This window comes from Porphyromonas sp. oral taxon 275 (assembly GCF_018127745.1).
Classification (GTDB): Bacteria; Bacteroidota; Bacteroidia; order Bacteroidales; family Porphyromonadaceae; genus Porphyromonas.
Map to the genome: position 1 here is coordinate 346,029 of NZ_CP072333.1, position 57,208 is coordinate 403,236.

The 57,208-nt window shown below is 62.7% G+C and carries 44 protein-coding genes and 1 pseudogene (2 of these 45 only partly in view); 11 read left to right on the top strand and 34 right to left on the bottom strand.

The window, feature by feature from the left end; genetic code table 11:
- A protein-coding gene (gene yidC / locus J4862_RS01260; protein ID WP_211788940.1) for a membrane protein insertase YidC crosses the window boundary here: on the bottom strand, positions 1-223 show its 5' portion. The gene continues 1,631 nt to the left of window position 1, outside the view; only the first 223 of its 1,854 coding nucleotides appear in the window; the start codon lies at positions 221-223; its stop codon lies off the left edge, out of view.
- Positions 224-327: 104 nt separating this feature from the next.
- Complete coding sequence (locus J4862_RS01265) at positions 328-1,947, bottom strand: CTP synthase (RefSeq protein WP_211788941.1); 1,620 nt, start codon at positions 1,945-1,947, stop codon at positions 328-330.
- Between the two features lie 726 nt (positions 1,948-2,673).
- Here J4862_RS01265 and J4862_RS01270 point away from each other — a divergent pair.
- The 3 genes from J4862_RS01270 to tpx (J4862_RS01280) all read left to right on the top strand — a co-directional run bounded on the left by J4862_RS01270 (position 2,674) and on the right by tpx (J4862_RS01280) (position 4,867).
- Positions 2,674-3,966, top strand: coding sequence for a hypothetical protein (locus J4862_RS01270; protein ID WP_211788942.1), 1,293 nt, complete (start codon positions 2,674-2,676; stop codon positions 3,964-3,966).
- 23 nt (positions 3,967-3,989) lie between these two features.
- The gene (locus J4862_RS01275; RefSeq protein WP_211788943.1) at positions 3,990-4,148 is read left to right on the top strand and encodes a hypothetical protein; all 159 of its coding nucleotides are present in this window, start codon (positions 3,990-3,992) and stop codon (positions 4,146-4,148) included.
- A 212-nt stretch (positions 4,149-4,360) separates the two neighbouring features.
- Complete coding sequence (gene tpx / locus J4862_RS01280) at positions 4,361-4,867, top strand: thiol peroxidase (RefSeq protein ID WP_211788944.1); 507 nt, start codon at positions 4,361-4,363, stop codon at positions 4,865-4,867.
- Between the two features lie 426 nt (positions 4,868-5,293).
- On the opposite strand, the pseudogene J4862_RS01285 reads toward tpx (J4862_RS01280), so the two are convergent.
- Positions 5,294-5,416 (bottom strand): annotated as a pseudogene (locus J4862_RS01285) (hypothetical protein); the annotation flags it as partial.
- Between the two features lie 707 nt (positions 5,417-6,123).
- On the opposite strand from J4862_RS01285, the gene J4862_RS01290 reads away from it, so the two are divergent.
- The 3 genes from J4862_RS01290 (at position 6,124) to tpx (J4862_RS01300) (ending at position 8,163) form a co-directional block, all read left to right on the top strand.
- A complete protein-coding gene (locus J4862_RS01290) occupies positions 6,124-7,422 on the top strand; it encodes a hypothetical protein (protein WP_211788945.1) in 1,299 nt (432 codons plus the stop codon).
- 2 nt (positions 7,423-7,424) lie between these two features.
- On the top strand, positions 7,425-7,604 hold the full coding sequence (locus J4862_RS01295; RefSeq protein ID WP_211788946.1) for a hypothetical protein: 180 nt from the start codon (positions 7,425-7,427) through the stop codon (positions 7,602-7,604).
- A gap of 70 nt (positions 7,605-7,674) precedes the next feature.
- Positions 7,675-8,163 (top strand): thiol peroxidase, encoded by a 489-nt coding sequence (gene tpx / locus J4862_RS01300; RefSeq protein WP_249107432.1) that lies wholly within the window; start codon positions 7,675-7,677, stop codon positions 8,161-8,163.
- Between the two features lie 136 nt (positions 8,164-8,299).
- Here tpx (J4862_RS01300) and J4862_RS01305 read toward each other — a convergent pair whose 3' ends face one another.
- From J4862_RS01305 to J4862_RS01335, 7 genes are read right to left on the bottom strand one after another with little or no spacing between them, the layout of a single operon-like run.
- Positions 8,300-10,096, bottom strand: coding sequence for a hypothetical protein (locus J4862_RS01305; protein ID WP_211788948.1), 1,797 nt, complete (start codon positions 10,094-10,096; stop codon positions 8,300-8,302).
- Positions 10,097-10,107: 11 nt separating this feature from the next.
- Entirely contained in the window at positions 10,108-13,125 is a 3,018-nt protein-coding gene (locus J4862_RS01310; RefSeq protein ID WP_211788949.1) for a tetratricopeptide repeat protein, read from the bottom strand.
- Between the two features lie 50 nt (positions 13,126-13,175).
- On the bottom strand, positions 13,176-14,090 hold the full coding sequence (locus J4862_RS01315; protein ID WP_211788950.1) for a ribonuclease Z: 915 nt from the start codon (positions 14,088-14,090) through the stop codon (positions 13,176-13,178).
- 17 nt (positions 14,091-14,107) lie between these two features.
- On the bottom strand, positions 14,108-15,430 hold the full coding sequence (gene rseP / locus J4862_RS01320; RefSeq protein WP_211788951.1) for an RIP metalloprotease RseP: 1,323 nt from the start codon (positions 15,428-15,430) through the stop codon (positions 14,108-14,110).
- A 6-nt stretch (positions 15,431-15,436) separates the two neighbouring features.
- A complete protein-coding gene (gene dxr / locus J4862_RS01325; protein ID WP_211788952.1) occupies positions 15,437-16,624 on the bottom strand; it encodes a 1-deoxy-D-xylulose-5-phosphate reductoisomerase in 1,188 nt (395 codons plus the stop codon).
- Positions 16,624-17,871 carry a peptidase T gene (pepT, locus tag J4862_RS01330; RefSeq protein WP_211788953.1) on the bottom strand — a complete coding sequence of 416 codons (1,248 nt, stop codon included), beginning with the start codon at positions 17,869-17,871 and terminating at the stop codon, positions 16,624-16,626. The genes dxr and pepT overlap by 1 nt, the downstream gene beginning before the upstream one ends.
- The gene (locus J4862_RS01335) at positions 17,868-19,064 is read right to left on the bottom strand and encodes a lipopolysaccharide assembly protein LapB (protein ID WP_211788954.1); all 1,197 of its coding nucleotides are present in this window, start codon (positions 19,062-19,064) and stop codon (positions 17,868-17,870) included. Before J4862_RS01335 ends, pepT begins: the two co-directional genes overlap by 4 nt.
- A gap of 676 nt (positions 19,065-19,740) precedes the next feature.
- Here J4862_RS01335 and J4862_RS01340 point away from each other — a divergent pair.
- Positions 19,741-20,685, top strand: a complete 945-nt coding sequence (locus tag J4862_RS01340; RefSeq protein WP_211788955.1) for an NAD-dependent epimerase/dehydratase family protein — start codon at positions 19,741-19,743, stop codon at positions 20,683-20,685.
- Between the two features lie 87 nt (positions 20,686-20,772).
- Here the strand turns inward: J4862_RS01340 and J4862_RS01345 are convergent, their stop codons facing one another.
- The 14 genes from J4862_RS01345 to J4862_RS01410 all read right to left on the bottom strand — a co-directional run bounded on the left by J4862_RS01345 (position 20,773) and on the right by J4862_RS01410 (position 37,362).
- A complete protein-coding gene (locus J4862_RS01345) occupies positions 20,773-21,534 on the bottom strand; it encodes a DNA repair protein RecO (protein ID WP_211788956.1) in 762 nt (253 codons plus the stop codon).
- A 222-nt stretch (positions 21,535-21,756) separates the two neighbouring features.
- On the bottom strand, positions 21,757-22,611 hold the full coding sequence (locus J4862_RS01350; protein ID WP_211788957.1) for a hypothetical protein: 855 nt from the start codon (positions 22,609-22,611) through the stop codon (positions 21,757-21,759).
- A 14-nt stretch (positions 22,612-22,625) separates the two neighbouring features.
- Positions 22,626-23,393 carry a 16S rRNA (cytidine(1402)-2'-O)-methyltransferase gene (gene rsmI, locus J4862_RS01355; RefSeq protein ID WP_211788958.1) on the bottom strand — a complete coding sequence of 256 codons (768 nt, stop codon included), beginning with the start codon at positions 23,391-23,393 and terminating at the stop codon, positions 22,626-22,628.
- A 10-nt stretch (positions 23,394-23,403) separates the two neighbouring features.
- Positions 23,404-25,476 (bottom strand): tetratricopeptide repeat protein, encoded by a 2,073-nt coding sequence (locus J4862_RS01360; protein ID WP_211788959.1) that lies wholly within the window; start codon positions 25,474-25,476, stop codon positions 23,404-23,406.
- A 33-nt stretch (positions 25,477-25,509) separates the two neighbouring features.
- Positions 25,510-26,076, bottom strand: a complete 567-nt coding sequence (def, locus tag J4862_RS01365) for a peptide deformylase (protein WP_211788960.1) — start codon at positions 26,074-26,076, stop codon at positions 25,510-25,512.
- Positions 26,077-26,124: 48 nt separating this feature from the next.
- The gene (gene ruvX / locus J4862_RS01370) at positions 26,125-26,565 is read right to left on the bottom strand and encodes a Holliday junction resolvase RuvX (protein WP_211788961.1); all 441 of its coding nucleotides are present in this window, start codon (positions 26,563-26,565) and stop codon (positions 26,125-26,127) included.
- Positions 26,566-28,343: 1,778 nt separating this feature from the next.
- Positions 28,344-29,852, bottom strand: coding sequence for a bifunctional ADP-dependent NAD(P)H-hydrate dehydratase/NAD(P)H-hydrate epimerase (locus J4862_RS01375; RefSeq protein ID WP_211788962.1), 1,509 nt, complete (start codon positions 29,850-29,852; stop codon positions 28,344-28,346).
- 15 nt (positions 29,853-29,867) lie between these two features.
- Positions 29,868-30,659 carry an acyl-ACP--UDP-N-acetylglucosamine O-acyltransferase gene (lpxA, locus tag J4862_RS01380; protein ID WP_211788963.1) on the bottom strand — a complete coding sequence of 264 codons (792 nt, stop codon included), beginning with the start codon at positions 30,657-30,659 and terminating at the stop codon, positions 29,868-29,870.
- A 68-nt stretch (positions 30,660-30,727) separates the two neighbouring features.
- Positions 30,728-32,113: a bifunctional UDP-3-O-[3-hydroxymyristoyl] N-acetylglucosamine deacetylase/3-hydroxyacyl-ACP dehydratase gene (locus tag J4862_RS01385; RefSeq protein ID WP_211788964.1), complete on the bottom strand. Its 1,386-nt coding sequence runs from the start codon at positions 32,111-32,113 to the stop codon at positions 30,728-30,730.
- A 10-nt stretch (positions 32,114-32,123) separates the two neighbouring features.
- On the bottom strand, positions 32,124-33,170 hold the full coding sequence (gene lpxD, locus J4862_RS01390; RefSeq protein ID WP_211788965.1) for a UDP-3-O-(3-hydroxymyristoyl)glucosamine N-acyltransferase: 1,047 nt from the start codon (positions 33,168-33,170) through the stop codon (positions 32,124-32,126).
- 47 nt (positions 33,171-33,217) lie between these two features.
- A complete protein-coding gene (gene pyrF, locus J4862_RS01395) occupies positions 33,218-34,054 on the bottom strand; it encodes an orotidine-5'-phosphate decarboxylase (protein WP_211788966.1) in 837 nt (278 codons plus the stop codon).
- A 28-nt stretch (positions 34,055-34,082) separates the two neighbouring features.
- On the bottom strand, positions 34,083-35,171 hold the full coding sequence (prfA, locus tag J4862_RS01400) for a peptide chain release factor 1 (protein ID WP_211788967.1): 1,089 nt from the start codon (positions 35,169-35,171) through the stop codon (positions 34,083-34,085).
- Positions 35,172-35,202: 31 nt separating this feature from the next.
- Entirely contained in the window at positions 35,203-36,369 is a 1,167-nt protein-coding gene (locus J4862_RS01405) for an AIR synthase related protein (protein WP_371742401.1), read from the bottom strand.
- A 27-nt stretch (positions 36,370-36,396) separates the two neighbouring features.
- On the bottom strand, positions 36,397-37,362 hold the full coding sequence (locus tag J4862_RS01410; protein WP_371742402.1) for a glucosaminidase domain-containing protein: 966 nt from the start codon (positions 37,360-37,362) through the stop codon (positions 36,397-36,399).
- 462 nt (positions 37,363-37,824) lie between these two features.
- On the opposite strand from J4862_RS01410, the gene J4862_RS01415 reads away from it, so the two are divergent.
- From J4862_RS01415 to murF, 3 genes are read left to right on the top strand one after another with little or no spacing between them, the layout of a single operon-like run.
- On the top strand, positions 37,825-38,703 hold the full coding sequence (locus tag J4862_RS01415) for a nucleoside phosphorylase (protein WP_211788968.1): 879 nt from the start codon (positions 37,825-37,827) through the stop codon (positions 38,701-38,703).
- A gap of 14 nt (positions 38,704-38,717) precedes the next feature.
- Positions 38,718-39,113, top strand: a complete 396-nt coding sequence (gene crcB, locus J4862_RS01420; protein ID WP_211788969.1) for a fluoride efflux transporter CrcB — start codon at positions 38,718-38,720, stop codon at positions 39,111-39,113.
- A 15-nt stretch (positions 39,114-39,128) separates the two neighbouring features.
- Positions 39,129-40,448, top strand: a complete 1,320-nt coding sequence (gene murF, locus J4862_RS01425; RefSeq protein WP_211789521.1) for a UDP-N-acetylmuramoyl-tripeptide--D-alanyl-D-alanine ligase — start codon at positions 39,129-39,131, stop codon at positions 40,446-40,448.
- A 119-nt stretch (positions 40,449-40,567) separates the two neighbouring features.
- Here the strand turns inward: murF and J4862_RS01430 are convergent, their stop codons facing one another.
- The 4 genes from J4862_RS01430 to J4862_RS01445 are packed head-to-tail and all read right to left on the bottom strand — an operon-like array spanning position 40,568 to position 47,495.
- On the bottom strand, positions 40,568-41,869 hold the full coding sequence (locus J4862_RS01430) for a DUF4302 domain-containing protein (protein ID WP_211788970.1): 1,302 nt from the start codon (positions 41,867-41,869) through the stop codon (positions 40,568-40,570).
- 3 nt (positions 41,870-41,872) lie between these two features.
- Positions 41,873-42,787 carry a putative zinc-binding metallopeptidase gene (locus J4862_RS01435; protein WP_211788971.1) on the bottom strand — a complete coding sequence of 305 codons (915 nt, stop codon included), beginning with the start codon at positions 42,785-42,787 and terminating at the stop codon, positions 41,873-41,875.
- Between the two features lie 15 nt (positions 42,788-42,802).
- Entirely contained in the window at positions 42,803-44,395 is a 1,593-nt protein-coding gene (locus J4862_RS01440) for a RagB/SusD family nutrient uptake outer membrane protein (RefSeq protein WP_211788972.1), read from the bottom strand.
- Positions 44,396-44,426: 31 nt separating this feature from the next.
- Positions 44,427-47,495 (bottom strand): energy transducer TonB, encoded by a 3,069-nt coding sequence (locus J4862_RS01445; protein WP_249107433.1) that lies wholly within the window; start codon positions 47,493-47,495, stop codon positions 44,427-44,429.
- A gap of 1,022 nt (positions 47,496-48,517) precedes the next feature.
- On the opposite strand from J4862_RS01445, the gene J4862_RS01450 reads away from it, so the two are divergent.
- Positions 48,518-50,509 (top strand): hypothetical protein, encoded by a 1,992-nt coding sequence (locus J4862_RS01450; RefSeq protein ID WP_211788973.1) that lies wholly within the window; start codon positions 48,518-48,520, stop codon positions 50,507-50,509.
- 62 nt (positions 50,510-50,571) lie between these two features.
- Here J4862_RS01450 and J4862_RS01455 read toward each other — a convergent pair whose 3' ends face one another.
- From J4862_RS01455 to J4862_RS01480, 6 genes are all read right to left on the bottom strand, one after another.
- A complete protein-coding gene (locus J4862_RS01455; RefSeq protein WP_211788974.1) occupies positions 50,572-51,018 on the bottom strand; it encodes a single-stranded DNA-binding protein in 447 nt (148 codons plus the stop codon).
- Positions 51,019-51,027: 9 nt separating this feature from the next.
- The gene (gene tsaB / locus J4862_RS01460) at positions 51,028-51,717 is read right to left on the bottom strand and encodes a tRNA (adenosine(37)-N6)-threonylcarbamoyltransferase complex dimerization subunit type 1 TsaB (RefSeq protein WP_211788975.1); all 690 of its coding nucleotides are present in this window, start codon (positions 51,715-51,717) and stop codon (positions 51,028-51,030) included.
- 7 nt (positions 51,718-51,724) lie between these two features.
- Positions 51,725-52,477, bottom strand: a complete 753-nt coding sequence (locus J4862_RS01465; protein ID WP_211788976.1) for an exodeoxyribonuclease III — start codon at positions 52,475-52,477, stop codon at positions 51,725-51,727.
- Between the two features lie 27 nt (positions 52,478-52,504).
- Positions 52,505-53,164 (bottom strand): 7-cyano-7-deazaguanine synthase QueC, encoded by a 660-nt coding sequence (queC, locus tag J4862_RS01470; RefSeq protein WP_211788977.1) that lies wholly within the window; start codon positions 53,162-53,164, stop codon positions 52,505-52,507.
- A gap of 75 nt (positions 53,165-53,239) precedes the next feature.
- A complete protein-coding gene (locus J4862_RS01475; protein ID WP_211788978.1) occupies positions 53,240-54,922 on the bottom strand; it encodes a putative transporter in 1,683 nt (560 codons plus the stop codon).
- Between the two features lie 242 nt (positions 54,923-55,164).
- A protein-coding gene (locus tag J4862_RS01480) for an ATP-dependent helicase (protein ID WP_211788979.1) crosses the window boundary here: on the bottom strand, positions 55,165-57,208 show its 3' portion. The gene runs 275 nt beyond the window's last position; the window shows 2,044 of its 2,319 coding nt (coding positions 276-2,319); the start codon falls outside the window, past its right edge; the stop codon is at positions 55,165-55,167.

Consider the following 57,208-nt stretch of genomic DNA (forward strand, 5'->3'; position numbering starts at 1 on the left):
CAGGCTGGGACGTGAGGTAGGGGGGGCGCACGCTCGTGCTGTCAGCACTCGTCGTGGCGAGGGCCTGCTGCTGGTGGGCCGCGGGCTGTGCGGGCTTCTTAGCCGCGGCCTGCTCGCTGCGCTGGCGCTCGGCGATCTGCTCCGGCGTGGGCTGCTGGAGCCAGGTGAAGCCGATGAGGACAAGCCCGATGAGGAGGGCTCCGATCAGTGTATTTCTATCCATTAATCTAACTAAGGCCTGCAGCCACCGCCCCGACGATCGAGGGGGCGGCGTGCTGTAGCACTAATACTATCTAAAGCCGTTTGTCGGCTCCTTTGTTCGCGTCCCTAGCCTAAGACCTCCGTGTGGTAGTCGATGGCTGCGCGGACGAAGCTCATGAAGAGGGGGCTGGGGTGCAGCACCGTGCTGCTGTACTCGGGGTGGTACTGCACGCCGACGTACCAGCGATGCTCGGGGAGCTCGACCGTCTCGACGAGCCCCGTGTCGGGGTTCTCCCCAGCGCAGAGCATGCCCGCACGCTCGAAGTCCTCGCGGTACTGGCTGTTGAACTCGAAGCGGTGGCGGTGGCGCTCACGGACGAACTCCTTGCCGTAGGCTGCGGCGATCTTGGAGCCAGGACGCAGGACGCAGTCGTAGCCGCCGAGGCGCATAGAGCCGCCGAGCTCGGAGACGGTCTTCTGCTCCTCCATCAGGTCCACGACCTTGTGCGTGGAGGAGGGGTCGATCTCCGTGGTGTGGGCATCGGCCCAGCCGAGGACGTTGCGGGCGTACTCGATGACCATGCACTGCATGCCGAGGCAGATCCCGAGGGTGGGGATATTATGCTCGCGCGTGTAGCGCAGAGCGACGAACTTGCCCTCCACGCCGCGCGCACCGAAGCCTGGGGCGATGACGACCCCGTCGAGGCCCTCCAGCAGCTCGGCGACATTCTCGGGCGTCACCTTCTCGCTGTGGATGGAGATCAGGCGGAGCTTGCGCCCGTTGTAGGTCGCAGCCTGCAGCAGGGATTCGTCGATGGACTTGTAGGCGTCCTGTAGCTCCACGTACTTACCTACGAGTCCGATGCGTACCTCCTCGGTGGCCTGCTCGCGCAGGGAGAGGAAGTGCTTCCAGGGCTTGAGCTCGGGCGTGGACTCCTCGGGCGTGATGCCGCACTTCTTCAATACGATCTCGTCGAGGTGCTGTGCCTGCAGGGCCAGCGGTACCTGATAGATGGTGGGGACGTCGACGCTCTGCACGACGCTCTCGGGGGAGACGTTGCAGAAGAGGGCCACCTTGCGCAGGATGTCGCTACCGAGGCTGTGCTCGGTGCGCAGCACGAGGATGTCGGGCTGGATACCCACCTCCTGCAGCTGCTTGACGGAGTGCTGGGTGGGCTTGGTCTTGACCTCACCTGCGGCGGCGATGTAGGGCACGTAGGTCAGGTGCAGGCAGAGGCAGCTCTGCCCCAGCTCCCACTTCAGCTGGCGTACGCTCTCTAGGAAGGGGAGGGACTCGATGTCGCCGACGGTGCCACCGATCTCGGTGATGACGAAGTCGTACTGCTTCTTGATGCCGAGCAGCTTGACGTTGCGCTTGATCTCGTCGGTGATGTGGGGGATGACCTGTACGGTCTTGCCGAGGTAGTCGCCCTGACGCTCCTTGCGGATGACGTTCTGGTAGATGCGTCCCGTGGTGATGTTGTTGGCGCGCGAGGTGGCTACATCGAGGAAGCGCTCGTAGTGCCCGAGGTCGAGGTCAGCCTCATGTCCATCGTCCGTGACGTAGCATTCGCCGTGCTCGTAGGGGTTGAGCGTCCCTGGGTCGATATTGATGTAGGGGTCAAACTTCTGTATCGTGACGCTGTAGCCACGTGCCTGGAGTAGCTTGCCCAGAGAGGCGGCTACGATCCCTTTACCCAGGGAGGAGACGACGCCTCCCGTGACGAAGATGTACTTTGTTTCCACTGCCGTTATGCGCTATATATAACAATGAGTAGTCGCTTGGGCGGGCTGCGGGGAGCCTTCGCTCACCTATCATCTACCCAAGATACGCCACAAAGATACATCATTGTCGTGAGTCCTAGCCCTCCGAGCAGCTATGCACGCCGCGCCTTCGGAGGCTATTCTCGTGCTCTGCCCTCGCCCGCACCGAGCTGAGGGATTAGCTGCTCTGCTGCTCCGCCTGGGCTCGCAGCCGCATGCGAGCTAAGGGGCAACAAGATTTCTTATATAATATCCCGAAGAATCTTATATAATATTCCGACAAATGTTATATAACTTCTGCTCCGATATTATATAATATTCCTCGAGATATTCTATTACTTTTCTCCCTTCCACCTAGCTGTCAGTTCCGCCTTACGCGTGTCGGGCCTCCTTCCCGCATAGCAGGGGCTAGGCTGAGCCGAGAGGCTAAGGACTACTGCTTGTTCTTTGGGAGGGTTGTCCACAGTAGCCTCGGGCTGCAGCCCCGAATGAGCCTAGGGTGGAGGCTGCTTTGTGTGGTGCAAAAGTTTGATGCGCGAAAGATGCTGCTTGTTAAAAATATTTATTGTAACTTCGCGCCCCAGAGAGCGTGCTTACTAACTGACTTCATTTCTCACCGTGCTTTGCCAAGTAGCTGGCGCAAGTCGTATGGAGTCCATGGGAGCACCCTAAAAAAGAAGCTTACATTAGTCACTAAACAATCATTCAATGAAAGCAACAAGACCCCTACTATTGCTTGCCCTGCTGGTGGTATTTGGATCCTGCTCCAAGGCCACTGATGAGCCTGTAGCCCCAAGCCCTAGCTCCAGCGATCAGCCGCTCAAGATCGCCCTGAGCGGTGAAATCGAGATGCCCGAGGTCGACGCTCAGACGGCGCGCGATCTGATCCTGACTGAAGGAACCAATAGCTCTGGTAAGCGCATCATTACTCCTTACTTCACCGATAGCCGCCTTCCGGCCATCCTCTGTATCTACGATGACTTCGGGGGGATGAGCCTCTCGCGTGTCTTCATCGATGTTACCCCTGCTACGAGCAGCAATGGTAAGCTGGTGAGCCGCTTCCGCTACTATGGAGGTCTAGACCAGGGAAAGTTTAAGGTCCGCGGTGCGAACCAACAGTTCAAGTCTGGAAATAAGGTCTCCTACAAGCAAGACCCAAGTAACTCTGGGGTCTACGTAGGGCTCTTCGTAGGTCTTGACCCCAATGGTGGTGAAGATACTTCCCTTGATATCGGTGAGAGTAGCATAAGCTATACCCACGGTGGCTGGGAAACCAAGCTCGGTCAGCAGGTAGACTATACATCTAATGGACCTAACCGCAGTGCTACCCGCATCATCTTCGGTACGACGAGCGAGCGTAAGGGTACCGAAACTGTCGAGATTGCTGGAGAAAAGGTCACCCGTGTCCTCTACGAGCATCATCCTCTGAAGTTCGTTAACGACAAGACCATCTTCGACAGGGCTCCAGATGCTCGCCATCCTAACCCTGACACCCGCGATAATGTCCTCACGGTAAATGACCTCAAGCTCACTATGCGCGGAGCCCTCCTCGAGGTCGCGGTAGAGAACTGGGGTACGGCTGACGTCAATGTCGGCGGTGTACGTGTCGGCACATTCGGTGGTGGTAAGGTTGAGTTCTCTGCCCCTACCGCGAAGAAGATCACACGTAAGAATCAGTACGGCCAGACGAATACCTTCTGGGAAGTAGATACGCCTCCTATGGTGACCCCCGCTAGCACTACGGAGAAGTACGATATCAAGTTCTACGATGCTGTCCGCCTAGAGGGTAAGGATCCCAGAAGTGAGAAGGTCGCTTCTATGAAGAAGATCGTCTACCTGCCCTTCGTCAACACCGTAACGGGTCGGGTGCAGAATCCAGGTACCCTCGAGATCTTCTATAACCAGACTACGGGTGCTACCGAGCAGAAGACTGTAGGTACAGCTGTCCGTGGGCTGAAGAAGCAGGGGATTCTCGTCTCGAAGAAGTTCATGATTAACTAGTAACGAAGATACACGCAAGAGATATGAAGAAGCAAGCCTATACGCAGCCCGAGATCGAGCTCCTCAAGCTCCAGGGTGAGCCTAGTCTTCTCGTGGACTTCTCTGTCGGAGGCAGCCTTGATGACATCGAGGATGCAGGGGAATGGGATGATAACGCCTACGCTCCAGGTAAGAGCTGGTAGTCCTCTTCACACGAAGAAAGCAAAGAGCGCGGGGCGCTACCTCCCATCTGGGGGTAGCGCCCCGCCTGCATTAGGGGGCTCGCGCGAGCGCTCCTTAGATCTGTTCCCCGCTCGGGGCGCCTTCGCCCCCGCGGGCGTTGCGGGGTGCGAACTATCTAGGGGGGCAGGCTGTTCTACTCACAGCTAATTCCCTCACCTAAGACAAATAGAATATGGCAACAGTAACGTTCAAGAATCAGCTCACCGTCACTCTCAACGGTCAGCTCCCCGCCGTGGGCAGCATCGCCCCTAACTTCGCCGCTACCAAGGCAGACCTCAGCGACGTCCACCTCGAGGACTGGCGTGGTCAGCGCGTGGTGCTCAACATCTTCCCCAGCGTCGACACGGGCGTCTGCGCTGCCACCGTACGCCGCTTCAACGCCGAGGCCGCCGCGCTGGAGAACACCGCCGTCCTCTGCCTCTCCAAGGACCTACCCTTCGCGCTCAACCGCTTCTGCGGTGCTGAAGGCCTAGACAAGGTCGTGCCCCTCTCTACCTTCCGCTGCAACTGCTTCACCGACGGCTACGGCCTGCTGCAGACGGACGGCCCGCTGCGCGGCCTGCTGGCCCGTGCTGTCGTCGTTATCGACACCGATGGCAAGGTCCTCTACACGGAGCTCGTCCCCGAGATCACTGAGGAGCCCAACTATGAGGCTGCGCTGGCTGTGCTGAAGAAGTAAGCTCGCCCTCCGCGCGTTCTAATTAAGGCCAAGGGGCGGCACCACGATCGTGGTGCCGCCCCTTGGCCTTTTGCTTACTTAATTAGGCGGGCGCCTTAGCTGGTCGTGCTAGGCGAGCGCCTTGGCTCTCGGCTGCTAGAAGAGGTAGTCCAGTCGGAGCGCCCGAGGACGCCGAGCTCATCGCGCTTCTGGGCGGGGATGCATAGGTCGAGGGAGCGGGTGGGCTCGGTGAGCTTGGTGTAGAGGGCTGTGGCCTCGGAGCTGCGCTACGTCTCCTCGTCGTGGCGCGGGCCAGCAGCAGCTCAGCCTTGCCTGCGTCACGGCTCTTGGGATAGGCACGGACGTAGTTCTCTAGCGCGGCGATGGTGCCCTCCTTATCCTTCTTGTGCTCTCGAGGGAGAGGTCCTACAGGTGGGCGCCTTCCTCCTCGGAGGGGCTGAGCGTCCCTGGGTTGATATTGATGTAGGGGTCAAACTTCTGTATCGTGATGCTGTAGCCACGTGCCTGGAGTAGCTTGCCTAGAGAGGCGGCTATGATCCTTTTCCCCAGGGGCGAGACGCCGCCGCGGCATGAACTCCTCTTGAACTACCTCCCCAGCAGCTCGCAGCCTGACTTGCAGGAGGACGAAGGCCCCGAGCAGCCTTGTACGCCGCGCCTTCGGAGGCTCTTCTCGTGCTCTGCCCTCGCCCGCACCGAGCTGAGGGATTAGCTGCTCTGCTGCTCCGCCTGGGCTCGCAGCCGCATGCGAGCTAAGGGGCAACAAGATTTCTTATATAACATCCCGAAGAATCTTATATAATATTCCGACAAATGTTATATAACTTCTGCTCCGATATTATATAATACTCCTCGAGATATTCTATTACTTTTCTCCCTTCCACCTAGCTGTCAGCTCTGCCTCACGCGTGTCGCGCTGCGCTGGCATCAGCCTCGGAGCGCGGCATCAGCCTGGGGAACGCGAGCCAAGACCAGGGGCAAACGTGTAGAAAAACATAAATCGGAGCGAGCTGTGTAAAGCATTGGCAGTGTGCTCCCAGCGTGATTCTGGGGGCTTCGGACTTGCTTCGTGAAAAGTTAGGTGCAAGAAATAAAATTGTTGTTAAAAAAGATTTATCGTAACTTCGCCATACAGAGAACGTGCTCACTAACTGATTTCGACGACTGCCTAGCCCCTTTCTCCCACTCTAGGCAGCTAGTATGGAGGAGGTGCGGGGTACGGGATCGTAAACGTACTATATACACTAAATTACTATTCAATGAAAGCAACAAGACCTCTTCTATTGCTTGCCCTGCTCGCATTACTCGGGTCCTGCTCCAAGGCTACTGATGAGCCCGTAGCCCCAGGCGCAGGTACTGCCTCCAGTGATCAACCGCTCAAGATCGCCCTGAGCGGTCAGATCGAGCTGCCCGAGGTCGACGCTCAGACGGCCCGAGAATTGTTCCTAGAACAAGGTGAAACTAGCACGGGTAAGCGCATCATTACTCCCTTTTTTTACGAGGCTAATCTCCCTGCGATCCTCTGTATCTATGATGATTTTGGGGCGATGAGCCTCTCGCGTGTCTTACTTACTGTCGTTCCTGCTACGAGCAGTAATGGTAAGATGGTGAACTACTTCCGCTACTATGGTGGGCTGGACCAGGGTAAGTTCCAGGTGCGCAGAGATAACCAAACGAGTAAGGCGGGTGCTAAGGTCTCCTACAAACAGGATCCAAATAACTCTGGGGTCTACGTAGGCCTCTTCATCGGTCTTGATCCCAATGGCGGTGAAGATACCTCCCTCGATATCGGAGAGAGTAGCATAAGCTATACCCACGGTGGCTGGGAAACCAGGCTGAATCATATGATAGACTACGTCTCTAAAGGCCCTAATCGCGAAGCCACCCGTATTATCTTCGGTACGACGAGTGAGCGTACGGGTACGGAGACTGTCGAGATTGCTGGAGACAAGGTAACCCGTGTCCTCTACGAGCATCATCCTCTAAAGTTTGCTAACGACAAGACCGTCTTCGACAGGGCTCCTGATGCTCGTCACCCCAACCCTAAGACCTATGACAATGTCCTCACGGGGAATGACCTCAAGCTCGCTATGCGTGGAGCCCTCGTCGAGGTTACGATAGAGAACCAGAGTACGGCTGATGTCAATGTTGGCGGGGTCCGTGTCGGGGATTTCGGTGGTCGACAGGTTGAATTCTCTGCTCCTACATCGAAGAAGATCACACGTAAGAATCAGTACGGCCAGACGAATACCTTCTGGGAAGTAGATACGCCTCCTATGGTGACTCCTGCCAATACCACGGAGAAGTACGATATCAAGTTCTACGATGCTGTCCGCTTGCCTCAGAAGGATACCAAGGATGGTCCGATCGCCTCTGTGAAGAAGATCGTCTATCTGCCCTTCGTCAATACTGTCACGGGACTGAAACAGACCCCAGGTACCCTTGAGGTCTTCTACAACCAGACTACAGGAGCTACCGAACAGAAGACCGTAGGCGGTGCTGTCCGTCCACTGAAGAAGCAGGGGATACTTGTCTCGAAGAAGTTCACCATCAACTAGTAATGAACATACATGCAGTAGATATGAAGAAGCAAGCCTATACGCAGCCCGAGATCGAGCTCCTCAAGCTCCAGGGCGAGCCTAGTCTTCTTGTGGACTTCTCTGTCGGAGGTAGCCTTGACGATATCGAGGATGCAGGGGAGTGGGATGATAACTCCTACGCTCCAGGTCAAAGCTGGTAGTCCTCTCCACACGAAGAAAGCAAAGAGCGCGGGGCGCTACCTCCTAGATGGGGGTAGCGCCCCGCCTGCATTGGGGGGATCGCGCGAGCGCTCCTTAGATCTGTTCCCCGCTCTTGGCGCCTTCGCCCCTAACTTCGCCGCTACCAAGGCAGACCTCAGCGACGTCCATCTCGAGGACTGGCGTGGTCAGCGCGTGGTGCTCAACATCTTCCCCAGCGTCGACACGGGCGTCTGCGCTGCCACCGTACGCCGCTTCAACGCCGAGGCTGCCGCACTGGAGAACACCGCCGTCCTCTGCCTCTCCAAGGACCTACCCTTCGCCCTCAACCGCTTCTGCGGTGCTGAAGGCCTAGACAAGGTCGTAACTCTCTCGGCTTTCCGCTGCAACTGCTTCACCGACGGCTACGGCCTGCTGCAGACCGACGGCCCGCTGCGCGGCCTGCTGGCGCGTGCCGTCGTCGTCATCGACACCGATGGCAAGATCCTCTACACAGAGCTCGTCCCCGAGGTCACCGAGGAGCCCAACTATGAGGCTGCGCTGGCTGTGCTGAAGAAGTAAGCTCGCCCTCCGCGCGTTCTAATTAAGGCCAAGGGGCGGCACCACGATCGTGGTGCCGCCCCTTGGCCTTTTGCTTACTTGGCTAGGCGGGTAGGCTTAGCTGGTCGTGCTAGGTGAGCGCCTTAGCCCTCGGCTGCTAGAAGAGATACTGCAGGCCGAGGAGCGCCGTGAGGGGCTGCTGGCGGTAGCCATACCACTGGGTGGCGCCCGTCAGGAGCTGCGCGCGCAGCTCGGCCGTCAGAGAGAAGCGCGAGGAGACGCGATAGATAGCCTCGCCATGCAGGACGTGCTGGGGCTTGAGCCGCACTACCTGCCCCGCGAGGTCGTAGCTGCTCGTGGCGGTAGCGAACTCATAGCCTACGCGTAGCTGGGTATGGGGGATACTCTGCAGCTCGAGGAGCGCCGAGAGCGTCCACTCGGGGCGTCCCGTCAGGAGGTCGCTCGCCTGCTGGTAGTCCTTATGCTCCGCAGCCAGCGAGGCGGTGAAGAGCCCTTCGTGGCGGTAGCTCAGCGCAGCCCCGATCGAGAGGTCCTGATAGCCCGCATAGTAGGGGACGAAGCCTAGCGCGAGCGGAGCCGTAGCGCCCTGAGGTAGGGAGACGTTGACCATGGAGACCGGACGCCACTGCGCGGCGTGGCGGTATGAGCTGTAGCCTACCCAGGCCTCAGCGCTGAAGCGATCCTGGAGCAGGGTCTTGGCCGAGAGCTTGACCCAGCTGCGACGCTCCAGCAGCTCAGGGTAGCTGGTGGGGCTGAGGTAGGGCATCTCGCGGCTGAGGAGCTGACCTCGGAGCTGGGCGTAGTGCTCGGCGTCGGACTCGAGGCGGAGGCTGAAGGCTGAGCCGTAGCTGAGGCGGGCATCGACCTTGGGGAAGAGGTAGAGCTGCGCTCCCGAGGGATCACTGCCGTTGGTGAGGCGAAGGCCCCCACGCAGGTCCCAGCGCCAGTCGTCCGAGAGGTCGCCGTAGGAGATGTAGGGGGCGACGCTGAGGCTAGAGCGGGAGGCATCGGGCAGCACCTGCTGCTGGCTCAGCTGCTGGTAGCTGGGGCGGTAGTAGCTGAGCGCCCCATAGATGCCGAGGCGCGCCGTGCTGGAGAGCCTGTGGGAGAGCTGCAGGGAGAGGCGCGGTGCGAGTTCGCTGGCCTCGTAGCTATAGCTCTGCAGGAGGGCCTCGGTGTACTTCGTCGAGGCGTAGTCGAGGCTGAAGCCCAGGTCATAGAGCCAGTCCTCAGAGGCGATCTCGGGGGTAGCCAGGCGCGCGCTCAGGCGGAAGTGCTGCGTGGCCTGCTCGGGGTCCTCGATGGTGGTCTGCGAGCCGAGTGGGGGCTGGGTCGGGGCTGTCGTCTGCTCGTAGGTAGCACGTCCGTAGTAGTTGGTCTTGTAGCGGCCGAGCTCGGCTCCGAGCTCGAGGCTAGGCAGGTCGAAGCGGTGGAGGTAGCGGGCGCCGAGCAGCCACTGCTGCTGGCGGGCTGTCCCCTGACCGGCGAGGACGTCGTAGCCGAGGCGTGCCTGCGTCCAGTCGAAGCGCCCGAGCACGTCCAGCTCATCGCGCTCCTGGGCGAGGATGCGGTAGCCTGCGCCGAGGCGTAGGGTGGTGCTGACCCCGCCGCGGGCGGTGAGGTAGCCGCGCTGCTCGGAGCGGGCAAAGCCGCCCTGCATCGGGGCCAGCGCGCGCAGCGGGCTCAGCAGAAGGCTGGCGCCGAGGCCCCGGTCCTCATAGCTGTAGCGGGGCTCGCTGACGCGGGGAGCAGGGAGGCTCAGCGAGAGATCCTGGGGCTGGCGCGTCGAGAGGGTCAGCTCCTCCTGCGTCATGACGGTGAGCTCGCGGCGCAGGGTGTCGGCGCGCTTGGGGCTCTCGGTCTGTGCGCTCAGAGGGAGGGCAGCGCTGCCGCCGAGGATTAAGGCTAAGGGGAGGATATGCTGCTTCTTCATACTCATCATACTTATTTGTAGCTAGCGAGGCGCTCGGAGATCATCCGCTGGATGTCCTCCTCGCTGCCCTTATAGTTGTCACGCAGGCTCTCGACGTACTGCTTGGCTAGGTAGGTCTCACCCGTGCGCTGGTAGCAGTCTGCCAGGAGCAGGAAGGCGCGGGCGAGCCAGTACTGCTGGGTGGTGCCTGCGGCGATGAAGCTGTCGAGGCTCTTGCGTGCCTCGGCAGGCTTGCCCGAGCGTAGGAGGAGATCGGCATGGCGCACGATGCCCTCTGCGCCCTCGGGGCTGTCGCCCTGCTTCAGAAGCGCCTCGTAGGTCTTCAGTGCCTGGCCGGTGGCGCCGCTGGCCTCTTCGCTCTTCCCCTTGATGAGGATGAGGGCGCTGCGTGCGCTCGTGCCGAGGTCGCTGCGCTTCAGCAGTTCGCTCGTCACCGCAAGGCTGCGCTTGTAGTCCTTCGCCTCGTGGGCCGAGACAGCGAGCTGGACGCCGTAGCGGATCTTCTGCGGAGCCTCGAGCCCTTCCAGAGCGTAGAGCTTGGACCAGGAGGCGGTGCTGGCGGCGAGCTTGCCCTCGCTCTTCTGGAGTCGTGCCAGTGCCTCGAGGGCGGGGATGCGGAGGTCGAGGGAGCGAGCGGGCTCGGCGAGCTTGGTGTAGAGGGCCGTGGCCTCGGAGCTGCGCTGCGTCTCCTCGTAGTGGCGGGCCAGCAGTAGCTCGGCCTTGCCTGCGTCGCGGCTCTTGGGGTAGGCACGGACGTAGTTCTCTAGCGCAGCGATGGTGCCCTCCTTGTCCTTCTTGTACTTGCTCTCGAGGGAGAGGTACTGCAGGTGGGCGCCTTCCTCCTCGGAGGGGCTCAGCTGCTTGCCGAGGGTGGAGGCGTAGGCGCTGTACTCGTCTACGCGGTCTAGGTCGATGTAGATGTTCTTGAGGTCGGAGAGTGCGGAGCGTGCCTCCTCGCTTTCGGGGTAGCGTGCGATGAGGTCCTTGTAGGCCTTGATGGCCTCCTCGTGGCGGCCTGCGTTGTAGGAGACCATCCCGAGCTCGAGGGCGCCGAGGCGGGCATAGCTCGTCTCGGGGTAGCGCTGGATGAGCTGGGAGAAGGTACGCTGCGCCTCGGTGACGGGTGCCTTGCTCAGGATCTGCGCGCGGCCCTTGTCATAGAGCACCTCGGGCAGGTGGGCGGACTCGGGGTATAGGCGAGCCAGTAGGTCGAGCGACTCGATCTGCTTGGCATAGTTGCCCCAGCGTCCCTGGATGGCGGCCATGCGGTAGAGGGCCTCGTCGTTGCCGCCTGGTGCGAGCTCGTTGGCGGCGCGGTAGTCCTCGAGAGCCTCCTTGCTGCGGTGCTGTACGAGGTAGCTGTCGGCACGGCGGCAGAGGGCGTCTACACGGCGGGCTGTGGGCTCACTCGCGGCCTGGCTGAGGTAGCTGGTGAAGGCACGCTGTGCCTCGCTGTAGCGCTTCGCATTGTAGTAGGCGTAGCCCTCGACATAGGCGCTGAGGGGTACGCTGAACTGGGCGCTGCGGCTGTGCTGCACGTCGCGGGCGGACTCGGCGTAGCGCCCCTCCTGCAGGTAGGTGAGGGCACGCAGTAGGTAGCACTGAGCGGTATAGTCGGGCTGTGTGGCGAGCTTGATACCCTCGGAGAGGCGCTGCTCGGCCTCGGCATAGCGCCCCTTGTTGAAGGCATCCTCCCCGAGGCGCAGCAGGACGTACTGCTTGGCCTCGTCGAGGTCACGGCTCTGGAGCTGCAGGCGCTGCAGGGTTGCCAGCGACTGGCTGTAGTCCTTGTTGGTGAGGAAGAGGCGCTTCATCAGCCCCAGCACCTCGGCGTGGTGCTTGGACTGGGGGTACTCCTTGACGAAGGCCTCGGCGGCGCGTACGGTCTGGCCGAAGTTAGCCCGCTGCGTCTGGTACTGCAGCAGTACGCCGTTGTAGAGGGCGGCCTCACGCAGCTGGCGGTCGGCGGCGGGGTGTGCGGCAGCGCGGCTGAAGGCTAGGGCGGCAGCGCTGGACTGGCCGAGCTTCAGGAGGCTGTTGGCCTGGACGAAGAGCGTCTTGGCCCCGTAGTCCCCAGCCTTGTCGGTCTCTACGCCTTCAAGGGCCTTGAGGGTCTCGTCGTAGCGGCCTAGGGCGTAGAGCGAGGCGCCGAGGGCGTAGCGCTCCCCAGCGTTCGGCTCGTAGCCGCTCTCCGAGAGGAGGGGCTGCAGGTAGCGCACCGCCTCGGCATAGGAGCCGAGGGCGAAGTGTGCCTGTCCCTGGGCGCCGCGGATGTCGGGGCGGGAGGCGAGGCTGGGGTAGCTACGCAGTAGGGGCTGGGTAGCGCTCAGCGCAGCCTCGGGCTGGAGGGTGGCGAACTGTAAGAGGACGAGCTGGCAGGCAGCCTCGGGGCGCAGCGCCTCGGGGTAGCTCTCGGGACGGAAGAGCTCACGGGCGAGCTCCGTCTTCCCCTCCAGCTGGGCAATGGTGCCGAGGTAGAGGGTGGCCTGAGCTCCGACGAGGCCGCCATCAAGGTCGGCCGCCTGCTCTAGGGCTGCCTTGGCCTCTGCGAGCTGCTCCATGCCGCGCCTATCCTTCAGGAGGCTGTAGCCGAGGGCCAGCTGTAGCTGGGCGGCCTCACGTGGGGCGAGGGCCGAGAGGGGGACGCGGCGAAGTTCCTCCTGCGCTACCGAGTAGTGCCCTTGCTCGAGGTAGATGAGCCCCAGGAGCAGCTGGGCCTCGGCACGGTCGAGGCTCTGCGGATGCTCGGTGAGGAAGCGATTGACCAGCTCCTCGGGGCGGTCGGTACGCTGGAGCATCAGTGTGGAGAGCATCTGGCGGTAGGCAGCGTGCTCCCGCTCTAGCGGTAGGCGACCTAGCTGGGGGAGGTCGTGGAGATAGCCTAGATAGTTGGCCGAGGCATAGTCCTGGTGCAGCTGAGCAGTCTCGAGGAGGCTACGGCTGGGATCCGTCGTCTGCGCCTGGAGGCTTGCCAGCGAGCCGAGGCAGGCCAGGCAAAGGACGAGGCGTCTATAGTTCGTTGACTTCATTCGTGTATAGGGCTAGGGTGGGAGGGCGAGGTCGGTAGCGCGGGCGAGGCTTAGACCTCGAGGGTCATCAGTTCGTCGGCTGCGGTCGTCTCGGGGAAGAGGGCGCGTGCCTCCTCCAGCAGAGGAGTGGCATCGCTATAGCGTGCGGAGTAGTGTCCTATGAGGAGGCGCCCTACGCCCGAGGCGCGAGCGATCTCGGCGGCCTGCTCGGCCGTGCTGTGCCCCGTCTCGGCGGCGCGTGCGGCTCGCTCGTGGGGGAAGGTCGCCTCGTGGTAGAGGAGGTCGACCCCCTGCAGGAGGGGGATGAGGGCAGGGCGATAGGCCGTGTCGGAGCAGTAGGCGTAGCTGCGACCTGCCTTGGCGGGGCGCGTCAGCCGTGCGTTGGGGATGAGCTGCCCCTCAGGCGTCGTGTAGTCGGCGCCCTCACGCAGGGCCTTGAAGGCGCTGACGGGTACGCCGTAGAAGTCACAGGAGGCGCGGTCGATATGCCGCTCGAGGCCCCGCTCACGGAAGAGGTAGCCCGTGCAGGGCATGCGGTGGTCTAGTGGGAGGCTGCTCACCGTGAGGGAGCGATCCTCATAGACGGGGCCTGCCTGCCTATCGTCGAGGGTATGCACCTCGATCTCATAGCCGAGCCAGCTCGTGCTGGAGCTGATGAAGGGGGCGAGGTAGTCGGCGATGCCGTGCGGCCCGTAGATGGGCAGAGCGCGGCGCCGTCCCAGCAGGCTGAGCGTCGAGAGTAGCCCGGGCAGCCCGTAGCAGTGATCGCCGTGCAGGTGGGAGATGAAGACCGCGACGAGCCGACCGAAGTCCAGCCGTAGGGCACGCCACTGGCGCTGCGCTCCCTCACCGCAGTCGATGAGGAAGAGCTTGTCGCGGTAGGCGAGGACCTGAGCACTGGGATAGTGCCGTGTCGTAGGCAGCGCCGAGCCGCAGCCGAGGATGTGTACGCGGAAGTCACTCATGGGGCTAGGGACGCGCCTTACTTAAAGAAGGCGCGGTAGACGTCATTGCCGTTGGCGTAGAGCATCAGCAGCATCAGGAGCACGAGCCCTACGGTCTGGATAGAGGTCATTGCCTTGTCGCTAAGGGGCTTGCGGCGGATCATCTCGATGATGATGAAGAGGATATGCCCGCCGTCCAGCGCAGGGATGGGGAGGATGTTCATCACCGCCAGGATGATGGAGAGGAAGGCCGTGATGCTCCAGAAGCTCTGCCAGTCGAAGCTCGAGGGGAAGAGCTTGCCCATCGTGCCTAGGCCGCCCATCTGCTTGGCGCCCTCCTTGGTGAAGATGTACTTCAGCCCCCCGACGTAGCTGGAGATGGCCTGTGTGGCGCGGTCGAAGCCTGCGGGGATAGCGCTGAGGACATTGTAGTGCACCGTCTCGATGGGGTAGATCGCCTCGATGGGGCGCAGCTGGATACCTAGACGACCCTCGGTGTCGACCTTGGCCGAGAGCTCGTGGAGGCCGTCGGGGCGCTCTACGGTGAGGCGCACCTCCTGCCCCTTGTGCTCGTGCAGCGCAGCGATCACCTGGCTGAGGTCACCCGTGGACTGGCCAGCGACAGCGACGACGCGGTCGCCCACCTGCAGCCCACTGCCCTCGGCGGGGCTACCTGCGGGGAGCTCGTCGATGATGAAGGGCATGCGGAGCGAGCCGAAGCCTTCCTCTGCCTTGAGGATACGGCGCATCATGTCCTCGGGTACAGCGATGACCTTGGTCTCCGTCCCGCGGCGTACCTCGACCTCACGTGCCTTGACCAGCGAGGAGAGGAAGCGGCTGTCCAGCACGTTGGGCGCCTCGGTATCGTCCACGCGGAGGATGACGTCGCCGTCGACGAAGCCCACGGCCTCAGCGGTGGCGGAGAACTCCATGCCGGCCGAGACCTTGTCGCTGTGCAGCACCTTCGTGCCCCAGGTCAGCGAGATAGCTGCGTAGATGATGAAGGCTAGGATGACGTTGAAGATGACGCCGCCGGCCATGATCATCAGGCGGGCGAAGGCGCTCTTGCTACGGAACTCGTCGGGCTTGGGCTCACTGGCCATGCTCTCGGTGTCCATACTCTCGTCGATCATCCCTGCGATCTTGCAGTAGCCTCCGAGGGGTAGCCAGCCGAGGCCGTAGGTCGTGCCGCTGCGTTTGCTCGTCCACTTGGCGAGCGAGAACCAGGGGTTGAAGAAGAGGTAGAACTTCTCTACGCGCGCCCCGAAGAAGCGTGCCATCGAGTAGTGTCCGAGCTCGTGGATGAAGACGAGGATCGAGAGGGAGAGGAGGAGCTGAAGTATCCGAATTGCTATATCCATGCTTGTCTATTGATTGTAGTGGGGGAGGGCCTCGAGGCTACGACGGCGTACGTCGCTGTCTACTGCGCTCAGGGTCTCGAGGTCGTACTGGGCGGCGGGGCTGGTGCTGTGCAGCATGTCGGCGATGAGGCGGCTCATGGCGCGGAAGCCAAGGCGTCCCTCGAGGAAGGCTGCGACGGCGATCTCGTTGGCAGCGTTGAGCACGCAGGGCGCCGTGCCCCCGAGCTCTATGGCCTCGTAGGCGAGGGCTAGGTTGGGGAAGGCCTCCAGATCGGGGCGCTCGAAGGTGAAGCTCCAGTCGGCGAAGCTGAGGCGCGGGTAGTCATTGCTCATACGCTCGCTAAGGCCGAGGGCGTAGCTGATCGGCAGGCGCATATCGGCCTGCCCGAGCTGTGCCTTGACCGAGCCGTCGCAGAACTGTACCATCGAGTGGATGATGCTCTGCGGGTGCACCACGACCTCGATGTCCTGGGGCGCGGTGTCGAAGAGCCAGCGCGCCTCGATCATCTCCAGCCCCTTGTTCATCAGCGAGGCCGAGTCGATGGTGACCTTAGCGCCCATGACCCAGTTGGGGTGCTTGAGGGCCTGCTGGGGCGTGACGCGCTCCAGTGCCTCGGGGCTCCAGCCTCTGAAGGGGCCGCCCGAGGCCGTCAGCAGGATGCGCTCTAGGGCGCGGCGCTCGGCACGGCTGTCGCAGCTCGACTCCCCGACGAGGCACTGGTAGATGGCCGAGTGCTCCGAGTCTACGGGGATGATGCGGGCGCCGTACTGGGCCGAGAGGCGCATGATCAGTTCGCCCGCCACGACGAGCGTCTCCTTGTTGGATAGGGCGATGGTCTTGCCTGCCTTGATGGCGGCGAGCGTGGGGCGTAGTCCCGAGTAGCCGACCATGGCCGTCAGGACGACCTCGACCTCGGGGCGCTGTACGACCTCCTCGATGGCCTCGGCGCCCGTGAGCACCTCGATCCCGAGGGGGTCGAGGGCCTCGCGTACCTCGGGGTAGTAGCGCTCGTCGGCGATGACGACTGCCTGCGGACGAAATTCCCTAGCCTGTGCGATGAGCAGCTCGGCCGAGCTGCGGGCGACCAGCACGCTGGCCTCGAGCTCGTCGGCGTGGCTGCGGATGACCTCCAGCGCCTGCGTCCCTATGGAGCCCGTCGAGCCGAGGATCGCTATCTGTCGTCTCTGCTCCATCAGGCGGTGGGGCTAGCTAGTGTGACCAGGTGGACGAGGGTCTCGGCGGCACGGCACATCGTGTCGAGGGAGGCGTATTCGTAGGGGCCGTGGAAGTTCGCCCCGCCCGTGAAGAGGTTGGGGCAGGGGAGGCCCATGTAGCTGAGGCGTGCGCCGTCCGTCCCGCCGCGTATGGGGCGTACCAGCGGAGCTACGCCTGCGCGCAGCATGGCCTCCTTGGCACGCTCCAGCCACTCGGCATGGGGCGCGACCTGCTCATACATATTGTAGTAGCTATCCTCTAGCTCTACGCGGATGGCGGTATGGCCGTAGGCCTTGTTGATCTCGGTGGCGATCTTGGTGAGCAGCTCCTTCTTCTCCTCGAAGGTCGCCCGATCGTGATCCCGTATGATGTACTCGGCGTAGGCCTCGCTGACGTCGCCGCGTAGCTCCGTCAGGTGGTAGAAGCCCTGGTAGCCCTCGGTGAACTCGGGGCGTGCCATGTGGGGCAGGGCTGCGTGCAGGAGGTAGACGACCTCGAGGGCGTTGATCAGCTTGCCCTTGGCGTAGCCTGGGTGGATGCTGCGGCCTGTGGCGTAGACCCTGGCCGTGGCGGCGTTGAAGTTCTCATACTCCAGCTCGCCCTCCTTACCGCCGTCGACGGTGAAGGCGAAGTCTGCCCCGAAGGCGGGGACATCGAAGTAGTCGACGCCCTTGCCGATCTCCTCGTCGGGGGTGAAAGCGATACACAGCGCGCCGTGCTCCAGCTCGGGGTGCTCCATGAGGTAGCGCACGGCCTCCATAATCTCCGCGACGCCTGCCTTGTCATCCGCCCCCAGCAGCGTCGTGCCGTCGGTGGTGATGAGGGTGTCGCCGATGAGCTCGCGCAGCTCGGGGAATTCGCGCGGGTCGAGCACCGCCCGCTCTCCGAGCGCGATGACCTCTCCGCCGTAGTCCTCGATGACCTGGGGCTGCACCTCGCGTCCCGAGCAGTCGGGGCTGGTGTCTACGTGTGCGATGAGCCCCAGGGCAGGGGCTGCCTCATGGCCAGGGCTCGCAGGGATGCGTGCCACGACATAGCCCCGCTCCTCGAGGCGTACCTCAGGCACGCCGAGCTCGACCAGCTCGTCTCGGAGGAGGCGCAGCAGGTCGAGCTGGCAGGCGGTAGAGGGATAGGTACTGCTCTTGGGGTCGCTCTGCGTATGGATACGCACGTAGCGGATGAAGCGCTCCAGCAGTCGGGGGCGTAGCTCGTCAGCTATAGTCATTGCTTCTCTTGATGTAGCTCCGCGTAGCGCTGCTCTAGTCCGAGACGATAGTAGACATTGCCCAGCAGCTCACGCACCTGATCAGGGGAGCGCTTGTAGGCTGCCTCCAGATGGGGCAGGGACTGGCGGAAGTAGTCCTTGGCCTTGTGCTCGTCGAGCTTCGTCGCTAGGGGATTAGCCAGCAGGCTTACGGCTTGGTTGTAGTATACTTGCCCGAGATTGAAGAGGGCATCATAGTTGTCAGGGCTTAGCTTCAGCACCTGCTTGTAGACTTCGGTAGCGTGCACCCAGTCCTGAGCCATGAAGTAGACGTTGCCGCGTAGCACCAGGAGGTTGGGATTGGTGGGGGCTGCCTTGATGGCCTCGTCGATGAGGGCGACGGCAGCCTTGTAGTTGCCCTGCGCCTGGTGGATGGAGATGAGCTTGCCGAAGAAGAAGGTCGTCTTCGGGAAGCGCCGAGCTCCCTCCTCCAGCAGCGGGAGTGCGCCGAGGGTGTCCTGCTGCGCCAGATGGCTGCGGGCGATGAACTGGTAGACCTCGTTCTGATTGGTCGAGAGGTCGCGGTACTCCTTCCCGAGGCGAATGACCTCGGGGTAGAGCTTGCCCGTGTAGGCCGAGACGAGGGCGTAGTAGGCGAGGTTGGCCGTCGTGCTGTCAGCCTTCAGCACGCGCTCGCCTGCGGGGAGTAGGAGGCGCTGTGCCTGCAGGGCGTAGTCGAAGGCACGGCTGGCGCGCGCGTAGTCCTTATGGTCGAGGTAGAAGAGCCCCGCGTCGTACATCTTCGGCGCGTCCTCCTTCAGGAAGTCCTGGATACGCTTGGTGAAGCGTGGCTGGACGCGTCCCTGCGCGTTGGGGCGCTGGTCGAGCGAGTCGGCCCGCAGCCAGGCGGGGAGCTCATCGACGACGTGGCGAAACATCGTCGCCGTATCCCCAGGGATGCCAGGGGTCGTCAGCTTGCGGTACTCAGCCTTGTAGAGCTGGTGGTCTACCAGCCCGCGGATATAGTAGGTATAGGGGTCTGCCTTGGTCTCTTCGTGAGCCTCGGCCAGCCCCAGCAGGCGGCGTATCTCGGAGTAATTAGGCTTCTCTGCCTGGAGGAGACGCTCGGCTGCACGCACGTGAGTGCGCTGTGCCCAGCCGCTCATCGGAGCCAGTAGACACAGGGCAGCTACGTAGCCAAATATTTTCTTCATCGTAGAGTCGTCTATCTATTAGGTAGCGATGAGCTCTGCCCACCTATGCGGGCTACCCGAGTTCATCTCTATAATAACTCGCTGAGGGGCATGTCTGGTATATCCCCTCGCTATAGAGACAAAGATACTACAATACTCCCTAAGCGTCACGGAATAGGCGCCTCGTGCGGCACGGCGAGGGTTGGGGCTAAGCCCCCTAGAGCCAGCGAGGATGGCCAGGTGTGGAGCGCCTCGGCGTGGGCTCGGGAGCGGTCTAGCTCCCGCACTGGGAGCTCGTAGCGTGGCGACAGCCTTGTCCTAGCTCCGTGAGGGATATCCCTGAGCCCTGCTCACTGGTATCCCTCAGCACTCTGACGGACGCCCCTCAGTGCCCTGATTGATATCCCTCACGAGGCCTCCTTGCACAGGTGCACCTCGCTGAGGCCTTAGGGACGCCCTTCCTCTCCGCTGAGGTGAAGGACGAGTGTGAGGAGTGCGCTGGTGCAGAGCGCTTTGGGCGGGGCGGGGCGCCGAGTCTTGGCCTGGCTTGGGTATTCCTAGGAGAATTGCTACATTTGCCTCGTAAAGAGCACTTGTACGCTCTATACCCAGGGCTCCATGAGAAGCGCACCTGGCCGTAATAGAAAACGCAACACAAGTAGACGAACTCTTACTCAATTAACATCAAGATCGAGGTATGAAAAACATCCTGATTATCGGCTCTACGGGGCAGATAGGTACGGAGCTAGCCCTCACCCTACGCAAACACTATCCCACCGTTGTCGTCGGCTACATCCCCTCAGCACCCCCTCATGGCGAGCTGCTCGAGACCGGGCCTAGCGAAGTCGTAGACATCACCAACGCCGCGCAGATCGCCGAGGTCGTGCGCCGCTACAAGATCGACACCATCTACAACCTGGCCGCACTGCTGAGCGCTGTGGCCGAGGCCAAGCCCCAGCTGGCATGGAAGATCGGCCTCGGAGGCCTCTTCAACGTGCTGGAGGTCGCCCGCGAGGAAGGCTGCGCTGTCTTCACCCCGAGCTCCATCGGCTCCTTTGGCCCCGAGACCCCGCGCGACATGACGCCCCAGGACACCATCCAGCGCCCCAAGACCATGTACGGGGTGACCAAGGTGTCAGGTGAGCTGCTCAGCGACTACTACCACAAGCGCTTCGGCGTCGATACGCGCTCGGTACGCTTCCCAGGGCTGATCTCCAATGTAGCGCCTCCAGGGGGCGGCACGACGGACTACGCCGTAGATATTTACTACGCTGCCGTGCGTGAGGGTAAGTTTGCCTGCCCGCTCAAGCCCGGTACCTACATGGATATGATGTACATGCCCGATGCCCTGCGTGCCTGCATGGAGCTGATGGAGGCGGACCCCAGCCGCCTGCTGCACCGCAATTCCTTCAACATCACGGCCATGAGCTTCGACCCCGAGGGTATCGCTGCCTCGATCCGCGAGCTCATCCCCAGCTTCGAGCTGCACTACGAGCTCGATCCACTGCGTCAGGGCATCGCTGACTCCTGGCCCAACTCCCTAGACGATAGCTGCGCGCGCAGCGAGTGGGACTGGAAGCCCCAGTACGACCTGCCGGCCATGACGCGCGATATGATCGAGACGATCCGCCGCAAGGGCTAGCCCCCTCACGGACCCGAGATATAAGGAGAGCGCCCGACTGCTATGCTAGCAGTCGGGCGCTCTATTTGTATGCCTTGCTCTGGGGGCTCAGTCCTCATCTACGGGGATCGGGGCCGGCGGAGGGCTCGTGGTGGCGAGCTGCCGCAGGATGGGTAGGCACTTCAGCGGGGGAAAGTGGTGCAGGTGCAGGCGGTAGTAGTCCAGCAGCAGGTCGAGGATGCGGGCGCGCTGCAGCCTATTGAGCGGGTAGCCATACAAGCGCTCGTAGCTCATCCGAAGCAGAGCAGGCACGGCCGCGTACTCCTCGGGGCTGAGGCGATAGGCGCCTGGGCTAGGGACGAAGCGCAGCTCCGAGAGGTCGAAGAAGCGCCCTAGGCAAGGCTCCTCCGGCAGCTCGGGCGTGAGGCCGAAGTACTCCAGCAGCTGGATGAGGAAGCTGAGGTGGAAGTTCGCCACGCCTTGCTCCAGCCCTTCCCAGAGCTGCAGCGAGTGGCTGATGAAGTGGTAGAGCTCGGGCTCGGGGCTCGGGGTGCGGAGGATGCGGTAGAGGAACTCGCTGAGGAAGATGGCCTGTGCGCCCTTGGCAGGGTGCGTCTGTAGGCTGTGGTGGAGGCAGAGGCCACGGGCTTCCTGGATCTTGTAGAGCTCGCCGCGGCTTTGCTTCTTGAGGATCAGCTCTACCTCTGCCAGCGGGCGCAGTAGCTCCCGTATGGGCTGCCGACGCTGGCGCCGCTCGGGTACGAGGACGCCTACAGCCCCTGCCTCGCGTGTGTAGAGCTGGTAGATGCTGTAGCTGTCGCTGTAGCGCGTGCGGTGGAGGACGATGGCGGGAGTGCTGAGGGCCTGCATGAGCGGAGCCTAGTGAGCGGCGTGAAGGAGTGTTGAGGAGCTGCCTTAATGAGTGCTGAGGCGCTGCCTTGATGAGTGCTGAGAAGCTACCTTAATAAGTACTTGGGGCGGCTGCGAAGGACTAGAAATGACGAAGCCCCTACCGCTGGCAGCCCGCGTGGGGCTAACCAGGAGTAGGGGCTCGTCGCTAGAGGGATCGTCTCGGATCGCTAAGCTAGGCGCTTAGTCTACCTGGACGACGAGGATCTTCGAGTTGCTCCAGAAGGCCTCGCTATTCTTGATGTGGAGGACGAGTTGCTTGTCACTGCCGGGCAGGAGCTCGTAGGAGCTAGCGGGGTGCACGGTCAGGAGGCGGGCCTTGCGGCTGTAGAGCGGCAGCTGCGAGAGGTCGCGGCGGTCGGTCTTCGTGAAGTAGCTCATATTAGCCTGCTCGGTGGCTACGCGGCCGCCCTGTAGGATCTTCATGTCCTTGAGGTCGCCCTTGGTACCGATGCAGTAGCGTACGGTGTTGAGCTCCTTGTCCTGGCTCGCCAGAGCCGCTGCCTGCTGTGCGGTAGCTGCGTTGAGGCGATCGACGTCACTCATGCGCTGCGTGAGCATGGAGTCCAGCAGACCGATGGCGAGGTTCTTACGCTCGAGCTCCTCGGTGAGGGTCTGCACGCGCTGCTTCTGCACCTCGAGCTCCTTGCGGAGCGCCGCGATGGTGGCCTGCAGGCGACGGTTCTGTCCGCCGCTCTTCTCGAGCTTCTCGGTCAGGGCATTGATGGCGTCGTTGCTGGCGCGGAGCTTGTCGTTGATCAGGAGCATATTGTCCTTGATGCGATCGCGCTCCGAGCGGCGGATGTCGCCCTTCATGGGGTTGACGTTGATCATCCCCTCGACCGAGGAGATCTCCTGGAAGTTGGTCAGGACGCTTGCCACGAGGGAGTCAGTCTCGTGGAGCTCGGACTCGTAGTTCTGGTTGACGATGGCGAGCGAGTCGTACTGAGCCTTCAGTGTCTTATACTCACTCGAGTTCGTCGAGCAGGATGCTAGGCCCAGTGAAAGTAGGCCAGCAAAGATCAGGATCTTCTTCATACACGTGAGATTATTTACTTATTCCACTTTTTAGAGCGCCGTAGTCGCTTGCGCTCCTCTTCGCTGAGTGGCTTGCTGTCGTCTATTGGGGGCTCCTTTTCACCCTCAAATGTACTATTTCTTCCGATAATAAGCACAAACTCCCCCCGCGGCTCGTGCTGGGTGAAGTGCTGGATGAGCTCCGCGAGGGTGCCGCGTACCGCCTCTTCGTAGAGCTTGGTGAGCTCCCGCACGGCCGCCACCTGCGTGTCGGCGGCGAAGTGCTCGGCCAGCTGCTCGAGGGTCTTGAGGAGGCGGTGAGGGGACTCGTAGAGGATCATCGTGTGGTCGCGCTGGGCGAGCTCACGGAGCTTGGTCTGCCGCCCCTTCTTGGCGGGGAGGAAGCCCTCGAAGCTGAAGCGATCGGAGGGCAAGCCCGAGATGACGAGCGCGGGGACGAAGGCCGTAGCCCCTGGGAGGCACTCGACCTCGATGCTACGCTCCAGGCAGGCACGCACTAGGAGGTAGCCGGGGTCGGAGATGGCGGGGGTGCCCGCGTCGGTGATGAGGGCTACCTCGCCCTCCTGCTCGATGCGGTCGCAGAGGCGCTCCAGGGCCTGATGCTCATTGTACTTGTGGTAGCTCTGCATCGGGCACTTGATCTCGTAGTGCTGTAGGAGTAGCCCCGAGGTGCGCGTATCCTCGGCGAGGATGAGCGGGACGCTGCGCAGCACCTTGAGGGCGCGTAGGGTGATGTCCTCGAGGTTGCCTATAGGGGTGGGCACTAGGATGAGCTTGGGCATAGGGCGGGGCTTATTGGTTCATGCGCTTGATGATGCTGTAGGCCTCGTAGAGCCCGAGCTCGCCTGCACGGCTGAGGTCACGCGTCCCCTCGGCGACCTTACCCTGAGCGTAGTAGAGGAGGCCGCGGTTGAAGTAGGCCTCAGCGAAGCTCGCGCTGAGCTCTATGGCCTTGTTGTAGTCCTCGAGGGCGCGGGTCTGCTCCCCTGAGCGCAGGTAGAGGTTGGCCCTATTATAGTAGCCGTAGGCGAAGCCTGGGGCGAGCTGTAGGAGCTGGTTGAGGTCGAGCAGCGGCGGGTGCTCCAGCAGGGCGCTGGGGCGGCGTGGGGCACTCGGCACGGTGATCGGCTGTCCACCGACGGTAGCTGCCGAGCGGATGAGCTGCTGCTCGGTGCTCGTGCTGGGCTCGGCCTGACGGCTCTGCAGCGCCTGCGAGCGGCGCACGGAGGCTGCGGCACGCGCTAGGTATGCTATAGAAAGTTTGGGGTCGATACTCAGGGCGCGGGTGAAGTCTAGGATCGCCTGGTCGAGGTCCTGAAGCAGGGCGTAGTCGATGCCTCGGCGTAGGTAGAGCTCGGCCTGATCCTCGCCGAGCTCCGAGAGCTGACGGATGTCGGCGTGCAGCGCCTGGATCTGCTTCTCGCCGAGCTGTAGGCTGCGCTCCTCGAGGAGGATGCGTGGGGCGCGGCGGTCGCGCTGCCTGAGGCGGCTATTGAGCTGGTCGAGGAGGCTGGAGTAGAAGACGCGGCTCTGGTTGCCATCCTTATCCACCTCGGTGAAGTAGCTGAGGTGCACGTCCTGCTTGGGCTGCAGCTGCTGCTCTACGTCCTGCACGCGGCCGCGCAGCTGACTGCTGTAGCTGGGGCGCTCGGCGCCCGTCTCGGGCTTGGTCTCGACGAGGAGGCCATACTTCTCGATCGCCTCGTCGGTCTCGCTACGGGTCTTGCTGGGCTTGCTGTTGGTCTTGGCCTGCTGCGTGGCCTGCTTGCGGTAGCGGGCGTTGTTGCTTAGGTCGAAGACGTGCAGCTGGTCCTGCGTGGCGCCCTTCGTATCCCCGAGACGCTGCCTGAGGGCAGCACGCGCTACGAAGCCCTCGGAGAAGATGGGGTAGACGCGGAGTACCTCATTGAGGTCGCTGAGGGCGGCACGCAGACGGCCCACGCGCTCGAGGAGCAGGGCGCGGTTGTAGCGTGCGATGTGGTTCTTCGGCTCGAGCTGGAGCAGCTTGTCCCAGTCGGTGATCGCCAGGCTGTATTCGCCGACCTGCATGCGCAGCAGGGCGCGGTTATTCAGCGCCGCACGCTCCGAGGGGCTGAGGCGTAGGGCCTCGCTGTAGTCCTCCATAGCGCCCCGCAGGTCATTCTGGTGGTAGCGCATGATGGCCCTATTGACATAGAGGCTAGCAGAGGCGCTTCCCCGACCGATGACGTAGTCTAGGTCACGGATGCTGGAGCTGTAGTCCTGGCGGGCTGCGGCGATCTGGGCGCGCAGCAGGTAGGCAGGGCTGTAGGCGCTGTCGAGCTCCAGGAGCTGCCCGAGGCGCTGCTGTGCCAATAGCGTGTCCTGCCGCTCTAGGGCGGACTGCGCTAGGAAGCGGTAGGCCTCGCGGCTCTTGGGGGCGAAGCGCAGCATCTGATAGGCGGCGCTGTCGGCCTCCTGGTACTTCTTCTCCTCCAGCAGCGCCAGCGTGAGGTTGTGGTGCATGCCCTGGTCGGCGGGGGAGAGGCTCAGCCCCTGACGGAAGTCCTTCGTCGCCGCTGGGTAGTCCTTGCTCGCCAGGTGTGCGATCCCTCGGATGAGGTAGGCTCGGCTCAGAAGGGGGTTACGCTCTAGCGCTAGGCTGGCATCGGCTGAGGCCCCAGCGTAGTCGTCGAGGCTGATCTTGGCGATGGAGCGGTAGAGGTAGGGCTCAGCCATCCAGGGGCGTAGGCCGATGACCTGGTTGAAGTAGCCCATCGAGACGATGTAGTCCTTGAAGTAGATCGCATTGCGCCCTATGTTCAAGACCTGATCCACATCGATCTGGGCGCGGAGCAGGCTGCTCGCACCGAGGAGGGCTAGGGCTAGAAGTAGGGGCTTACGCATGGAGGCAGCGGGGCTAAGGGGGTGAGGCGGGGCTTACTTACGCTTCTGAGGGGCAGTGACGGTGCGGTAGTGTGCACTCACCTTACCCTTCTGTAGGTTGGTCAGCTTGCCCTTGATGAGCTGGCGGCGGATGGCGGCGATCTTGTCCGTGAAGAGCACGCCCTCGATGTGGTCGTACTCGTGCTGGATGACGCGGGCAGCGAAGCCGGAGTAGGTCTCGCGGTGTGGCTCGAAGTTCGCATCCACGTACTCGATGGTGATCGTGGCCGGGCGGGTGACGCGCTCGTGGATGCCTGGGATGCTGAGGCAGCCCTCATCCTCGGCCAGCGTCTCCTCGCTGCTCTCTACGATACGAGCATTGATGAAGGTCTGCTTGAGCCCCTTGCACTCGGGGTAGCTCTCGGCCATGGGATCGGCGTCGATGACGAAGAGGCGAATGGCGCGCCCGATCTGAGGCGCCGCTAGCCCGATGCCATCGGAGAAGTACATAGTCTCCCACATGTCCTCGAGGAGCTGCTGTAGGCCCACATAGTCGGGGCTGATGTCGGCGCCGACCTCGCGTAGGACGGGGTGACCGTAGATATAAATAGGTAGTTTCATAGCGAGTCAATATCTGCTCTGTATAATCTAACGTATGGGATCCCTATCCTAGGGTAGCTGTATGGGCCCGAGGCCATCGCGCTGCTCGAGGTAGCTCTGCAGGATGATGACGGCGCTGACCTCGTCGACGAGCCCCTTGTCCTGCTGGCGGCGCATCTTGCCTATGCCTGCCTCGCGTATGGTACGCTGCGCTAGGACCGAGGTGAAGCGCTCGTCCTGATAGACGATCTTGAGCTGGGGCTGTGCCTGCTGCAGGCGGGTGACGAAGGGGCGGATGTATTTCATCGATTCGGACTCCTGACCCTGCATCTGGCGGGGGTAGCCCATCACGAGTAGATCCACGGGCTCGCGGCTGAGGTAGTCGGCGAGCCAGTCCAGTAGCTGGTGTGTGGGTATCGTCCCCAGCCCGCCTGGTACGAGCTGTAGGGTGTCGGTAGCCGCTACGCCGCAGCGCTTGCGTCCGAAATCAATAGCTAATATCCTTCCCATAGTTGTAGACACAAAGATACAAAAGCTAGGGGGATCGCCTGCCGCGCGCCTCGGGCTTCGTCCCCAGCGCCTCCCAAGGCTGCCCGCCCTCGTCCTCCGCCTCACACGCCTATAGTCTAAGGACGTCCCCTCGTGCGTGTCCTATGAAATGGCGAAGTGTGCCGCTGCGGTCTCACGACCGCTTTGAGGGTCGCCCCTGTAGGGCTCTGTCCTTTTGTCTGTAGTTTACCCAGGGTTTGGTCGCCCTTACAGGGCTGCGCACCCTGGGCTTTGAGGGGGTTGCCCCTTTAGGGGCTTTGCTCCTCCTCTTGGCGCATAGCCTCCTAAGTGTCTCCCTTCCGCTGCGTCATACCCTTAGTTCATGCTAGAGAAGTCCTCTCTTATCGCTAAGCTATGTTCTATCTAGCTCTCGAGCTTAGTCTGCATGCCAGCCCAAGGCTGCCCGCCCTCGTCCTCCGCCTCGCACGCCTATAGTCTAAGGACGTCCCCCTTGCGTGTGTCCTATGAAATGGCGAAGTATGCCGCTGCGGCCTCACGACCGCTTTGAGGGTCGCCCCTGTAGGGCTCTGTCCTTTTGTCTGTAGTTTACCCAGGGTTTGGTCGCCCTTACAGGGCTGCGCACCCTGGGCTTTGAGGGGGTCGCCCCTCTAGGGGCTTTGCTCCTCCGCTTGGCACATAGCCTCCTAAGTGTCTCCCTTCCGCTGCGTGATACCCTTAGTTTATGCTAGAGAAGTCCTCTCTTATCGCTAAGCTATGCCTCACCTTGTTCCATAGTTTGCGCCTATAGAGTGTCTTTGGCGTCTATTTTCTTGCTCTCTTCACGCCCTCCTCGTAACACCTACAGCTTTGCTGCCTTCGGCTTAGCTTTGTTCTTGGTAAGGGATAGGCGGAGGTGCAAGCCCCAGCGGGGCGACCCCTTCAAAGCCCAGGGTGCGCAGCCCTGTAAGGGCGACCAAACCCTGGGTAAGGTGGAGGCAATAAGGATAGAGCCCTACAGGGACGCCCCCCCAAACAACTAAGGATGGTCAGTGCTATTCCATAGTTCGTGCCTACAGGGTGTTTTTTGCCTCTATTTTCTTGCTCTCTTGACGTCCTCCCCGTAACACCTACAGCTTTGCTGCCTTCGGGTTAGCTTCGTTCTTGGTAAGGGATAGGCGGAGGGGCAAGCCCCAGCGGGGCGACCCCTTCAAAGCCCAGGGGTGCGTAGCCCTGCAAGGGCAACCAAACCCTGGGTAAGGTGGAGGCAATAAAGACAGAGCCCTACAGGGGCGCCCCCCCCAACGACTAAGGATGGTCAGTGCTGATGCTGGTTCGCCTTATCGGGGCGTGCTTCCGTGCTGGCTGCTACCCTTTGGTGCGCTGCACTGAGGGGCTTGCCTTCGTCCGAGGAGGCTCTGCGGGAGCTGAGGGAAGGCTGTGACGGAGCTGACCGACGGGTCGGACTGGGAAAAGTAATATAATATTTGGGGAGAAATAATATAATTTTTGCCAAAAAGTAATATAATAATTTGCCGAAAGTAATATAAGAACTGCGGAAAAGTTATATTATATTTTTCACCCACCCTTAGCCCTCAGCTCGGTCGCACTAGGGGCGAAGGGCTGCGATCAGCTGGGCGCAGCACGCTGAGCACCCGCTGTGAGAGGGCTTCGCCTTGCGCTGTGGCCTACTGAGGCTAGGGGAGAAGAGAGGGAGGAGCAAGAAGACAGAAAGCCCGCGGGGGCGACAGGCTGCTGTGCACTGTCGCCCCCGCGGGCTTGGGATAGGGCTGCTCGGAGCGCTAGAGGTCGAGCTGATGGTAGGCGCGGCTGATCTGGGGGAGGAGGTCGCCCGCTACGAGGCTGCGCTGGCTCTGCTTGCCCGAGTAGAGCTCAGCAGCGAGTCCGTGCAGGTGCACCCCGATCATGGCGGCCGTCATGCTCGAGCGGTACTGCGCGAGCAGGCCGATGATGAGGCCGTAGAGTACCTGCTGGCAGCCTGGGCGCGAGAGGGCGCTATTGCCCGTCACATCGAAGAGGACTGAGCCGCTAGGCAGACAGATCGCCGTGCTCTCGCCGCGTAGGATGAGGCAGACGTCGAGCTGTGCCGCCAGTTCCTTAGCCTCGCGCAGACGCTCTGCATCCGAGCTGTGGCGCGTGGTGAGCTGGTCGAAGCTGAATTCGTCCGCCACGAGGATAGAGTTCGGCGGGATGAGCGGCAGCAGTTCGCGGTGCTTGGTGAAGAGCCGCAGCGCGTCCTCCGCCAGCAGGAAGGGGCGTGTCGCAGCGAGCGTGAGGAGGGACTGGAGGCGTCCCGCAGCCTGCTCGCTCGTGCCGAAGCCGCTGGTCACAGCGATAGCCGTATAGCTCGAGAGGTACTGCTGGTAGCTCTCGAAGCTGCCGCTGGTGATGCGTAGCTCGGGCAGCATGAGCTGGAGCTGGAGGGCCTCCTCCTTGGGGATGGAGAGCTCGAGCGAAGCGAGCCCCGAGCGCTGAGCCGCACGTGCCAGCAGCAGCGCCGAGCCTGCATAGCCAGGCTGGAGGATGGGGACGAAGACCCGAGGGGGAAGGGTGCCGTAGCCCTCGAGGGGACGGCTCTGCAGCTCGGTAGTCACCGAGCTATCCTCGATGAGGTGGTACTGGACGGGGATACCCTCCTCGGCGGCAGCACTGATACCGAGGGGGATGTGACGCCACTCCCCGACATAGGGCTTATGCTCCTTGAAGAAGAAGGCGAGCTTCGGGCTATCGAAGGCGATGGTGCGCTCGGCACGGAAGATCTCCCGATGCTGGTTCCCCGAGTTCTCCTCGGCGAAGAGACCCGAGGGGATCTCGATGCTCACGCGGCGCGCCTTGCTGGCATTGAGGTACTGGATGAGCTGCTGGTAGCCGCCCGAGAGGGGCGTAGAGAGCTCTGCGCCGAAGATACCATCGATCACCACATCCTCGCTGCTGAGGTTGACCTTGAGCAGCGACTCGTAGATAGGCGTGAAGAGGAGTCCCTCCGCCTCCATCAGCGGGAGTAGCTCCTCCACCTCGGGGGAGATCTTGCCCGCGCTATAGATGAGGTAGACCGAGACGCGGTAGCCGCGGTCGAAGAGCAGGCGTGCCGTCCTCAGCGCATAGGCCCCGCAGCGCCCCGCTCCAGCCCAGACGTAGACCATGCGTACGCCGCGCTGGTAGTGGCGGACGAACTCCTGGACGAAGGCGCTAGCAGCACGATCGATGTGGTCACGACTCGTCAGCCCGTCGAGCTCGAGCGCCCGCTGGTAGAGCAGGGGGAGCTGCTTGCCGGTGAAGATCTTCTGCATGAGCCCGCCCTCCTGCTAGTCCATGGTGCCGCGTACGATACCTCGCTCGGAGGAGCGTACGAAGTCGAGGATGAGCTGGCGCTCGTAGGTGTCGGGGATCTCCTCCTCGATGACCTTGAAGGCCTCGCTATTGTTGAGCCCGCGCTGATAGAGGGTGCGGTAGATGTCGTTGATGCGGAAGATCTGCTCGTTGGTGAAGCCGCGACGACGCAGCCCCACGATGTTGATCCCGCAGTAGACGATAGGGTCGCGACCGATGAGCGTGTAGGGAGGGATGTCCTTATTGACACGGCTACCGCCCTGGAGCATGACGTGCTTGGAGATGCGGACGAACTGGTGCACCAGCGAGCCACCGCTGAGGATGGCGTAGTCGTCGACCTCTACCTCACCCGCTACCTGCGTAGCATTGCCGAGGATGACATGGTCGCCGAGGACGCAGTCGTGGGCGACGTGCGAGTAGGCCATCAGGAGGCAGTGGCTGCCGACGACGGTCTTACCCTTGGAGGCGGTACCACGATTGACGGTAGCACACTCGCGGACGCTGACGTGATCGCCGAGGATGGCGAGGCTCTCCTCACCAGCGTACTTGAGGTCCTGAGGGATACCGCCGATGACGGCCCCTGGGTGGATGTGGCAGTGCTTACCCAGGCGCGAGCCGCTCTTGATGACGGCGCCGCTCTCGATGATACAGCCTTCGCCGAGCTCCGTATTGGCCTCGATGACGGCGAAGGGATGCACGAGGACGCCTTCGCCGAGCTTAGCCTCGGGAGACACAGAGGCTAGGGGACTGATTTGCTGCTGTGACATAGTCTAGCATATAGGGCGCCGTGCAGACGCTCCCCCTCTGAGGAGGACAGCGCCTGCACGACGGTGGGTTACTTATTCTTGACGACCTGAGCCATGAACTCAGCCTCGCAGACGAGCTTCTCGCCGACGAAGGCTAGACCGCGCATATTCGCCACGCCGCGACGCACCTCGGTAATGAGGCGGAGCTTGAAGACGAGGGTGTCGCCTGGGACGACCTTCTGGCGGAACTTCACGTTGTCTATCTTCATGAAGTAGGTAGAGTAGCGCTCGGGGTCCTCCACCTGGCTGAGGATGAGTAGCCCCCCGACCTGAGCCATGGCCTCGACCTGCAGGACGCCGGGCATGACGGGCTCGCTGGGGAAGTGGCCCTGGAAGAAGGGCTCGTTGCCCGAGACGCTCTTGACACCTACGATATAGTCCGCGCCGATCTCGATGATCTTGTCCACCATGAGGAAGGGGTAGCGGTGGGGCAGACGCTCACGCACCTGGTTGACATCCAGCAGCGGCGTGGCGTTGGGGTCGTAGAGCGGGGCCTGCGCTTCGTTGAGCTTGATATCCTTGCGGATCTTCAGGCCCATCTCGTTGTTGATCTTATGCCCGGGGCAGAAGGCGATGATACGCCCGACGATGGGACGGCCGATGAGGGCGAGGTCTCCGAGGACATCGAGCAGCTTGTGACGGGCAGGCTCGTTGGGGAAGATGATGGGGCTGTTATTGATGTAGCCCAGCTCGGGGGCTACCTTGCGCGCTACGCCCATCAGGTCGCAGATCTTGTCGAGCTGCGTCTGCTCCATAGGCTGGTCGTAGATCACGAGGGCGTTGTCGAGGTCGCCGCCCTTGATGAGGTTGTGCTCCAGCAGCGTCTCCACCTCGCGCACGAAGACGAAGGTGCGGCTGGCGGAGATCTCCTGGTCGAAGTCTTCCAGCGACTCCAGGGAGGCGAACTGATTGCTCAGCACAGGCGAGTCGAAGGACACGTGCACGTCCACGCCGAACTTGCTGTCGGGTAGCAGGATGATGCGCGAGCGGCCATCGCTAGACGAGACCTCCTGGCGCTGCTTGACGATGTAGGGCTCGACGGGGAGCTCCTGCTCGACAAGGCCGACGCGGTCGATAGCCTCGATGTAGTGCTTGGCACTGCCGTCGAGGATAGGGAACTCAGGGGCGTTGACCTCGATGAGGCAGTTGTCCACGCCCTTGGCATAGAGTGCTGCCATAGCGTGCTCGATGGTGCTGACGGCGGCTGAGCCCTTGATGAGGACGGTGCCGCGCTCGGTGCCCTTGACGAACTCAGAGAGGGCGGGGATCTCGGGCATGCCCTCCAGATCCGTGCGGCGGATGACGCGACCCGTGCCAGCAGGCGCGGGATGGAAGTTGATCTCGATATTTAGACCCGTGTGGAGGCCCTTCCCCGTGAGGGCGAAGGAGCTGGCGAGCGTCTGTTGCTTCTTCATATACCTTGTGTTAGTTCGTTGCTGATGCTTGCTTAAGAGCAGCGAGCTCCTTCTCGAGGGCCTGCAGGCGGCGGTACATCTCGGGGAGCTTGGGCTGGAGGACGAAGCTCCGCATGGCGTCACGCAGCGGCATCGCAGGTGAGCCCATGAGCGTGCTGCCATCGGGGGTGTTGCTGATGACCCCTGCCTGTCCGCCCATCTCTACGCGGTCGCCGATGGTGATGTGCCCACCGATGCCGACCTGCCCGCCGAACTTGCCCCACTGCCCGATCTGGCTGGAGCCAGCCACCCCGACCTGTGCAGCCATGACGGTGTGGGCCCCGACGGAGCAGTTGTGCGCGATCTGGACGAGGTTGTCTAGCTTGACGCCGCGGCCGATGCGCGTGCTGCCCATGACGGCCCGGTCGATGCAGGTATTGGCGCCTACCTCTACGTCGTCCTCGAGGATGACCTTACCCAGCTGAGGGATCTTGTGGTAGCCGTCGGCCTCGGGTGCGAAGCCGAAGCCATCGGCGCCGATGACGGCCCCCGCGTGGATGATGCAGCGTGCGCCGATCTCCACGCCGTGGTAGAGCGTAGCATGGGGGTAGACGATGGAGTCCTCCCCGAGCTGCACCCCAGCACCGATGTAGGCGTGGGGGTAGATGAGCGAGCCCTTGCCGATGCGTGCCCCTGCTTCAATAACGGCGAAGGCCCCGATATAGACATCTTCGCCCAGCTCTACGCCCTCGGCGATAGCGGCCTGAGGGGAGATGCCCTCGGGGCGGGGCTTCTGCTGCTGCTCGACCAGCTGCATGAGCTTGGCTAGAGCAGCGTAGGGGTCGGCCACGCGGATCAGCGTCGCCTTGACCTCCTGGCGGGGGGCAAAGTCCTTGCTGACGAGTAGGATGGTGGCCTCGGTGCTGTAGGCGTAGGCTTCGTACTTAGGGTTGGCGAGGAAGGCTAGGTCGCCTGCCTTCGCGCTCTCGATCTTGCCGAAGTCGGAGACGAGGGCGGCGCTGTCGCCCTCGATGATGCCATCGAGGAGGGGGGCTATCTGTGCGGCGCTGAACTGCATTGCTTCGTACTGTCGTAGCTATGGATAGGGGAGCTGGTCGCTGGGGGCTAAGCCTCGACGAGCTTGTTCTTGATGAGGATCTCGGCCATCTGATGTCGGAGCTTCTCGGCCTCGGCCGCTGCGGCGCTGGCGAAGGCCTCGGTATGGTCGGCGTAGATGATGCTACGCGAGGCGTTGACCAGTAGGCCGCACTGCTCGTTGAGGCCGTAGCGGGCTACTTCCTCGAGGCTACCGTTCTGCGAGCCGACGCCTGGTACGAGGAGGAAGGAGTCGGGTACGATGGCACGTACACGCTCCAGCATGGCGGCCTTGGTAGCGCCGACGACGTACATCAGCTGCTCGCTGTCGCCCCATTCCTTGCTCTTCTCGAGGACCTGCTCGAAGAGCGCCTTGCCCTCCTTGTCCTCGGTGAGCTGGAAGTCGAAGGCCCCCTCATTGGAGGTCAGTGCCAGCAGGACGACCCAGTGGCCCGTGTACTTGAGGAAGGGCTGTACGCTATCGCTGCCCATGTAGGGGGCGATGGTCAGGGCGTCGACCTTGAGGTGCTCGAAGAAGCTGCGTGCATACATGTCGCTGGTGTTGCCGATGTCGCCACGCTTGGCGTCGGCGATGATGAACTGCTCGGGATATTCGCTCTGCAGGTAGGCGACGGTCTTCTCGAAGGCCTTGATGCCGAAGCTGCCCATGCTCTCATAGAAGGCTAGGTTGGGCTTGTAGGCGACGCAGAGGTGCGCCGTGGCATCGATGATACGCTTGTTGAAGGCAAAGATAGGGTCATCCTCATCCTGTAGGAACTGTGGGATCTTCCTTACGTCGGTATCGAGTCCGATGCAGAGGAAGGAGCGCTTGCGTTGAATCTCCTTGAAGAGTTCGTTCTTGGTCATGATAATAGCTGTATGCGGGGCGCGGCCTCTAGAGGGCGGCCTCCTTCATTCGTTCGATGTTCTCAGCGATGATCAGCTCGTCGATGATGGGCTGTATCTCCCCGCCCATGATGGCGGCCAGATTGTAGAGCGTGAGGTTGATGCGGTGGTCGGTGACGCGCCCCTGCGGGTAGTTGTAGGTGCGGATCTTGGCCGAGCGGTCGCCGGTGGAGACCATCGTCTTGCGGCGGGCTGCGATAGCCTCGTTGTGCTTGGTCAGCTCGATGTCGTAGAGCTTGGTGCGCAGCATCTGCATGGCCAGCTCACGGTTGGCTAGCTGGGTACGTGCCTGCTGGCAGACGACGACGATGCCCGTAGGCTTGTGCGTCAGCTGCACCTTGGTCTCGACCTTATTGACGTTCTGTCCACCAGCGCCCCCCGAGCGTGCGGTCTGCATCTCGATGTCGGCGGGGTTGAGCACGACGTCCACCTCCTCGGCCTCGGGGAGGACAGCCACGGAGGCTGCGGAGGTGTGTACGCGCCCCTGAGTCTCGGTCTCGGGCACACGCTGTACGCGGTGCACGCCGCTCTCATACTTGAGGATGCCGTAGACGCCATCGCCCGTGACAGTGAAGATGATTTCCTTGTAGCCGCCTGCGGTGCCCTCGCTCATGCTGGTGACCTCGGTCGTCCAGCCGCGGCTCTCGCAGTAGCGCACGTACATCTTATATAGGTCTCCAGCGAAGAGCGCTGCCTCGTCGCCGCCCGTACCGCCACGGATCTCCATGACGACGTTCTTGGCGTCCTCGGGGTCTGCGGGGATGAGCAGGAGCTTGATCTCCTCCTCGAGGGCGGGGATACGCTCCTCTGCCTCCTGCATCATCTCGCGTGCCATCGCACGCAGCTCGGGGTCGCTCTCGCTCTCGAGCGTCTCGCGGCCCTCGCTGATGTTGCCCAGGAGGTTCCGATACTCCTTACCCTTATCTAATATCCGCTCTAGGTCACGATACTCCTTACTGAGCTTCATGAATCGCTTCTGATCGGCGATGATGTCGGGCGCGGTGATGAGGGTCGTGATCTCCTGGAACCGTATCTCGAGGCTCTCTATACGACTTAGCAGGTCGTTCTCTGTTGCCATGTATATCGCTGTGTGGGTTGCTGTCTAATTCTTATTCGTAGCTGAGGGTGCCGTAGGGGGAGTGTATCGTGAGCTGCTTGCGCTCGGCGGCCTCCACGCGCCCTATGATCTGAGCCTCTACGCCGAAGCTCTGGGAGATCTCGATGATGCGTGCTGCATCCTCGGGGGCTACATAGAGCTCCATGCGGTGCCCCATGTTGAAGACCTTGTACATCTCCTGCCACGGCGTGCCGCTCTCCTGCTGTATGAGCTCGAAGAGGGGCGGCGTGGGGAATAGATTGTCCTTGATGACGTGCACCGCGTCGACGAAGTGCAGCACCTTGGTCTGCGCTCCGCCCGAGCAGTGTACCATGCCGTGGATGCGTGGACGGAGCTCGTCCAGCACCTGGCGGATGATGGGGGCGTAGGTGCGGGTGGGGGAGAGGATGAGGCGCCCTGCGTCGAGGGGTGTCCCTGCGATGGGCTCGGTGAGCTCGCGCGTGCCGCTGTAGACGAGTTCGTCGGGCGTAGCGGCATCGTAGCTCTCGGGGTAGCGGGCGGCCAGCGCATGCGTCAGCACGTCGTGGCGAGCCGAGGTCAGGCCGTTGCTGCCCATGCCGCCGTTGTACTCGCGCTCGTAGCTGGCCTGTCCGTAGGAGGCCAGGCCGACGATGACGTCGCCGGGACGAATGCGCGCGTTGTCGATGACGTCACTGCGGTGCATGCGGCAGGTGACGGTGCTGTCGACGATGATGGTACGCACCAGGTCGCCCACGTCGGCTGTCTCTCCGCCCGTGGCGTAGACGCCTATGCCCTGCTCGCGCAGCTCTGCCAGCAGCTCCTCGGTGCCGTTGATGATGGCGGCGATGACTTCGCCTGGGATGAGGTGCTTATTGCGCCCTATGGTGGAGGATACGAGGATGCCATCGACGGCGCCCACGCAGAGCAGGTCGTCGATGTTCATGATCAGCGCATCCTGCGCGATGCCCTTCCATACGGAGAGGTCTCCCGTCTCGCGCCAGTAGAGGTAGGCCAGCGAGGACTTGGTGCCTGCGCCGTCGGCGTGCATGATGTTGCAGTACTCGGGGTCACCGCCGAGGATGTCGGGGATGATCTTGCAGAAGGCCTTAGGGTAGAGTCCCTTGTCTACGTTCTTGATGGCGGCATGGACGTCCTCCTTGCTGGCGGAGACGCCGCGCTGCATATAGCGTTCGTTCATATTCGGTGCGTGGTCACGAGGCAGCCGCTATCGCAGACGAAGGACATCGCCTTCCTCTGGGACGTAGTCGCCATCCTTATTGTTGAGCTTGTATAGTCGGTCCAGACGGATGCCGTAGCGCTGCGCGATGTCGTGCATGGAGTCTCCGATGCGGACGGTGTAGGTGCTGTAGCGTGGGGTGGCCTCCGTGTTCTTCGTCTCGAGGTAGACGATGTCGCCCTCGCTGAGGGGGTAGTCCAGCGGCGTATCGTTGTACTTAGCGAGCTTCTTGGCAGGGATGCCCATGTCCTCGGCGATGCGCTCGTAGCTGTCGTTCTGATCCGCCAGTACATACAGCAGGCCGTAGCTGATGTAGGCACGGCGCTGGGGCTGGTCGTAGTGACGCTCGGGGCGGCGCGGGCTGCGGGAGCTGCGCGCCTCGGCACCAGTATACCAGCTGGGGGTATTGCCGTGGTCGAAGGTGTAGAGCTCGTAGTCCTCGATGACCTTGATGAGCATGTTGGCGTAGCCCTTGTTGGTCGCGTAGCCACAGAGCTGTAGCCCCTGGGCCCAGCCGCGGTAGTCATCGTAGCGCAGGGCGAAGAGGCGCTGGTAGCGCTTGCCCTTGAGGAAGGCAGAGTGGTCCTCGTAGGATTCTCTCGCTGAGGGGTAGGAGCGGAAGCAGTCGTTGGGGCGGTCGTCCTTGTGATAGGTGCGCTTGCCCGTCCAGCTGTTGTGGCACTTGATGCCGAAGTGGTTGTTATGCTCCAGCGCCAGCATGCTGGAGCCAGCGCCCGTCTCGATGAGCCCCTGCGCCAGGGTGATGCTGGCGGGGATGGCGTAGCGATCCATCTGTCGCTTGGCCTCGGGGCTGAAGCTCCGTATATAGTCCATGTAGGACTGCTTACGCGGGGTCTGTGCGGAGAGCGTGACGAGGCTAAGGAGGCTCAGACAGAGGGCGAGGGCCATGCTGTAGAGACTCCGTGCGCGGCTGAGTGCGGGGCAATTATTCATCTATCTATAACTGTCGGACGTAGCTAAGAAATAGCTATATACGAGCACAAAGATACGAATAATGGACTAATCCCTTGAGCCGCGCCTAGCAGCCTCTCCTAGGGCTAGATAGCGCTGTAGGGTGCCTCGGAAGGGCGCTTTGCACTGCCTCGCGACGATGCTCCCAGTAGGCCCGCTGCGTCTCGGGAGTCGGGGTGGAGCTTCTCCCGAGCTATCCCTCGAGGCTCCTGACGGATATCCCTCAGCTCGCTGACCGACGTCCCTCACGGCGCTGACCGATACCCCTCGCGGGGCTGAGGGATATCGGTCGGGAGGCTTAGGACTAAGGCCGCCGCGCGCTCGCCCCTCGGGCGGGGAGCGCTAGCATGGGCGAGAACTCGTACCTTTGTGTACAGCCCTGCCACAGCGCGGGCTAGCCCTTAGGGCAAGGACCTCACCTAGCTAACCCTAGACATATATAATATGAGTAGCAAGCGCATCATCCCCTCCTCCGAGCTGATCATCAATGCCGATGGCTCGGTCTTCCACCTGCATCTGCGTCCCGAGCAGCTCGCCGATAAGGTCTTCCTCGTCGGAGACCCCGCGCGTGTCGATATGGTGGCCTCCCGCTTCGAGCGCATCGAGTGCAATGTGTCGAGCCGTGAGTTCCACACCATCACGGGCTACTATCAAGGCAAGCGCATCACCGTCGTCAGCCACGGCATAGGTACGGACAACATCGACATCGTGCTCAACGAGCTCGACGCCCTGGCCAACATCGACTTCGAGACGCGCCAGATCAAGGATGAGCTACGCCAGCTGACGCTGGTGCGTGTCGGCACCTCGGGCGGCCTGCAGGACGAGACGCCCATCGGCAGCTACGTGGCGGCGGTGCACTCTGTCGGCTTCGACGGCGTGCTCTACTTCTACGCTGATAGCCAGCGGGTGCGTCATCGTGCCTTCGAGGAGGCGCTGATCCAGCAGCTGGACTGGCAGCTAGAGGGCCTGCGTCCCTACGTCGTGCCAGCAGATCCCTCCCTCATCGAGCAGATCTGCGGCAGCGATATCCTGCGCGGGAACACCATAGCGGCCAACGGCTTCTACGGCCCTCAGGGACGCCAGCTGCGCCTCGCGCTGCAGGACCCTGGGCTCAATGCCAAGATCCAGGCCTTCGACCACGAGGGGCTGCGCCTGACCAACTACGAGATGGAGAGCTCTTCGCTCGCGGGGCTGGCGGCCCTGATGGGGCACCGCGCTATGACGGTCTGCTGCATCATCGCCGGGCGCAAGGCGCAGAACATGAATACCGACTATAAGGGCAGCATCGAGGGGCTCATCGACCTCGTCCTCGAGCGTATCTAGCCGCGCGGGGCGCTATGTCGGCACTCCCTGCTTCGCTGCCCGCGCTCGCCCTCGCCTTCGTCGGCGGAGGGCTGGGCAGCGTGCTGCGCTACCTGCTGGGGCTCCTCGGGGCTCAGCTCCTCGGGCAGCCCAGCCCGTGGATGACCTGGGGGATCAACCTTCTCGGTTCGCTCGCCCTCGGCTACCTCCTTGGGCTCTCGGATCGCACGCTAGGCTCGTGGAGCCCCGAGCTGCGTATCCTCCTCGGCGCGGGCTTCTGTGGCGGCTTCACCACCTTCTCTACCTTCTCAGCCGAGGCGCTGGGACTGCTTCGCTCGGCGGCCTATCTCGAGGCTGCCCTCTACATCCTGCTCAGCGTCGCGCTGGGGCTAGGGGCTAGTCTCCTCGGGCTCCGGCTGGCGCAGGGCTAGTATCTCACGACCATGATCCTACTGGACGATCTCTATCAGCTCTATCTCGAGCACCCTACGGTATCGACCGATACGCGGCGCCTTAGCCCGGGCTGTATCTTCTTTGCCCTCAAGGGGGCGAACTTCGACGGTAACCGCTACGCGCGCCAGGCGCTCGAGGCGGGGGCGGCCTACGCCGTGCTGGACGATCCCGAGCAGCTCATCGACGAGCGCACCCTCCTCGTGGAGGATGTCCTCACGAGCCTGCAGCAGCTGGCCGCCCACCACAGACGGCAGCTGGGGACGCCCATCCTGGCGATCACGGGGACCAATGGCAAGACGACTACCAAGGAGCTGACGGCCGCCGTCCTCTCCGCACGCTACCCCATCCTCTACACCGAGGGTAACCTCAACAACCACATAGGCGTGCCGCTGACGCTCCTACGCCTCGGCCCCGAGCATCAGTGGGCGATCATCGAGATGGGGGCCAGCCACCCTGGGGACATCGCCGAGCTCTGCGCGATTGCCGACCCCGACTACGGGCTCATCACCAACATAGGCGCGGCGCACCTCGAGGGCTTCGGTTCGCTCGAGGGCGTACGGGCTACCAAGGGCGAGCTCTATGACCATATCCGTGCCAAGGGGGCGCAGCTCTTTGTCAACGCAGATGATCCCATGCTGCTGGAGATGAGCGCGGGCGTAGCGCGCCATACCTATGGGACGAACTCCGAGGCCGAGCTGCGCGGCGAGGTGCTCCATGAGGACGGATCGCTGCAGCTAGCGCTGCGCTACCGCTCGGGGGACTATGAGGGGCGTCTTGCCACCCAGCTCGTGGGGGACTACAACCTGCCCAACGTGCTGGCGGCGCTCGCCGTGGGGAGCTACCTCGGCGTGCCCTATGCCGCTATGGAGGAGGCCTTAGCCCGCTACGCGCCCAGCAACAGCCGCTCCCAGCTCATCGAGACCGAGCGCGGCAATCGTCTCATCGCCGACGCCTACAATGCCAATCCCTCCAGCATGCACACCGCCCTGCAGAACTTCCTCGCCATCCCTCAGACTCCAGGACAGGGGCGTGTCCTGATCCTCGGGGATATGAACGAGCTCGGTGCGGCGAGCAAGGCCGCGCACCACGAGCTCCTCGAGGAGATCCGTCGCGCAGGGCAGCCGCTGCGGCTCTACCTCTGCGGGCCCTGCTGGATGCGTGAACTGGCAGCACACCCCAACCCCGAGGTGGCGGCCTTCGCCGAGGTAGGGGAGCTCATCCAGAGCCTCCAGGCCACGCCCATCAGCGATAGCCTCGTCCTCATCAAGGGCTCCAACGGGATCAAGCTCGGCAGTGTGCTGGAGCATCTGTAGCCCTTTCCCTGCCTTGCCCTAGAGCAAAGCAGCGCCGCCCCCTCATTCGTAGCGAGTGAGGGGGCGGCGCCTTCTATATCGTCGTGGAGCGCGCTCGTGGCGCCCTCAGGAAGGGAGGCTTATTCGCCCTTGACCCATACCTGACTATTGGCGACGGAGGTGAAGATCTGATAGCGGCTATTGCTGGGATCCTCACTGAGCACGTAGGGGGACTGCGCCACGATATAGGCGTAGAAGCGATCCATCGCGCGGCGGCCGTAGAACCATGAGAGGCCCTGCTGGATCATGCGCGTCATGTGCAACTGCTTCGGCTCGTTGTAGACCGAGGTGAAATCCGCGTAGTAGTCCACCCAGTTGCTGAAGTAGTAGCCGGCATCCAGGTAGCTGCCCATCAAGGGCATACTGCGCTGCATCATCCCCAGGTGCAGGGTGAAGATGTAGCTGCCTGGGTAGCTATCCAGCGCCTGCGTCTGGTCGGCCTGTCGCGTCTCCGCTAGGAAGGCCTCCGAGGCATAGCCGTCGTAGAAGTAGAGCTGCATGTAGCGGCGCGTCAGGTCTACCTCGCCCTGATAGAGCGCCAGCTTCTGGCGGCCGTCGGGTGTCGTCATCGACTGCTTGTCGGCACTGAGGTGGAGCGCTGTGAGGCTGTCGCTACCCGCGACGTAGGGGCGCAGCAGCTCGATGCCCTGAGGGGTGTAGTGGAAGGGGAGCAGCTCCTCCTTGCCGCCCGAGCGTAGGCTCAGCTGACGTGCGAAGCCGAAGATGGAGAGCTCGTACTGCTTGCCCCCGAGTGTGATGGGCGCCAGTGCCTTGCCCTGCAGCTCCTGCTTCATAGCGAAGCACCGCTGCAGCTGGTCCTTGTCGCCACTGCTACGGCGCGTCAGGCGCATGGGGGTCTTGGTACGCGCGCCCTGCAGGTAGATGGTGTTGTGGTCGCGGCTGATGGAGTCCACGCGGAAGGTGAAGTCCCCGTTGTAGGAGTTGGGGACGCCCCAGCCAGGATTGGACCAGCTATGCAGTGCTACGTTGAAGGTGTCGAAGGTCAGCTGGATGCCGCCCCTGTCCGTCAAGTGGTAGGTCGAGCCGAACTCCGTCTTGGTGACCGCCTCTAGGTCGCTCTGGGGATTGGTCACGACGGCGGGGATGGTACCGCCCTTCTGGTAGGCTTCGCTGCTCATGACGACCTCCGAGGCGGAGGTGAAGCGCATCGAGAGGTTGATCCCACCGAAGTTGCCCCCGTCGGGGATGAGGACGAGATCCCAGCCCTCAGCGCTGGAGCGCAGCGCCGTGCGGATATCCTCAAGGCCCTGGGCAATGCGGGTCGAGGGGTACTGATCGTGGCTGGGGTAGTCCTCGTACTGGGCACAGGAGGCTAGGAGGCCTAGTGCTAGGAGGCCGGAGAGTAGGGGATAGGTGCGCATGATCTAGTAGCCTTTAGGGTAGTGGGAGAAGTCCATCGAGCCGACCAGCGCCAGGCGGCGCTGCACCTCGGCACGCATCACATCCAGGTCGGCAGCGTACTCGTCGCGCAGGTACTTCTTCATGATCTCGACCTTCGCAAGGATGATCTGGCGCCCTGTGTACTGTGCGTCGCTGCGGTTGCGCCCGTCGGCGCCCGTCAGCTTGGCCTGCCATTCGCTGTCCGAGTCAAGGAGGTAGTAGGCGAAGAGCTCGGCGAAGTCTTCGTCAGGGTCCGTGCTGGCGTAGTCCGAGACGAAGCCCGCGCGCAGCGAGCTCTGTCCCGTGCGCGTCCAGTAGAGGAAGGCGTCCTGCTTCTGATACTCAAGGGAGGAGAACTTATCGTACTCGGGGGGATAGGCGCGCTCCTCGTGCAGCGTGTGGGCCGACTCGTGGAAGAGCACGCTGATGAAGTTGCTTCGCAGCAGGCTGTTGTCCTGTATGTCGAGGTTATTGATGTCGTAGATCCAGATCTCACCCTGCGGTGCGGCCCCTAGCATCTTACGGTCGATGCCGTAGCCTGAGGATCCGAAGAGGCTGAGGTACTTGATCGTGTGCTCCTCGAGATAGCCCGAGGGCGTCGCGGAGCGGTAGGAGCCGAAGAAGACGTAGTCCATGACGTTGAGGAACTCCAGTATCTTGCTCTCCAGCGCAGGGGCGAGCAGGAAGCGGCGGTCGGTATTGCTGTCGTCGTAGCGGTAGCGTATCGAGACGTTGTACTCCTTGGCGAAGTGCTGCTCTATGTAGCGATCTAGGCGGCTCTTGGACTGTGCCTGCTGGGTGAAGACCCTAGCCTTGCCGTCGACGATGTCGCTGTCGGGCGAGCAGCCAGCTAGGAGGCCGAGCACGCCGATGAGGGCGGTGGTGATGATTTTCTTCATAGCGGTACGTGTCGGCTAGTATTTGTTGCCCTTGATCGAGCCCTGGACGGCGAGATCGGGCAGCTGGATGGCGTGGCGGGGATCCTGAGCGGTGAGCTCGGCCTTGACGGTGTAGCGACCGCCGCCATCGTTCTGCCTGCGGTAGACGGGGATGCCGTAGCGCTTGATGTCCTGCCAGCGTAGCCCCTCGTGCAGCGTCAGGAGGCGGCGGCACTGCAGTAGGTGCTGCAGCAGGGCGTTCTCCTCGTCGCTCGAGATGGTGAAGCTGGGGCTGAGCGGCTTGCGCAGCGAGGCCTTCTCACGGCTGTCGATGTCGAGTGACTGGTAGAACTTGATGATCTTCGCGCGGCTGAAGCTGCGGGGCATCGAGCCCGTGCTGCCGCCGTTGAGGTAGCGACTCGTCCAGAGGTTGAGGTCCGCGACCGCTGCGTCCCACTGCGCGGTGCCGAGGTGGATCTTGGCCTCAGCGCGTACCATCAGCGTCTCGTCGGTGGTCAGGGGGACGGCGAAGGTGACGTTGGCGTTGCTGGGGAGCTTGGGGTACTTCGGCTGCACGGTCTTGTTGATGTTCGTCTCCGTGTAGATGAAGGGCTGGAAGTAGTAGCGGTCAGAGTTCCCCCAGATGTTGCGGGCGTAGAGCGTCTCGGTACGTGTGAGCTCCTGCCCCTGCCCGAAGCGGGTATTGAAGTAGAGGACGCCGCTGGTCGTGACCCAGGAGAGGACGGAGTAGGTGCTGTGCGTCAGTAGGTTCGCTGGGTTCTTGCTGTCGTAGTAGGCCAGGGCGTAGGACTCATCGGTACGTGGCGCCGAGGTGAAGGCCGACCAGTCGCGCAGCACACGTGTGGGGTCGCTGCCGAGCACCTTGTCGGCGTGGCTGACGGCCTCGCTCCACTTCTGATAGTAGAGGTAGAAGCGTGCGGCGAAGGCGTTGGCCGAGGCGGCGGAGAAGTGGTAAGGCTTGTAGCTATCCGCGTAGTGGAGGTACTTCTCGATGAGGGGAATGCCCTCCTTGAGGTCACGCTCGATCTGCTGGTAGGTCTCGGCCAGCGTGCCACGGGGATAGTCGGGGCGTACGTTGGGGACGACGGTAGAGATATAGGGGATGCCGGGGTCGGAGCTGCTGGCGGTCGGGCTGTAGGCCTTGCAGAAGAGGTTCGCCAGGCAGAAGTGCGCCCAGGCACGTGCTACCAGTGCCTCCCCGCGTAGCCCCTGCAGCTCCTCGTCCTGACTATCCAGCTGCTGGATGCTCGCTAGCGCCTCGTTGGCATGGGCGATAGCCAGGTAGTGCGACTCCCAGATGTTGTAGACGGCGTCGTACTCGCCGTCCGAGTTGAGCGCGGGGCGCCAGTAGGCCACGGACTCGACGAACTGCGTGGAGTAGGGATTGCGCGTGCCGTCGTCCAGCGTGTTGTCACTGGAGAGCTCCTCGATGTAGCTCGTGGAGCTGCGGGGGTAGGCGTAGACCAGGAGGCCACGTATCCCGGTGGCATTGCGGGGCTCTACATAGTTGGAGCGGGGATTGGCGTCGAGATAGGAGTTGCAGGAGCTGACTCCCATTGCTAGGGTGAGGAGCGCTAGAGACGCCGTGAGGATGATGCTTCGCTTCATAGTGTACAAGTACTATAGTCGTCAAGGGCGCTTAGATCCCCACGACGCAGGTGAAGATGAGCGCGTGTGGGCGATAGTCGTAGGGCAGGGCGCCGTTGAGCTTCTTGCTCGAGTAGAGCAGGGCGACGTTGGAGGCCTGCAGCTTGAGGTCTATGCTGTGGATGAGGCCACGCGTCAGCAGGCGTCTCGGGATGCTGTAGTTCACTGAGATGTCGCGCAGCTGTACGTAGTCCAGTGGGGCGATGCGCACGTCGGAGTAGTTGTAGGTGCGGTAGGCACGCGAGAGGGTCGCGTTGTCGTAGAGCTGTGCGGCCGTCGGGATGGAGGGTACATCGGTGGTGGCCTCATCGCCAGGGCGTATCCAGCGGCGGTTGAACTCCTTGCCGCGCAGCTCGTGGTCGTAGTACTGCGAGCTGAACTGCGTGGGCAGGCGGCGTACGTGTCCCATAGCGTAGAGCAGGTAGACGCTGAGGCGTACGTTGCCGATGCGGAAGCTATTGGTCAGCCCTCCCTGATTGGTCGGGGTGCGTGTCCCCGAGTAGACGAGGTAGTCGAGGTCGGTCGTCTGGCTGAAGTTGATGCGGTCGCGCGTCACCTTGCCATCGGCATTGCGGAAGAGGGGGAAGCCCTCGTTGGAGAGGCCGTGGAAGGGGACGGAGAAGATCGAGGACAGCGGGTAGCCCTCGCGCGCTGCGCCAGAGGAGCCCGTCAGGACGGAGACGGAGGGGCGGGCATTGAGCTTGGTGATCTTGTTGGTGCTATGCGTGTAGCTGAAGTTCGTCGTCCACTCGAAGTCCTTGGTCTGGATCTGGTGCGTGGTCAGGCTTAGCTCCAGCCCGTGGGCCTCCATGCTGGCTACGTTGGCATAGGGGCGGAAGAAGCCCCCCGTACCCTGATTGTAGGAGACGTCCATGAGGTCACGCCCCTGACGCTGGTAGAGGTTGAGCCCCAGGCTGACGCGCTCGCGCCAGAGGCCCAGGTGTAGCTCCCAGTTCAGCTCGTACATACGCTCGTAGGTGAGGTCCCTATTGGTCGGCTCGCTGATGGTGAGGCCGGGCTCGACGAGCTTATTGGGTCGGTAGGGCAGCTCGGCGGTGATGCGGCGATTGGAGTTGTAGACGAAGGGCAGCGTCCCCGTCATCCCGTAGGCGATCTTGGTCGAGAGGGAGGAGAGGGGCCGCAGGTGGGAGAAGAAGGACTCACGACCGAGGTCCCAGCCGAGGGCTACATTCCATGTCGGCGTCCAGCGGCTGGTGCGGGAGGCCCCGAAGCGGTTCGTCCCCTCGTAGCGCATCGATCCCTCGAGGCTGTAGCGGCCGAGGTAGGTGTAGGCGAAGTTCGCCAGGAAGGAGACGTTGCGGTCGAGCTGTGTCAGGCGGTAATAGTAGTTGTTGTTGGCATCACGCAGCCAGGTGAAGGCCAGCGGGTCGAAGGTGGCGAGCTCCCCGAAGGCGAAGTTGACCCCGTACTCGTCGTGCCAGCCGTTCTTGCTCGTCTGGTCATAGAGGTCGAAGCCTGCCGTGGCCGAGAGCTGGTGCCTGCCGCTCCACTCGTCGCTGTAGCTGAGGCGTCCCTGCAGGTCGAGGCGGGAGTCACTCTCGCTACTGATATTGCGCAGCCCCCCGTAGGGCATCACGCTCTGGGGGACGGCATAGACGTCGTCGGCGGGCTTGTAGAGGTAGCTGTTGTTGTCACGGATGAGGCGCTTCTGCATGGCGCGGTAGCGCTTGGATACGTTGGAGTTCTCGGTGCGTATGTACTCGGTCTCACTCCCGCTGTACTGGATGGAGCCGAGGATGCTGGCCGATAGCTGCTTGATGGGCTGCCAGCGGAGCGAGGCCTGGAAGCGGAGGTTGGCTCCCTGGAGGTCCATGTAGTTCTCCTTGAGCTCCTGCTTGGCATTCATCGGGGCGTATTCGTAGAGGTAGTAGAGCTTAGGGTCGTACTGGCGGGGCATAGACTGCGCCAGTGTGAGTGTCTTGAAGTCTCCTCCAGCGTGCTCCTGGCGGTAGGTCGCGTTGGCTATGGCATTGAAGGTCCAGTGGGCGTGTGGGCGGTAGGTGGCGTTGAGGTTGAAGAAGTAGCGCTTCGAGTGCTCGTCCTTAGCCCAGCCTGGGTCGAGGTCTGCGCCTATGCTGGTGTAGAAGTTGGCGCGCTGCGTCCCCGAGGAGAGGCTGACGGTGTGCTGGTGGCGTATGCTGTGCTGGTAGAGCTCGCGGAACCAGTCGGTATTGCGCTGCTCGGCGGCTGCTAGGTACGCCAGGCGTCCCTCCTCGGTGTTGTCCTGGGTGAACTTGCCGTTGCGGTACTTCAGCACATTGTCGTAGAGCCAGCCGTAGACCCCGTACTTGCTTTGGTAGAGGATGTTGGCAGGGGTGAGGTTCCCGCCTGCCTCGAGCTCGCGCAGGAAGGCCATCTGGTCCTGCGAGTTCATGATGTTGAAGTCGCTGTAGGAGGGGATGAAGCGGTAGGTGAGCTGGCTGGTGTAGGTCATGTGGCTGGTGCCCTGTCCCGCGCGTCGGGTGCGGACGGCGATGACCCCACCCATGGCTTGGTTCCCATAGAGGGAGGTGGCGGAGGCGTCGGAGATGACCTGATAGCCCTCGATGTCCTGCTCGGAGAGCCCGGGCAGGGCTGAGGCGATGAGGCGCTTGGCGTCGGGGCTCGCTAGGTCCGCGGTGTTGAAGGTACTATCCTGTCGGTAGACGACGCCGTCGATGACCCATAGGGGGTAGTACTTGCTCTGGATGGAGGTCGCCTGACGCATGGTCGTCACTTGGCTCCCTTGCTCCTCGGCATCCTCGAGGACGAGCTGTAGGCGTACGGGGGTGGCGAGGACCTCGAGCTGCTTCTTACCCTGGAGACTGAAGAGGAGGACGCTGCGCTCCTCTGTCTGTATGGAGAAGGTCCCGACGCTGTCGGTGCTCCCGAGTAGTTTGTTGCTCGCCTTAGTGGTGATCGAGACGCGGGGGAGCGGGGTGCCTCGTGAATCGCGGACCACTCCATGTACGCGTATGCTCTGGGCTAGAGCAGGCGTCGCGAGGAAGAGGAGCAGCCCTATACAACAGAGCAGTTGCCTGAGTCGATAGATCATATCCATACGGGAAGTAGCTGGATGGTTTAAGTAGTATTCCACTAACAAATGTAAAGAAAAATCATTTTACCACGTATACCTGCTCTAAAGTGTAATCATGAGGGCTGCCTAGGCTTAGGCTTAGGCCTGCTGTTTGGCCGCTCGAATAGGCCTTCCGACTGTGTGTCTAGCGCGGCTCGATGGGGGCTGGCGGGGGGCGTACCTCCGTGCTGGGGTGTGCTGAGGGATATCCCTCGCGGCACTGACTGACGGCACTCAGCAGCCTGACGGACGTCCCTCAGAGCGCTGACTGATATCCCTCAGCCGCGTGGGGGATAAGGCTCAGCACCTCCGCCCTTAGCAGGGTACTCAGCTGCCCCCTTATGCTAAGGAGCGCGCCTCACCGTCCGAGAGGATGGATGACAAGCGTTGTACAAGCTCCGCGCGTAGCGATATCCACGGTCTACACCTAGCTATCTGCTCGGGAAAGTGGCTCCGTAGGTGCTTGTGCGACAGCTCGAGGCTTGCTCATACAGCTTGGCGAATCCCCAGCGGGGCGACCCGCTCAAAGCCCAGGGTGAGGGAACGCTGCAGGCGTGACGGAACCCTGGGTCAGGCAACACCATACACAAAGAGCCCTACAGGGGCGACCCTCAAAACAGGTAAGAGCAAGGTCGAAGCGTATCTATTGTAGCCTTACGAAGGCTTTGAGGGTCACCCCTGTAGGGCTTTAATATCTATTTGCCTGAGCTACCCAGGGTTTGGTCGCCCTTACAGGGCTGCGCACCCTGGGCTTTGGACGGGTCGCCCCTGAAGGGCTTTCCCAATCCGCCCGAGCAGTATGTAGGACTGGCCAGCTCATCCCGATCTATCCTATCCGTTGGCAAAATATCAAAGGGAGCGCTATCTGTTTGCTTGTTTGGAGGAGGCCTTGTTCCTAGTCCTTGTCCTGCCGTCTGCCCCCAAGGTGCCTCGAGCTTGCGGAGCAAGGATAGGAGCTAAATGCCTAACTTCGCAGTAAGCCTGATACCTAGCCTCGTCTACTACCTATGAAGCCGATGAATGCCCTTGCGGCGCAGCTCGTCCTCGTGCTGCTGCTCTCTTTTGCCCTTCCTTATCCTAGCCTTGCGGAGGCCCGGACGCCTACCGCCGACTCCCTTTCCTCTCTGAGTACGCCTCGGGATAGCCTTCTTGGGGTGGAGGCTTGGAGCGCTTGGATCGAGGGGCAGCAGGCCCTCGGCGCGCTTGAGGAGGACGAAGCGGCACAGCTCTATGCCCTCTATGAGCGGCTGAGACTCGCGCCGCTGGAGCTCAATACGCTGCATGAGGAGGAGCTGCGTCAGTTGCCCTTCCTCTCCGACTATCAGATCTATCAGCTGCTCCGCTTCCGTAGTGATCAGGGGCAGCTGCTCTCGCTCGGGCAACTGAAGCTAGTCCCAGGCTGGGATGCGGCGACGCTGCGGCTCTTCGTCCCCATAGCCCTCTGCCGCTACGCTCCGCCTACTGGTAGCCTCGCCGTCCTCGAGGGGCGCGGGCAGCTGGAGCTGGGCTATAGGCGACGTGAGGGGAGGCCGCCGCGTGTGGGGCAACTGGGGGCGGAGGATGCGGCGCTCCTCTCGGCCTACTATCAGCGGCAGGAGCGGCTGCAGCTCTACGTGGCGGGGGCGAAGGGCTACGGCGAGCCCTGGAGTTGGCGCGGGAGGAGAGGCTTCGATAGCTACAATGTCTCGCTGCGCCTTAGCCGAGAGGGGCTGCTGCGGCAGCTGGTGCTGGGGGACTACAGGATGGCGCGCGGCCTGGGCTTGGTACTCGGGCAGGGCAACTATCCGCTGGGGCTTCGCTCCTACCGCCCGAGGCTGGGGCGGGGACTGCGCCCCGTGCAGCACGCCACTGAGCAGCGCTTTGCCCGAGGACTGGCCTGCGTGCTTGCTCCAGCGCGCGGCTGGGAACTGGGCTTCGGCCTCTCCCAGCGGGCACTCGATGCCACGCAGCGGGGCTCTTCGTCGCGCCTGCAGCTCAGCGAGGCAGGCGTACACCGGACGGCGAGCGAGCAGGTACGGCGGGGAGCCCTCGAGGAGCGGATGCTGGCGGGCTGGCTGCAGTACAGCCACGGGCGTGGGGCCCTGGCCGTGCAGGCGGCCTATCTGGATTGGGGGGATAAGGAGCTCCAGCTGCTGCCGAGCGTACCCGAGCTCGGCGCGCGCCGCCGCCTCACGCTGGGCAGCCTCAGCTACCACTGGCACAGCCCGCAGGCTCAGCTGAGGCTGGAGGGCGAACTCGCCTATCAGAGCGGCGGAGGCTGGGCGCTGGCGCAGCATCTGAGCTGGGGGCAGGGCCTGCTCGGAGACTTAGGGCTCGGCTATTGGCGCCTGAGCCCCAGCTATTGGAATAGCCTCGGGCGCGGGCTGGAGCATGCGGCCTGGGTGCATGGCGAGGAGGGGGCGCGCCTCTACTGGCAGCTGCCCGAGCTCCTGGACTACACGCGCCTCACGCTGCAGGCCGAGGCCTATCATCCGCTGGGCGCGCTGCGAAGGGGGCAGAGGGAGGGGGAACACTGGAGCTGGACGGCCGAACTGACGCATCAGCTCGATGCCGCGGGACGGAGCCTCCTCCGCCTCTGGTGGCGGCGAGCTCAGCGCGCCGAGGGGACGACGAGCCGCCTGAGGCTACAGCTCGAGCACAGCGGCCGCATGATGGAGCTGCGCTGCGGGCTTCAGCTGGTCCCGAGCACGGCGCGGCACGCCTGGGCGCTCTATGCCCGTGCCCGTACGCAGCTTAGCCCCGCGCTTCACCTAGAGCTGGGGGCGGACTACTTCGACGCCCCGAGCTGGCAGCAACGGCTTTACGGCTACCTCCCGAGGGAGCGCCACAGCTACGCCCCGCAGCTGCTCTACGGTCGGGGCTATGATCTGGTGCTACGCCTCAGAGCTCGCCTCGGCAGGCGGTGGCGGCTGGAGGGGGAGGCGAGCTACCAGCGTCAGTTCGTCTCCTCACGCCCCAGCCCAATGCACTACGCCCTGAGCTGCATCTACCGCTACTAGCGGTGCGATGCGGCTCAGGGCGTAGCCTGATGGGAGCGAAAGGTCGTGTCGGAGCTGCTTCTCTAGATGAGGGGATCTTCGTCTGGGCTGGGGCTGTAGGCGCTGAGGTCTAGCGCTACTTCCTCTGAGGAGCTAGTCGCGGTGGGCGCAGCGGGCTGTGTCGCGGCGCGCTGCTGCAGCTGTACGTGCTGGCAGACGATCTCCGTGGTGGGCTGACTGAAGCCTGCCTTATCCGTCTCCCGTCCGTACTCGATGCGTCCCGCCACGGCGATGGTGTCCCCCATAGCCACGTGCTGCTCGACGTAGATGCCTGGGGCACCCCTTAGCACGACGCGATGCCAGGCGTGCTGCTCGTAGAGCTGGCCGCCCTCACGCTGGGTGATCTGCTCGCGCGTCTCGAGTCGTAGGCGTACCTCGGGGTAGCCGGGGGCGAGGTAGTGCACGCGGGGGCTGTCGGTGACGACGCCCGTGAGGATGACCTGATTGATGGGGGTGGGGGAGCTGCTCATCGGAGGGGGCTAGCGCTGCAGTACCTTGTTCTTGGCTACGACCGCCACGTATTCCTTGAGGTAGTTGGGCGTCCAGTAGGCCGTGTCGACGAAGGCCTCCGCTTCGTAGAGCTTGGTTGCCAGCGCGACCATATCCTTAGCCTCGGGGTACAGCAGTTCCTCGAGGAGTTCGTAGTGTCTCTCTCTCCAGAGTCCCTTGACCTTGAGGGCGCCGTCGCCGAAGAAGAGGTGCTCGCCCTCCGTAGCAAGGCTTTGCTTCGCCTCCAGCACGAGGGCGCTGTCCTCACTGAGGCGCGCTCCGGCGGCGTCGAAGGTCGCAGTATAGACCTCCATACGGCGTGCGTCCAGCATGGGATGCAGCGTGGCCTGCGTCTCGGGACGTAGGCGGCGAGCACCTGCGGTAAGGATCGTGAGCGTGTCCACGGCGATGAGCGGCAGCTGCATCCCTAGGCAGAGGCCCTTGGCGAGCGAGGTGCTGATGCGTAGCCCCGTATAGCTGCCTGGGCCTGCACTGACGGCGATGGCGCGCAGCTGCTTGCCCTCAGCCTTCGCGAGGCTAAGGAGCTCCTCGACCATAGGGGCAAGGGCGGCGGCGTGTCCCCCCTCGGGGGCGCTCACTGAGCGGCTAGCTAGGAGCTCTTCGTCCCAGCCCAGGGCTGCACTGCAGTGGCTGGTGGCGGTCTCGATGCAGAGTATCATGAGGGGCTTAGTCTAGGATGAGTTCGACGGGGCAGTGGTCGGAGCCGAAGATCTGATCGTGGATCTCGGCCGAGCGGAGACGGGGCACTAGGCGTGCTGAGGTGATGAAGTAATCGATACGCCAGCCTGCATTGCGCTCGCGGGCTCTACCGCGGTAGGACCACCAGGAGTAGCGCTCACGCGCCTCGGGGTGGAAGTAGCGGAAGGTGTCGACGAAGCCCGCGTCCAGCAGCAGCTGGAACTTGCCGCGCTCCTCGTCGGTGAAGCCCGCGTTGCGCCTATTGGTCTTGGGGTTCTTGAGGTCTATCTCCTGGTGCGCTACGTTGAGGTCACCGCAGACGATGATGGGCTTCTTGGCATCCAGCGCCACGAGGTAGCTGCGGAAGGCCTCCTCCCACTCCATGCGGTAGTCGAGGCGGCGCAGCTCATCCTGCGAGTTGGGCGTGTAGACCGTGATGAGGTAGTAGTCGGGGTACTCGAGCGTAATGACGCGCCCTTCCTGATCGTGCTCCTCCTGCCCGATACCATAGCTCACACTGAGCGGCTCGTGGCGGGTGTAGATGGCCGTACCAAAGTATCCCTTCTTGACGGCATAGTTCCAGTAGCTCTGATAGCCAGGGAGCTCGGCATCGAGCTGCCCTGCCTGCATCTTGGTCTCCTGTAGGCAGACGAAGTCAGCGTCTAAGCTGGCGATGATGTCCGGGAAGCCCTTGCCGAAGACGGCGCGCAGCCCGTTGACGTTCCATGAGATGAACTTCATTCCTGTGATGTGTGCTTGGGGTCTCTTCTATTCTAGATATGGGGTGGGGTCCTCGATGCCTGCCTCAGCCATGGCCTCACGGCGCTCGAGGCAGGTGCCACAGCGGCCGCACTGCACGCTACCGCCCTCGTAGCAGCTCCAGGTCTCGGCATAGTTGAGGCCGAGGGCCTTGCCATGGCGTGCGATCTCACCCTTGCTGATGTCGGTGTAGGGGGCACAGATCTCGACGCCGAGGCTGGTGCCAGCGGCGATCGCCTCGTGCATGGGACGGATGAAGGAGGCGCGGCAGTCGGGGTAGATGGCGTGGTCGCCGAAGTGATTGGCTATGTAGAGGCGCTGGAGGCCGCGGCTCTCAGCCAGGCCCGCAGCTATGGAGAGCATGATGCCGTTGCGGAAGGGGACGACGGTCGCAGCCATGTTCTCCTCGTCGTAGGCGCCCTTGGGGATCTCCCCGCCGCCCTCCAGGAGTGCGCTGCGGAAGTACTGCCCCATGAAGCCTAAGGGGATGATGATGTGCTCGATGCCTAGACGCTGGCAGTGCAGCGCCGCCATGGGGAGCTCCCGTGCGTTGTGCTTCGAGCCGTAGTCGAAGGAGAGGGCGAGGGCGATATCAGCCTGATACTCGTAGAGCAGCGTCACGCTGTCCATGCCGCCCGAGAGGACGATGAGTCCTTGCTTTGTATTCATTAGTCTCTGGTCTCTGTACTGGTATAATGCCCCGCTGGGCTGCTTGGTTCAGTGCTGCGCCTCGGGAGGCAGCGCCTAGACGAAGAAGCTGAGGAGGATTTGCGCTGAGATGATGCGCACGAACATCGCCACGGGGTAGACGATGGCGTAGGCTACCGAGCTGGAGCGCGACTCATTGAGTGACATCGCGTAGTCCAGTGCCATGGAGTTGGCCATCGCCCCGCAGAGCAGCCCTACGGTCTCGGCGTGCGTCTTGCGATAGCCGAAGAGCGACACGATGCCGACCAGCAGCGTAGGCAGCAGCGTGATAAGGAAGCCGAGGAAGATCCATAGCAGTCCGTCGCCGTGGATGATGGTCTCGAAGAAGTGCGCGCCGCTGGCGAGCCCTAGCCCCGCTAGGTAGAGGATGATGCCGAGCTGCTTGATCAGCTGGGTGGCGCTATTGGTCATGTAGGTCGCGATCCTGAGGCGCGGGCCGAAGGCACCCATGAGGATCCCTATTATAATAGGCCCACCAGCGAGCCCTAGCTTGATCGGCATGCTGAGCCCAGGGATGGCTACGGGGATCGAGCCTAGGATGCAGCCGAGGGCCAGCCCAGCGAAGAAGCTCACCAGCTTGGGCTTGTCGAGGGTGTTGATGGAGTCGCCGATGAACTTCTTCGCCTTGGCGATCTCCTGCGCCTCGCCTACGACCGTCAGGCGGTCACCGAGCTGTAGGTGCAGCTCGGGCGAGGCCAGGATCTCGATCCCAGCACGGTCGATGCGGGTGATGTTGATGCCGTACTCGTTGCGCAGACGTAGGGCGCCGAGCTTGATGCCATTGATCTTGCCGTTGGTGATGATCAGGCGCTTGGTGATGAGCTGGGCGTCGATGGCGTCCCAGTCGATATCGGGGCGGTTCCAGTCGCGTGACTCGGAGCGGCGTCCGAAGAAGGCCTCCAGCACGCCGAGGTCCTCCTCGTGGATCAGCAGGAGCAGGTGGTCGCCCCCCTGCAGCAGGGTCTGTGAGGTGGGGACGATGAGCTTGTCGCCGCGCCAGACGCGGGAGATGATGAAGTGCTTCTCCTGTAGGCGGACCACCTCGAGGATGCTCTTGCTGAAGAGCCCAGGGTTCGTCAGCTCCAGCTCCGTGATGTAGGTGGTCTTGCTCTCGAGGCGGTCTTCCTTCTGTCGCTTGGGCTCTATGACCTGTAGGATGAGGATCGCGAGGATCATCCCCACGACGCCCAGCGGATAGGTCAGGGCGCAGGCGAGAGCGAGGTCGGCTACCTGGCGGGTGCCCTCCAGCCCGACGATGTCCTGCAGGGTGCTCTGTACGGCCGCCAGCATGGGGGTATTGGTCACGGCTCCCGACATGATGCCCATCATATTGGGCATGGAGATACCGAAGCTGTAGTGGAGGATGACCACCAGCAGCAGGCCCAGGGTGATGAGCAGCAGCCCAAGGCCATTATATAGGATGCCCTGACTCTTGAGCGAGGGGAAGAAGGAGGGGCCCACCTCGACTCCGAGGGCATAGACGAAGAGGGTCAGCCCCAGCGTCTGAGCAAAGCTGCTCATCTCGGGCTGGACGACCACGCCGAAGTGCGCCGCGAGGATCCCGACGAAGAAGACGAAGGTAATGCCTAGCGAGATCCTACCTAGGCGCAGCTTGCCCAGGATCAGCCCCACGGCTGACACGAGGGTGAGTATCACGAGAGTCTGGAGTACCGACGGCTCGACGAAGACCATGCGGCACCAAGAGTAAACTGCCTCCATATGTCACTAATTAGCTGGTTTGGCGGCCCTGTCTAGCCGCCTTGGCCTGGACAAAAGTACCACTTTTATAGCTAAGCCCACGCTGCCGAGCCCGAGCTGAGCGCCGCTCTTGGGTGCGTCGTAGCGCCTTGCCTCCCTACCTTATATAGGGATAGAGCGCTTAGGCAAGCAGCCCCCTAGTCCGATCGTGGGCTAGGGGGCTGCTTGATGAGGAGGAAGGGGATAGGCTAGGCTCGCGGAGCTTAGTCCAGCAGCTCGAGCTGGGCGAAGCGCAGTAGGAGCTTCTTGGTGTCGCCCGCGTCGAAGGCTACGGTGGCCTTGGCATCGTCGCCTGCGCCCTCCAGCTCCATCACCTCACCTTCGCCGAAGCGCTTGTGCAGCACGCGGGAGCCGATGCGTAGCTTCCCGATGCGACTGACGGGCTGTGGCGCTTCTTCGCCTGCCTCCCTACGGCCGACGAAGACCTTGCGGCTCGGGCGTGCGGGGCGTGCCTCGAAGACGGGGGCGGCGCTGAAGTCCATCGGTAGCTCCTCACTGTAGCCTCGCCGCCCACTGCTGTAGCCTGTACTACCGCTCGCGCTGAGCGGTGTGTCCATGCGGAGCAGCTCCTGGGGCAGCTCACGTAGGAAGCGGCTCGGGCGGCAGTACTCGGTACGTCCGTTTCGGAAGCGCTCGCGGGCGTAGCCTAGGTGACAGCTACGCTCGGCGCGCGTCAGGGCTACGTAGAAGAGGCGGCGCTCCTCCTCCAGCTCGCGCCCTACATTGCTCATCATCGAGGGGAAGAGGTCCTCCTCGAGCCCGAGGATGAAGACGTGGGCGAACTCCAGCCCCTTGGAGGCGTGGATCGTCATCAGTGTCACGGCGTCGTCCCCCTCGCCAGCAGTATCCTGGTCGGTCATCAGGGCGACCTCGCTGAGGTAGCTGCCGAGGGTGGGCTGCAGGTCAGCCTCGAGGCTGGTGCGCACGTATTCGTCGATGCCGCCGAGTAGCTCCTTGATGTTCTCCAGCCGTGCCTTGCCCTCGCCCGAACTGTCGGACTGCAGGTCAGCCAGGATACCCGTCTGGCGGATGACACGCTCTACGACGGCATAGAGGTCCTGCTCGCTGCGGCTGTAGTCGCGTAGCTCATCGATGAGGGCGGCGAAGGCCTGGAGGCGCGCTGCGGTGGGCTTATTCACCGCTACGCCGTAGCCCAGCGGGTCGTGCAGCACGCGGCTCAGGGAGACGGCCTCACGCTGGGCGGCCTCGCGTACACGCAGTACGGTGGTGTCGCCTATGCTCCGCTTGGGATAGTTGATGATGCGTAGCAGAGCCTCCTCGTCCTGCTCGTTAATCATCAGGCGGCAGTAGGCGATGACGTCCATGATCTCCTTGTGGTCGAAGAAGGAGCGCCCGCCGTAGATGCGGAAGGGGATGCCGAGGCGACGGAAGACCTGCTCTAGGGTGCGGCTCTGCGCATTGGTGCGGTAGAGCACGGCGATGCTGCTGTAGGGCTCGCCCGAGCGGACGAAGCGGCGGATCTCCTCGCCTGCCCAGAGGGCCTCGAGGTCGCCCGTCATGGCCTCGTGTACCTGGATGGGCTCGCCCTCCTCCTCCTCGGAGAAGACGGCCTTGGGGATCTGGTATTCGTTCTGAGCGATGACGCGGCCCGCTGCCGCTACGATGGTCTGGGTGGAGCGATAGTTACGCTCGAGCTTGAAGACGCGTGCCCCAGCGAAGGTCTTCTCAAAGCTCAGGATGTTTTCGAGGTTCGCCCCGCGGAAGGAGTAGATGCTCTGGGCGTCGTCGCCGACGACGAAGATCTTGCCCTTCTGCTGCATCAGCTGCTTGGCTACCATGTACTGGGCGAAGTTGGTATCCTGGTACTCGTCGATCAGCAGGTAGTCGATGCGCTCCTGCCACTCGCGCAGCACGTCGGGGTACTCGCGGAAGAGGATATTGATCTGCAGCAGTAGGTCATCGAAGTCCATGGCGTTGGCCTGCTTCAGCTCCCGCTGGTAGTGGCTGTAGATCTCCGCCACGCGCGGGATGCTGCTCTTGGCGTCGTAGGTCAGCAGTTCCTTGTAGGAGGGGTAGGCCTCGGCCGTGATCAGGCGGTTCTTGGCCGAGGAGATACGGCTGTGCACCACGTTCGGCTTGTAGACCTTGTCGTCGAGGCCGAGCTGCTTGATGATACCCTTGATGCGGCTGCGGCTGTCACTCGTATTATATATGGAGAAGTCGGGCGTGTAGCCCAGCAGGCTGGCGTGCTGCCGTAGGATACGTAAGAAGACGGAGTGGAAGGTC

What these genes read in the sequence shown, in the direction of transcription:
- J4862_RS01270 (WP_211788942.1), top strand. Translation starts at nt 2,674, where the DNA reads ATGAAAGCAACAAGACCCCTACTATTGCTTGCCCTGCTGGTGGTATTT.
- J4862_RS01275 (WP_211788943.1), top strand. Translation starts at nt 3,990, where the DNA reads ATGAAGAAGCAAGCCTATACGCAGCCCGAGATCGAGCTCCTCAAGCTC.
- tpx (WP_211788944.1), top strand. Translation starts at nt 4,361, where the DNA reads ATGGCAACAGTAACGTTCAAGAATCAGCTCACCGTCACTCTCAACGGT.
- J4862_RS01290 (WP_211788945.1), top strand. Translation starts at nt 6,124, where the DNA reads ATGAAAGCAACAAGACCTCTTCTATTGCTTGCCCTGCTCGCATTACTC.
- J4862_RS01295 (WP_211788946.1), top strand. Translation starts at nt 7,425, where the DNA reads ATGAACATACATGCAGTAGATATGAAGAAGCAAGCCTATACGCAGCCC.
- J4862_RS01305 (WP_211788948.1), bottom strand. Translation starts at nt 10,096, where the DNA reads ATGAAGAAGCAGCATATCCTCCCCTTAGCCTTAATCCTCGGCGGCAGC.
- J4862_RS01310 (WP_211788949.1), bottom strand. Translation starts at nt 13,125, where the DNA reads ATGAAGTCAACGAACTATAGACGCCTCGTCCTTTGCCTGGCCTGCCTC.
- J4862_RS01315 (WP_211788950.1), bottom strand. Translation starts at nt 14,090, where the DNA reads ATGAGTGACTTCCGCGTACACATCCTCGGCTGCGGCTCGGCGCTGCCT.
- rseP (WP_211788951.1), bottom strand. Translation starts at nt 15,430, where the DNA reads ATGGATATAGCAATTCGGATACTTCAGCTCCTCCTCTCCCTCTCGATC.
- dxr (WP_211788952.1), bottom strand. Translation starts at nt 16,624, where the DNA reads ATGGAGCAGAGACGACAGATAGCGATCCTCGGCTCGACGGGCTCCATA.
- pepT (WP_211788953.1), bottom strand. Translation starts at nt 17,871, where the DNA reads ATGACTATAGCTGACGAGCTACGCCCCCGACTGCTGGAGCGCTTCATC.
- J4862_RS01335 (WP_211788954.1), bottom strand. Translation starts at nt 19,064, where the DNA reads ATGAAGAAAATATTTGGCTACGTAGCTGCCCTGTGTCTACTGGCTCCG.
- J4862_RS01340 (WP_211788955.1), top strand. Translation starts at nt 19,741, where the DNA reads ATGAAAAACATCCTGATTATCGGCTCTACGGGGCAGATAGGTACGGAG.
- J4862_RS01345 (WP_211788956.1), bottom strand. Translation starts at nt 21,534, where the DNA reads ATGCAGGCCCTCAGCACTCCCGCCATCGTCCTCCACCGCACGCGCTAC.
- J4862_RS01350 (WP_211788957.1), bottom strand. Translation starts at nt 22,611, where the DNA reads ATGAAGAAGATCCTGATCTTTGCTGGCCTACTTTCACTGGGCCTAGCA.
- rsmI (WP_211788958.1), bottom strand. Translation starts at nt 23,393, where the DNA reads ATGCCCAAGCTCATCCTAGTGCCCACCCCTATAGGCAACCTCGAGGAC.
- J4862_RS01360 (WP_211788959.1), bottom strand. Translation starts at nt 25,476, where the DNA reads ATGCGTAAGCCCCTACTTCTAGCCCTAGCCCTCCTCGGTGCGAGCAGC.
- def (WP_211788960.1), bottom strand. Translation starts at nt 26,076, where the DNA reads ATGAAACTACCTATTTATATCTACGGTCACCCCGTCCTACGCGAGGTC.
- ruvX (WP_211788961.1), bottom strand. Translation starts at nt 26,565, where the DNA reads ATGGGAAGGATATTAGCTATTGATTTCGGACGCAAGCGCTGCGGCGTA.
- J4862_RS01375 (WP_211788962.1), bottom strand. Translation starts at nt 29,852, where the DNA reads ATGCAGAAGATCTTCACCGGCAAGCAGCTCCCCCTGCTCTACCAGCGG.
- lpxA (WP_211788963.1), bottom strand. Translation starts at nt 30,659, where the DNA reads ATGTCACAGCAGCAAATCAGTCCCCTAGCCTCTGTGTCTCCCGAGGCT.
- J4862_RS01385 (WP_211788964.1), bottom strand. Translation starts at nt 32,113, where the DNA reads ATGAAGAAGCAACAGACGCTCGCCAGCTCCTTCGCCCTCACGGGGAAG.
- lpxD (WP_211788965.1), bottom strand. Translation starts at nt 33,170, where the DNA reads ATGCAGTTCAGCGCCGCACAGATAGCCCCCCTCCTCGATGGCATCATC.
- pyrF (WP_211788966.1), bottom strand. Translation starts at nt 34,054, where the DNA reads ATGACCAAGAACGAACTCTTCAAGGAGATTCAACGCAAGCGCTCCTTC.
- prfA (WP_211788967.1), bottom strand. Translation starts at nt 35,171, where the DNA reads ATGGCAACAGAGAACGACCTGCTAAGTCGTATAGAGAGCCTCGAGATA.
- J4862_RS01405 (WP_371742401.1), bottom strand. Translation starts at nt 36,369, where the DNA reads ATGAACGAACGCTATATGCAGCGCGGCGTCTCCGCCAGCAAGGAGGAC.
- J4862_RS01410 (WP_371742402.1), bottom strand. Translation starts at nt 37,362, where the DNA reads ATGAATAATTGCCCCGCACTCAGCCGCGCACGGAGTCTCTACAGCATG.
- J4862_RS01415 (WP_211788968.1), top strand. Translation starts at nt 37,825, where the DNA reads ATGAGTAGCAAGCGCATCATCCCCTCCTCCGAGCTGATCATCAATGCC.
- crcB (WP_211788969.1), top strand. Translation starts at nt 38,718, where the DNA reads ATGTCGGCACTCCCTGCTTCGCTGCCCGCGCTCGCCCTCGCCTTCGTC.
- J4862_RS01430 (WP_211788970.1), bottom strand. Translation starts at nt 41,869, where the DNA reads ATGCGCACCTATCCCCTACTCTCCGGCCTCCTAGCACTAGGCCTCCTA.
- J4862_RS01435 (WP_211788971.1), bottom strand. Translation starts at nt 42,787, where the DNA reads ATGAAGAAAATCATCACCACCGCCCTCATCGGCGTGCTCGGCCTCCTA.
- J4862_RS01440 (WP_211788972.1), bottom strand. Translation starts at nt 44,395, where the DNA reads ATGAAGCGAAGCATCATCCTCACGGCGTCTCTAGCGCTCCTCACCCTA.
- J4862_RS01445 (WP_249107433.1), bottom strand. Translation starts at nt 47,495, where the DNA reads ATGGATATGATCTATCGACTCAGGCAACTGCTCTGTTGTATAGGGCTG.
- J4862_RS01450 (WP_211788973.1), top strand. Translation starts at nt 48,518, where the DNA reads ATGAAGCCGATGAATGCCCTTGCGGCGCAGCTCGTCCTCGTGCTGCTG.
- J4862_RS01455 (WP_211788974.1), bottom strand. Translation starts at nt 51,018, where the DNA reads ATGAGCAGCTCCCCCACCCCCATCAATCAGGTCATCCTCACGGGCGTC.
- tsaB (WP_211788975.1), bottom strand. Translation starts at nt 51,717, where the DNA reads ATGATACTCTGCATCGAGACCGCCACCAGCCACTGCAGTGCAGCCCTG.
- J4862_RS01465 (WP_211788976.1), bottom strand. Translation starts at nt 52,477, where the DNA reads ATGAAGTTCATCTCATGGAACGTCAACGGGCTGCGCGCCGTCTTCGGC.
- queC (WP_211788977.1), bottom strand. Translation starts at nt 53,164, where the DNA reads ATGAATACAAAGCAAGGACTCATCGTCCTCTCGGGCGGCATGGACAGC.
- J4862_RS01475 (WP_211788978.1), bottom strand. Translation starts at nt 54,922, where the DNA reads ATGGAGGCAGTTTACTCTTGGTGCCGCATGGTCTTCGTCGAGCCGTCG.